Source organism: Corynebacterium pollutisoli (assembly GCF_900177745.1).
Classification (GTDB): Bacteria; Actinomycetota; Actinomycetes; order Mycobacteriales; family Mycobacteriaceae; genus Corynebacterium; species Corynebacterium pollutisoli.
The window spans coordinates 111,833-168,513 of the sequence record NZ_FXAR01000006.1; the positions used below are offsets into that span (position 1 = coordinate 111,833).

Below are 56,681 nucleotides of genomic sequence, written 5' to 3' on the forward strand. Positions count from 1 at the left end.
GCGGGCGGCCTCGGCGGCCTCCTCCGCTTCCCGACGCTCGCGCTCGTCGGCCTCAGCCTCGGCTGCGGCCTGGGCCGCTGCCTCCGCTTCAGCGGCCTCGCGGGCGGCCTGCTCAGCGGCCTCGCGGGCGGCGTCCGCCGCAGCGGACTCCTCCTCGGCGACACGCCGGGCCTCCGCAGCCTCGGCTGCATCGGCAGCGGCGGCATCCTCGGCGGCCTTGCGGGCCGCGTCGGCCTCCCGGTACTCCTGGGCGTCCTGGAGCTCGGCGTTACCGGTGGCGATCTCGTCGCGGGCGGCGTCCAGCTGGGCCTGCGCGGCGTCGCGCTCGGCAGCCAGACGGTCGCGCTCGACGGTGAGCTCCCCGATCCGGGAGTTGTTCGTCTCGATGGCGGCGCGCGCCTCGGCCTCGCGGCCCAGGGCGCGGGCCTCGCGCGCCTCGGCGACGTTGCGCAGGTGGCGCAGTTCGGACTCGCGGTTGGCCTGCTCCGTGCGGAGCTGGTCGAGCTCCTCGATCGCGGCGCGCTGCTTCTCGGCGTTGGTGCGCAGGTAGGTCTGGCGGTCGAGGGAGTCGTTGGAGGCCTCCTCACCGGCCAGCGTGGCGACGGCGGTCGGCGTGGCGGTGCGGCGGTAGGCGGCGCGGGAGATCTCGTCGAGGCGGGCCTGGGCCTCCTCAATCTTCTCCTGGGTCTCGTCGAGCTGGGCGCGGGCGATGATGACCGCCTGGCGGGCCTGCTCGGCGGTGGCCTGGGCGTCGTGCAGGTCGACGAGCGCCTTGTTGACCTCCTCGTGGAGGCCACCGATCTCCAGGGCGAGACGGTCCATCTCGGCCTGGGTGCGGGTGACGTCGTTGACCAGGCCGGCGGCCGCGGACTCGGTCGTGGGGTTCGCCTCGGGGGTCGCCGAGACGACGGCCGGGGTGACGGCCGTCAGCGTTGCCGCGCACAGCGCGGTGGCGATCACCGTGCGCAGACGTGCGCGGGTCAGGGTGGTCGGGGCCACGTGTTCTCCTCACGTACCCGCGACATCAAGTTGGCAGCCTTGACGAGGCGGGTGCCGAATCGATGGATCATCGGTGTGGGCACACGGGTATCCAGACCCCTCGTCATTGTGCGGTGACCCTTCGCGCCTGGCGTGCTTCCCCACATGCCCGTGCGATGACGATGACGATCCTTCTGATCGTGACACCTGCTCCTGCCGGAGGTTTCCGTCGACCCGTGAGCCGATAAGGGCACCATAGAACACGGGCGACCCTCGTGACCCATCGTTTACCAAACTTCACACGAGTAAAGCCTGACCACATGACTCACTCGGCACCAGTGACCTGCAGAATGACGAAACGGTAACAACAGTGTGATCTTGGTCACTAAATGCGCACGGCGGGCCAATGCAGCCCCATCGCTCCATAACGATGAGGCTACAGTTTCGCTACCAAAAGTTACCTGGAGATCAAGCCCTCAGGCTGGATCGTCCGCGGACGGCCCAGGCCGTCGCCCCGCCGACCGCGGCGAGTGTCACGGCGATGAGCACCAGGGCCAGCGGCCAGTTCACCGACCAACCGTTGACGTCGTCGATGAACCCGAACACTCCCCCGACGATGTCCGGGTTCCCCAGGAACGGGTACTGCGCCGCCTCGATCGCGCCCCGCGAGTGGACGTCACTGACGACCGCCCCCGACTCCGGCGCCCGCACGATGACCGTGTCCACGTCGGCCCCGAGGAGGAGATCCTGCGCCACGTCCCGCAGATCGGGCGTGTGCGGAGGTGTGTGCTCTAAAACGACGACGCCCAGCGAGCCGAAGCCGGACTGCTCGGCGTGGGAGACGGCGTCGAGAAGCCCGGGTTCGAGGGAACTGACCTGCTCGACGGGCATGAAGGAGCCGAAGGCGACGGAGTCCTCCGCGAGCTGGCGGGAGAGGTCGTCGATGTCGACGCCGTCAGGAATCATGGGGGTCGGCCTCCGGGATTGGGGATCTGCAAACTCGCGGACACCGTCATTTCTAACGTGTGCGGGTGTGGCGGGGGTGGCGACGCGCCGCCCGGCCAGCCGAAAGCCACAAACATAACGCTCGTACTGTTAGAATTGGCGGCGGTCGTTGGTACGAATCCCTAGACTCGGAGGAGTACCACCGCGTTCTGCCGGTACACGCCTGCCTTGACCGGGGTAGACGGGTGCAGGTAACGAACATCCAGTTCAATGAAGAGGAAATGGAGCTCCCTGTGACCGAAAGCAAGAACTCCTTCAACGCCAAGCGCACCCTCGAGGTCGGCGAGAAGTCCTACGACTACTTCGCCCTCGACGCCGTGCCGGGCATGGAGAAGCTGCCGTACTCCCTGAAGGTTCTCGGCGAGAACCTTCTGCGCACCGAGGACGGCGCCAACATCACCACCGAGCACATCGAGGCAATCGCCAACTGGGATCCGAAGGCTGAGCCCTCCATCGAGATCCAGTTCACCCCGGCACGAGTCCTCATGCAGGACTTCACCGGTGTCGCCTGTGCTGTCGACCTGGCCACCATGCGCGAGGCAGTCAAGACCCTCGGCGGCAACCCGGATGACGTCAACCCGCTGAACCCGGCCGAGATGGTCATCGACCACTCCGTCATCGTCGAGGCTTTCGGTACCCCGGAGGCCCTGGAGAAGAACGTCGAGATCGAGTACCAGCGCAACGAGGAGCGTTACCAGTTCCTGCGTTGGGGCGCCGAGAACTTCTCCAACTTCCGCGTCGTTCCCCCGGGAACCGGCATCGTCCACCAGGTGAACATCGAGTACCTGTCCCGCGTTGTCTTCGACAACGAGGGCGTCGCCTACCCGGACACCTGCATCGGCACCGACTCCCACACCACCATGGAGAACGGCCTGGGCATCCTGGGCTGGGGCGTCGGCGGCATCGAGGCCGAGGCTGCCATGCTGGGCCAGCCGGTCTCCATGCTCATCCCGCGCGTCGTCGGCTTCAAGCTGACCGGTGAGATCCCGGCCGGCGTCACCGCCACCGACGTGGTGCTCACCATCACCGAGATGCTGCGTAACCACGGCGTCGTCCAGAAGTTCGTCGAGTTCTACGGCAACGGCGTCAAGTCCGTCCCGCTGGCCAACCGCGCCACCATCGGCAACATGTCCCCGGAGTTCGGCTCCACCTGTGCCATGTTCCCGATCGACGAGGAGACCATCAAGTACCTCGAGCTGACCGGCCGCTCCGAGGAGGACATCGCCCGCGTCGAGGCCTACGCCAAGGCGCAGGGCATGTGGCTCCACGAGGACGCTCCGGAGGCCGAGTACTCCGAGTACCTCGAGCTGGACCTGTCCACCGTCGTCCCGTCCATCGCCGGCCCGAAGCGCCCGCAGGACCGCATCCTGCTGTCCGAGGCCAAGGCCCAGTTCCGCAAGGACCTGCCGACCTACGCCTCCGACGAGACCGCTGAGCCGGTCCGCGCCACCAAGGCCGAGGGCGACGACTACAACCAGTCCTTCCCGGGCAACGGCGAGTCCGCTGCCGACTCCGCCGAGGGCCGCGCCTCCAAGCCGGTCATCGTCGAGTCCCCGCAGGGCGGCGAGTACACCCTCGACCACGGCATGGTGGCCATCGCCTCCATCACCTCCTGCACCAACACCTCCAACCCGTCGGTGCTGGTCGCAGCCGGCCTGCTGGCCCGCAAGGCCAATGAGCTGGGCCTGAAGTCCAAGCCGTGGGTCAAGACCATCTGCGCCCCGGGTTCCCAGGTCGTCGACGGTTACTTCAAGCGCGCCGACCTCTGGAAGGACCTGGAGGCCCTGGGCTTCTACCTCTCCGGCTTCGGCTGCACCTCCTGCATCGGTAACTCCGGTCCGCTCCCGGCTGAGGTCTCCTCCGCCATCAACGAGCACGACCTGGCCGCCACCGCAGTCCTGTCCGGTAACCGTAACTTCGAGGGCCGTATCTCCCCCGACGTCAAGATGAACTACCTGGCCTCCCCGCCGCTGGTCATCGCCTACGCCATCGCCGGCACCATGGACTTCGACTTCGAGGCTGACGCCCTGGGTCAGGACAAGGACGGCAACGACGTCTTCCTCAAGGACATCTGGCCGTCCACCGAGGAGATCGAGGAGACCATCGCAGGTGCGATCTCCCGCGAGCTCTACGAGGCCGACTACGCCGACGTCTTCAAGGGCGACGAGCAGTGGCAGAACCTGGACATCCCGACCGGCAAGACCTTCGAGTGGGACGAGAACTCCTCCTACATCCGTAAGGCCCCGTACTTCGACGGCATGCCGCTCGAGCCGGAGGCAGTCGAGGACATCAAGGGCGCCCGCGTCCTGGCCAAGCTCGGTGACTCCGTGACCACCGACCACATCTCCCCGGCCTCCTCCATCAAGCCGGGCACCCCGGCAGCCCAGTACCTGGACTCCATGGGTGTCGAGCGCAAGGACTACAACTCCCTGGGTTCCCGTCGTGGTAACCACGAGGTCATGGTCCGCGGTACCTTCGCGAACATCCGCCTGGCCAACCAGCTGGTCGACGTCACCGGTGGCTACACCCGTGACTTCACCCAGGAGGGTGGCCCGCAGGCCTTCATCTACGACGCCGCCATGAACTACAAGGAGGCCGGCACCCCGCTGGTCGTCCTGGGTGGCAAGGAGTACGGCACCGGTTCCTCCCGTGACTGGGCCGCGAAGGGCACCATCCTGCTCGGCGTGAAGGCCGTCATCACCGAGTCCTTCGAGCGTATCCACCGCTCGAACCTCATCGGTATGGGCGTCATCCCGCTGCAGTTCCCGGCCGGCGAGTCCCACGAGTCCCTGGGCCTGGACGGCACCGAGACCTTCGACATCGAGGGCATCACCGCTCTGAACAACGGTGAGACCCCGAAGACCGTCAAGGTCACCGCCACCAAGGAGGACGGCTCCACCGTCGAGTTCGACGCGGTTGTCCGCATCGACACCCCCGGTGAGGCCGACTACTACCGCAACGGCGGCATCCTGCAGTACGTCCTGCGTCAGATGATCGCCGCTGCCAAGTAAGCGAGTCATCTCCCGCAGTGTGAACTGCCTCTGAGAGGGGGCTGCATCCCCGGCTAAGGCATCACGCCACCGGGGAGGGCAGCCCCCTCTCCCCTTTTCTCATCACCGTCATCCAGGAGTCCCCCATGCCCGTGGTCAGCGACAGTGAGCTCACGCGTCGACAGACCGAGATCCTCGAGGGAGCCCGGCGTTGCTTCGCCGAGTTCGGCTACGAGGGTGCCACCGTGCGCCGCCTCGAGGAGGCCACGGGCAAGTCGCGGGGCGCCATCTTCCACCACTTCGGGGACAAGGAACGGCTCTTCCTCGCCCTGGCCCGCGAGGACGCGGCCCGCCAGGCGGAACTCGTCGCCGAGGAGGGCCTCGTCGAGGTGATGCGCGACATCCTGCACCACCCGGAGCGCCACGACTGGCTGGCGACCCGCCTGGAGATCACCAAGATGCTGCGTACCGACGCCGCGTTCCGCGCCCGCTGGCACGCCCATCAGGAGGTGCTTGACGACGCCGTCCGCGACCGCCTCGCCCGCCTCGGTGCCGACGGCCGTATGCGGACCGACGTCACCCCGGACGTCCTGCACACCTACCTGGAGACGGTCCTCGACGGGCTCATCACCCGCCTGGCCTCCGGAGGGTCCACCGAAGGGCTCGATCAGGTCCTCGACCTGGTCGAGGGATCCGTGCGTCGCGCCGTATAAGCTGTCTACCCATGCCCCAGATCCTTCTCGTCTCCCTGCGCTCCGGTGAGCTGGCAGAGCAGATCGCCGCCGCCGAGGAACGCGACTTCCTGCAGGCCACCCGGTTGGATCCGGCCGATCTCACGCACGTCAACATCGCCTCCACCGCGGACAGCGCCGGCGATCTCACCGCCTATGACGGCATCCTCGTGGGCGGCTGCTCCCTCAACATCACCGACGAGACGTGGGACGAGTGGCAGCACCACGTCCACGCCGAACTGACCCGGATCTGTGACTCCGGCGTCCCTGTCTTCCTCGTCTGCTACGGCACGAGCTGGCTGGTCCACGAGCACGGCGGGACCATCGGCCACTCCCACGCGGAGTCCTCCGGCGAGACGGTCGTCGAACTGACGCCCGCCGGGCAGGCCGATCCGCTGTGTGACGGACTGCCGGATTCCTTCACCTCGCTGACGGGCCACACGGAGAACGTCGAGAAGCTCGGTGACGGGCTGACCGTGCTCGCCACGGGCCCGACGTGCCCCGTGCAGTTCGTCCGCCGCGGCGACCGGGTGTGGGCCACCCAGTTCCACGCCGACATGGACGCCGTCGCCATGCGCTCACGCATGGACTTCTATTACGACTACGGCTACTTCTCCCCCGAGGACTACGAGACGATCCTCGCGGCGCTGCCGGCCATCGACACGACCTGGTCGAACAAGCTCCTGGAGAACTTCGTCGACCACTGCAAGCGCCACGACACGCCCTGACCTACAGGCGGCTGATCGCCGTCTCCCCCGCGTTGCCCCCACCCGGGGCGTCGATGAACGGCAGGATCCGGGACTGCGGCAGCTCCTCGCGGCCGGCCATCTCGACGAGCACCATCGCCACCAGCTCGCGGGACGTGGTCACCGTGTCGTCGCTGGGGCGGGCATTGTCGACGACCGCAAGGCCACCCGCCGGCTCCAGCGTCAGCCGGGCCGGGGCGAGGATGAGGTAGTCGAGCTCCGAGTCCAGCAGATGCCGGTCGACGGCCTCCTTGGAGTCGGCGTAGGGGTAGAACGCGTCCTCGGGGTCGACCCCGTGGTCGAGGGAGCCGAGGTAGGAGACCATGAGCAGGCGCGGCGGCGTGACACCGGTCGCCTGCAGCTGCTCGAGGCCGGCGATGCACGCCAGGGCGCCGTCCCGGTCGATGGCGTAGGTCGCGGAGGCCCCGTCCTTGCCGGCGTTACCCGCGGCCCAGATCGCCACGTCATACCCCTCGAGCTGGTGCGCCCAGTCATCGGCGCTGAGCGCCGTGAGATCCCGGATGAAGGGGGTCGAGCCGAGCGCCTCGATGTCGGGGGCCTGATCGGGATTGCGGATCAGGGAGGTCACATCCATCCCCGCTCGGATGAGACGAGAGGTGGTGAGTTGGGCGACCTTGCCGTGGCCGCCGATGATGAGAACCTTCTTCGGACTGGAGTTGTGTGCGTCGCTCATGGCCACCACCCTACGGAAAGTTTCCGGGGCGCATGCCGGCCACGTAGCGACGGTTGGCCCACCGCTGCATCGCCCGGGCCACGGGCCCGAGCAGTTTTGCCAGCCACCAGGCGTGCCGGGAGAACGCGATCACCCGCCCGGTGACCGTGCCGTCCGGTGCCAGCGAGATGATGAACGCCTCCTCCCCCGACTCCACGTGCGCCGGCAGCGTGCCGTAGACCATGACCGTGCGCGTGGGGGTCTGTTCCTCCCGGATGATGAGGCAGGAGGACGTCGTCGGGCCGAAATGGAGGCGGACCAGGTTGCCCCGGCGTCGCGCCCGCACCTTGGCGTGGGCGTGCACCTGCCACGTGTGCAGCCGCTCCGCGGCGGCCCGGTACACGTCCTCACCGTGGCCGAGGACGGCCGAGTGGTCGGTGATCTTCCACCGGCGCAGGCCGAGCTCCTCGGGGGTGCGGCCCTTCGCCAGTTTCAGCGTGGCCAACTGCAGGTACGCGGGGTACGAGAGGTGACCCCTGGAGATCATTTCCGGCCGACAGCCCAGTACGCGGCGGGGCCGATGCCGTTGATGAACTGCGCCAGGGCCCAGGCCCACTTGGGGCCGCGGACCTTGTCGGCCGGGCGGCGGTAGAGGTCGACCCACGCGCCGATCTTCGCGGCCAGCTCGGCGGCGACACCGGCGAGGAGGCTGACGCGGGCGGGCGTGGACAGGTCGTTGAATTCCGTGCGGAGCTGGGACAGGGACGGGTTTCGGCTGCTCATGCCACCAGCTTAGCGCCGCGCCCGCGCCGATACGGCCGTCCGGCGTTACGATGGCCAGATGTTCGCCATCATGACTGTCACCGGTGAGGACCACACCGGAATCATCGCCGCCGTCACCACCGCGCTCGCCGAGCAGGAGATCAACATCCTCGATGTGTCCCAGACCATCATGGACAACTTCTTCACCATGATCCTGCGGGTGGAGTTCGACGAGCAGGTCCACGACATCACCGCCATCCAGGAGTCGATGGCCCCCGTCGAGAAGTCCCAGGGCCTGGTCATCCGCATCCAGTCCGAGGCCCTGTTCACCGCGGTCAACGAGATCTGATCATGAGCTTCCACCTCAACAGCCGCAACATCCTCGACACGATCGAGATGATCGAGAAGTACCGCCTCGACATCCGCACCGTGACGATGGGCATCTCCCTGCTCTCCTGCTCCCGCTCCACGATGGAGGAGACGTGCCGGGCGGTGTACGACCTGGTCGTCTCCCGCGCCTCCCGCCTCGTCGAGGTGTGTCAGGGCATCGAGGCGGAGCTGGGGATCCCGATCGTCAACAAGCGGATCTCCGTCACCCCGGTCGCCCTCATCACCGCCGGCGTGGAGGGCAACCCCGCCGATGTCGCCCGGGCGCTCGACCGCGCCGCCCGCGAGGTCGGGGTCAACTTCCTCGGCGGGTACTCCGCGCTGGTGGCCAAGGGTGCCACCACCTCCGAGAAGGCCCTCATCCGCTCCATCCCCGAGGCCCTGTCCGAGACCGACCTGGTGTGTTCCTCGGTGAACATCGCCACCTCCCGGGCGGGCATCAACATGAACGCCGCGGCCGCCCTGGGCCGCGTCATCAAGGAGGCCGCCGAGCTGACGGCCGACCGCAACGCCATCGCCTGCGCGAAGCTCGTCGTTTTCGCGAACTCCGTCGGCGACAACCCCTTCATGGCCGGCGCCTACCACGGTGTCGAGGAGCCGGACTGCGTCGTCTCCGTCGGCGTCTCCGGACCGGGCGTCGTCGACCGTGCCCTGGGTGATCTGGAGGGCGCGACCCTCGACCAGGTGGCCGAGGAGATCAAGAAGGCCGCGTTCAAGATCACCCGTGCGGGCCAGCTCGTCGGTGACATGGCCTCCGAGCGCCTGGGCGTCCCCTTCGGCATCGTCGACCTCTCTCTGGCACCCACCGCCGAGAAGGGGGACTCCGTCGCCCACATCCTCGAGCACATGGGGCTGGACCAGGTGGGCACCCACGGCACCACCGCCGCGCTGGCGCTGCTCAACGATGCCGTGAAGAAGGGCGGCATGATGGCCTGCTCCCGCGTCGGTGGGCTGTCCGGCTCGTTCATCCCCGTGTCGGAGGACAAGGGCATGATCGACGCCGTCCGCGCCGGCACCATCACCATGGACAAGCTGGAGGCCATGACCGCGATCTGCTCGGTCGGTTTCGACATGATCGCCATCCCGGGTGACACCTCCGCGGAGACCATCGCCGGGATGATCGCCGACGAGGCGGCCATCGGCGTGATGAACCACAAGACGACCGCCGTGCGTGTCATCCCGGTGCCGGGTACGCAGCCGGGTGACGAGGTCAACTTCGGCGGCCTCCTCGGCTACGCCCCGGTGATCCCGGTCAACCAGGTGGGCAACGCCGGGTTCATCGGGCGCGGTGGCTTCATCCCGGCGCCCGTCCACGGTCTGCGCAACTGATGGCCCCGGTGCCCGCGCGTACAGTGGTATTACGTGAACGCAGCACCCCACGCCCATGATGTACGCACCGTCTTCGAGGACCTGGGCAGCCGACCCGAGGGCCTGAGCTCCGCGGACGCCGCCACCGCGCTCGAGCGACACGGGGAGAACGCCCTGCCGCAGGCGGCGGAGGAGACGTGGTGGCAGCGTCTGCTCCGGCAGTTCCGGGATCCGATGATCTACGTGCTCATCGCGGCCGGTGTCATGACGGCGCTGCTCGGCGAGGTGGTGGACACCATCGTCATCGCCGCCGTCGTCATCATCAACGCGGCCGTGGGTTTCTTCCAGGAGGGCAAGGCGGCCAACGCGCTGGCAGCGATCCGCGACATGCTCTCCCCCTCCTCCGAGGTGCTGCGCGACAACGCCTGGGTCACCGTCGCCTCCTCCGAGCTGGTGCCCGGTGACGTCGTCCGTCTGCGTCCCGGTGACAAGGTCCCGGCGGACCTGCGTCTGTTCCAGTCCTCCAGCCTGCGGATCGAGGAGTCGGCGCTCACGGGCGAGTCCGTGCCCGCCGACAAGCGGATCGAGGCGGTGGCGGAGGGCTCAGACCTCGGCGACCGCACGTCCATGGCGTTCTCCGGCACCACCGTCGCCGCGGGCACCGGACTGGGCGTGGTCACGGCCACGGGTGCCGACACCCAGATCGGCCACATCACCACCATGCTCGACGAGGTGGAGGCCGCCGAGACGCCGCTGACCCGCTCGATGAGCCGCTTCTCCTCCATGCTGGCGGTCGGCGCGGTCCTGCTCGCGGCGCTCATGATCGCCGTGTCCGTCATCATCTACGGCACGTCGTGGGGCGAGGTCCTCATGTCGGCGATCGGTTTCGCCGTCGCCGCCATCCCGGAGGGGCTGCCCGCGGTCATGGCCATCACCCTGGCCCTCGGCGTGCAGAAGATGGCCGCCCGCAACGCCATCACCCGCCGTCTCACCTCGGTGGAGACCCTCGGCTCCGTCACCACCGTGTGCACCGACAAGACCGGCACGCTCACCCGCAACGAGATGACGGTCCGCGCCGTCCACACCCGCAACCACACCTACGAGGTGACCGGCACCGGCTACGCCCCCGAGGGGCGCCTGCTTCTCGACGACGAGGTGGTCACCCCCGACGGTCATCTCGACCTCGCCCGGATGGCGCAGGTGGCGGCGTACGCGAACGACGCGGGCGTCGAGAAGCGGGACGGGCGATGGGTGCTCACCGGTGAGCCGACCGACGGCGGCCTGCGCACCTTCGCCCTCAAGGCGGGGGTGGACGACACCGCCCGCCGGATCGCCGAGGTGCCCTTCGACTCCGAGTTCAAGTACATGGCCACCCTCGACGCCCTGGAGCAGGGCGCGGTGGTGCACCTCAAGGGGGCCCCGGACCGCCTGCTCGACCGCTGCGACCGGCAGTCCTCCCCCGACGGCGGCACCGAGCCGCTCGACCGGGCGTACTGGGAGGGGAAGATCGAGGAGTTCGGTGCCCGCGGCCTGCGCGTCCTGGCCGCCGCCTGGAAGAGGGGCGAGGGGCTGGACGATGTGACGGTGGGGGACGTCGACGCCGGTGGCTTCGTGTTCCTCGGCCTGTACGGCATCATCGACCCGCCGCGCGACGAGGTCGTCGACGCCGTCCGCACCGTCCAGGAGGCCGGGGTGCGGGTGCGGATGATCACCGGTGACCACGCCTCGACGGCGTCGGCCATCGCCCGCGAGGTCGGACTGGCCGGCCATCGCGCCATCACCGGCGCGGAGCTGGAGAAGGCCACCGACTCCGAACTGCAGACCATCGTCCGCGACCACGACGTCTACGCCCGCACCTCCCCCGAGCACAAGCTCCGCCTCGTGCAGGCGCTGCAGGCCAACGGGGAGGTCGTCGCGATGACGGGTGACGGCGTCAACGACGCGCCCTCCCTCAAGCAGTCGGACGTCGGCGTAGCCATGGGCATCAAGGGCACGGAGGCGACGAAGGACGCCGCCGACATCGTCCTCGCCGACGACAACTTCGCCACCATCGCCGCCGCCATGAAGATGGGCCGCACGATCTACGACAACCTGCGCAAGGCCATCGTGTTCATGCTGCCCACCAACGGTGCGCAGGGCCTGGTCATCTTCGTCGCCATGCTCGTCGGCATGACCCTGCCGATCACTCCCCTGCAGGTCCTGTGGGTCAACCTCATCACCGCCGTGACCCTGTCCCTGGCCCTCAGCTTCGAGCCGGCCGAACCGGGCATCATGCAGCGCCGCCCCCGCAACCCCGACGCCGCTCTCCTCGACTCCGAGGCGATCCTGCGCATCCTCTACGTCTCGGTGCTCATCGGTGGTGCCACCATCGCCGTGTTCCAGTACCTGCAGATGAACGACGCCTCCCTCGAGGTGTCCCGCACCATCGCCGTGAACACGCTGGTCGTGGGCCAGGTCTTCTACCTGTTCTCGGCCCGTTTCTCCCGGGTGAGTGCGCTGCGCAGGGAGCTGTTCACCACTAACCCGGTGTCCTGGCTGTGCGTCGCCCTCATGCTCGCGCTACAGCTGGCGTTCACCTACCTGCCGTTCATGCAGGCCGCCTTCGACACCACCTCGGTGGGCCTGCTCAGCTGGGGTGTCCCGATCCTGGCGGGTGTCCTCGTCTTCGCCGCCGTCGAGGTGGACAAGCTCATCCGCCGCCGGGTTTAGGAGCCGGGCCGGGGCCTGACTAGACTACTTGGTATGTCCGGATCGACCATCCACCCGCGCAAGCCCTTCCTGCTGCTGAGCACCCGCCCCGAGGACGTGGCGGCCGCCGCCGAGCTCGTGAGTTTCCGGGAGAAGATGGGCCTGGGCAGGGACGGTATTGTGCAGATCCGGCTGGAGGCCCGCGAGCTCGGGCGTGTCGACGTCCGCGACTACTCCGGCATCATCCTCGGCGGCAGCCCCTTCAACGCCTCCGACCCGGTGAAATCCCCGCTCCAGCTGCGCGTCGAGGCGGACCTGGACCTCATGATGGACGAGGTCCTCGACCGTGACTTCCCCCTGTTCGGCGCCTGCTACGGCGTCGGCACCGTCGGCACCGCCATCGGCGCGCGTATCGACGACACCTACAGCGAGAAGCCCCAGGTCATCGAGGTGAGCCTCGTCCGGGAGGATCCGCTGCTCGAAGGCATGCCTAAGACGTTCCACACCATGGTCGGGCACAAGGAGGCCGTCACCGAACTTCCCGACGTCGCCACCGTCCTCGCCACCGGCCGCAACTGCCCCACCCAGATGTTCCGCGTCCGGGACAACATCTACGCCACCCAGTTCCACCCCGAACTCACACCGGGGAAGTTCGAGCAGCGCCTGCGCATCTACGCCAACGCCGGCTACTACGAGCCGCACGAGCTCGATGCCATCCTCGCCGGCACCCGGGGTGTGGATCTCACCGTCGACGACCGGATCCTGCGGAACTTCGCGACGCGCTACGCGCGGTAGGCGATCTCCTCGGGCCCCGCGCAGGGGGAAGCTACGCCAGCTCGACGATCTCCATGTACTCGTCGGACCAGAGGTCCTCGTCGCCGTCGGGAAGCACGATGACGCGCTCGGGTTCGAGGGCCTTGACCGCGCCCGGGTCGTGGGTGACCAGGACGACGGCCCCCTGGTAGGTGCGCAGGGCGTCGAGGACCTGTTCGCGGGACTGGGGGTCGAGGTTGTTGGTCGGCTCGTCGAGAAGCAGGACGTTGGCGCGGGAGGAGACGAGCGCGGCGAGTGCCAGGCGGGTCTTCTCACCGCCGGACAGGGTGCCGGCGGGCTGGTCGAGCTGCTCACCGGAGAACATGAACGCGCCGAGGAGACCGCGGAGATCCTGCTCGCCGGCCTCGGGGCAGGCCTCGATGGTGTTCTGCCACACGGATTTCGCGGGGTCGATGGTGTCGTGTTCCTGGGCGAAGTAGCCGATCTTGAGGCCGTGGCCGGTGACGATGCCGCCCTCGCCGTCGGTGCGCTCGACGCCCGCGAGCAGCTTGAGCAGGGTCGTCTTGCCGGCGCCGTTGAAGCCGAGGACGACGACGCGGGAGCCCTTGTCGATGGCCAGGTCGACACCCGCGAACACCTCGAGGGAGCCGTACATCTTGGTCAGTCCCTTGGCGAAAAGCGGGGTCTTGCCGCAGGCCGCGGGCTCCGGGAAGGAGATGGCGGCGACGCGGTCGGCGACGCGCACCTCGTCGAGGGAGCCGAGCATCCGCTCCGCACGGGCCAGCATCTGCTTGGAGGCGGCGGCCTTGGTGGCCTTCGCGCCGAGCTTGGCGGCCTGCTTCTGCAGGGCGGAGGCCTTCTTCTCGGCGTTGGCGCGCTCGCGGCGGCGGCGGGCCTCGTCGAGGGCGCGCGCGTCCTTGTACTTGGCGAAGCCCATGTTGTACACGTCGGCCTCGGCGCGGACGGCGTCGAGGAACCAGATCTTGTTGCACACGTCGTCGAGCAGTTCGACGTCGTGGGAGATCATGATGAGCCCGCCCTCGTGCCTGGCCAGGAAGCCGCGCAGCCAGGTGATGGAGTCGGCGTCGAGGTGGTTGGTGGGCTCGTCGAGAAGCAGGGTGGTCGCGGACTTGCCGGAGCCGCTGGTCGCGGCGAAGAGGATCTGCGCCAGCTCGACGCGGCGCCGCTGTCCACCGGACAGGGTGTGCAGCGGCTGGTCGAGGATGCGGGCGGGCAGGCCGAGGTTGTCGCAGATCTGGGCGGCCTCGGAGTCGGCCTCGTAGCCGCCGAGGGCGTAGTACTGCTCCTCCAGGCGGGAGTACTTGCGGATGGCGGCGTCGCGCTTGCCGGCGGTCTCCGCGCCCTCCATGATCTCCTGCTGGCGCTCCATCGACGAGCGGATGCGGTCGAGGCCGCGCGCGGAGAGCACGCGGTCCCGGGCGGTCTGGTCGATGTTGCCCTCGCGGGAGTCCTGCGGCAGGTAGCCGATCTCCCCGGAGGAGGTCACCTCGCCGCCGTAGGGCCTGGTCTCCCCCGCCAGGATGCGCATCGTGGTGGTCTTGCCGGCACCGTTGCGACCCACCAGTCCGATGCGGTCGCCGGGCTGCACGCGCAGGTGCTGGCCGGGGGCGGTCAGCAGGGTGCGGGCTCCGACGCGAACTTCGAGGTCATTGGTGACAATCACAAGGGGTCATCCTATCAATCTAAGCTGGGGCCATGAACGTCGGTCGCGATTACATCGTCGAGTACAAGGCAGGACAGTTCCAGCACGGCTCGCTGGTGCTGCGGTTCCCGGACGATCCCTCGGACGCGCAGATCCGCGCCGCGCTCGTCGACCACGGCCTGCCCGCCAAGGCCCTCCAGGAGGTGCGCGCCCGGCCCCTCGGGTCGGGGCGTTCGCGGCCGGCCGAGTGGTCGGCGCCGGAGGAACCGGCCCCGGCGCTCGTCACCCGCTCGTCGACAGGCGCTTCTCGACGTGGCGGGGGCTGGGTCCTCATCCCCGTCATCATCGGCCTGTTCGGCCTCGGCATGATGCGCGCCGAGCCGGCCACCGAGTTCGGCCGTGAGGCGGGGCTCACCGCGGTCGGCGATTCGTGGGGCCACTGCACGATGCTTCTCGACGCCGAGCGGTCCCGGGACGACAGCGGCATCATCGGCAGTCAGTTCTCCACGCTGCCGACCGCCTTCCTCATCTCCCCGGCGAACGCCGCCTTCATGGTGGCGTGCCTGGGTGAATCGGTGGAGTGACTACCCGTCGACGGCGGCCTTCATGCAGCGCATCGCCGCGAGGGTCTTGGGCACGCCGATGTAGGGCATGAGGTGGATGATCGACTCGCCGACCTCCTGCTCGCTCATCCCGGCGACGTCGAGGGCCGTGCGGATGTGTCCGGTGAGCTGCGGCTCCACGCCTCCCATGGCGGCGAGGGCGGCGATGTTGAGCAGCTGACGGGTGCGCAGGTCGATGCCCTCGCGCTGGTAGGTGCCGCCGAACACGGCGCCGACCACCCAGTCGGAGGCGCCCGGGGCGAATTCGTCGAGCTGGCCCTTCCAGGCGGCGGTGCCCTCCGGGGACTGCGTCTTCCCGACGAACTCGTTGCCCTTGTCCATGCTGAACGTCATGTGTGTCTCTCTTTCCCGGACAGCGCAAACCCCGGGCCCCGTCTTCCGACGGAACTTCCGGGGTTCACTTCTTCACCCTGACCTTCATCTCTAACTGTCCGGTGAAGCTTGTCCGATTACTGTAACCCAGGCCACACAATGGTGTCAATGGCCCGGGACGTACTTCCTGAACTAGACGGCGAAACCGAGCGAGCGGAGCTGCTCGCGTCCGTCCTCGGTGATCATGTGATGGCCCCACGGCGGCAGCCACACCCACTCGAGGTCGATGTGGTCGACGATGCCGTTACCCACGAGCGCCGCCTGGACCTGGTCCTCGATGACGTCGGTGAGCGGACAGGCCGGGGAGGTCAGCGTCATGTTGATCATGGCGACGTCCTCGCCCTCCCGGTCCTCGATCCACACGTCGTAGACGAGGCCGAGGTCGACGACGTTGATGCCCAGCTCCGGGTCGATGACGTCGTAGAGGTACTCGGTGACGTCGAAGGCGAGCGCCTCCTGCTCCTCGGTCTGGTTCTCGGGGCGCTGGCGGACGACCTCACCGGTCGGGTTGGTCTCGTTCTGCTCGGTCATTTACTTCTCCCTTTCGTTGAGGGCGTCGGCGGTGGCAGCTTGGAAGGCCTTCCAGCCCAGCAGGGCGCACTTGACGCGGGCGGGGTACTTGGACACGCCGGTGAAGGCGATGCCGTCACCGATGAGCTCCTCGTCCCCCTCCACGGTGCCACGCGAGAGGATCATGCGCTCGAACTCGGCGAGTTTGGCGTTGGCCTCCGCGAGCGGGAGGCCCACGATCTCCTCCGCCATGACGGAGGTGGAGGCCTGCGAGATGGAGCAGCCCTCGGCGTGGTACGACACGTCGTCGATACGCTCGCCGTCCTCGGAGAGCTGCACGCGCAGGGTGAGCTCGTCGCCGCAGGACGGGTTGACGTGGTGCACCTCCGCCTCGTACGGCTCGCGCAGGCCCGCGTGCTGCGGGTTCTTGTAGTGGTCCAGGATCACTTCCTGGTACATGGACTCCAGGTTCATCAGTTCACCCCGAAGAAGTCTCGGGCGTGGTTGATCGCGTCGACCAGGGCGTCGACCTCCGCACGCGTGTTGTAGATGTAGAAGCTGGCGCGGGCCGTCGACTGGGCGTTCAGTGCCCGGTGGGCCGGCCACGCGCAGTGGTGGCCGACACGGATGCACACGCCGCGGCTGTCGAGGACCTGGCCGAGATCGTGCGGGTGCACACCCTCGAGGTTGAAGGCGATCGCCGCGCCGCGTTGCGACGCCTCGGTGGGCCCGACGATCCGCAGACCCGGGACGGTCTGCAGTCGCTCCAGGGCGTAGGCGGTCAGCTCCTGCTCGTGGGCGTGGACGTTGTCCATGCCGATCTCGGTGAGGAACTGCACGGCGGCACCCAGGCCGACGACCTGGCTGGTCATCTGGGTGCCGGCCTCGAAGCGCTGGGGTGCCGGGGCGTAGGTGGAGCCCTCCATCTTCACGACCTCGATCATCGAGCCACCCGTGAGGAACGGGGGCAGGGTGTCGAGCAGCGGGGCGCGTCCGTAGACGACGCCGACGCCGGTGGGGCCGCACATCTTGTGGCCGGAGAAGGCCGCGAAGTCGACGTCCAGGTCGTGGAAGTTGACGGGCATGTGCGGGACGGACTGGCAGGCGTCAAGCACCGTCAGCGCGCCGACCTCCTTCGCCCGGCGGACGATCTCGGCGACGTCGGAGACGACACCGGTGACGTTCGACTGGTGGGTGAAGGCCACGACCTTGACGGTCTCGTCGAGCTCGACGGAGTCGAGGTCGATGCGGCCGTCCTCGGTGACGGAGTACCATTTCAGCTTCGCACCCGTGCGGCGGGACAGCTCCTGCCACGGCACGAGGTTGGCGTGGTGCTCGAGCTCCGTGATGACGATGGTGTCGTCGGCGGTCACCCGGTACCCGCCCGCGCGGTCGTCGCCGAGGGCGTAGGCCACGGCGTTGAGGCCCTCGGTGGCGTTCTTGACGAAGGCGATCTCGTGGCCGTCGGCGCCGACGAACGCGGCGATCTTCTCGCGCGCGTCCTCGTAGGCGTCGGTGGCCTCCTCCGCGAGCTGGTAGGCGCCGCGGTGGACCGGTGCGAACGTGTTGAGGACGAACTCCTCCTCCGCCCTCCACACCCGCAGCGGACGCTGCGAGGTGGCGCCGGAGTCCAGGTAGACCAGGGGCTGCTCGTCACGCACGGTGCGCGAGAGGATCGGGAACTCGGCCCGGATCTTCTCGACGTCCACCGTGCCGTCGGCCTGCACGTATCCCGACATCACAGGAACTGGTCGTAGCCGTCGGCCTCGAGCTTGTCGGCGAGCTCGGCGCCACCGGTGGTGACGATGCGGCCGTCGGCGAACACGTGGACGAAGTCCGGCTGGACGTAGTTGAGGATGCGCTTGTAGTGGGTGATCATCACGATGCCACCGTTGGTCTCGTCCTGGTAGCTGTTGATGCCGTTGGAGACGATGCGCAGAGCGTCGACGTCGAGGCCGGAGTCGGTCTCGTCCATGATGGCGAACTTCGGCTTGAGCAGGTCGAGCTGCAGGACCTCGTGGCGCTTCTTCTCGCCGCCGGAGAAGCCCTCGTTGACGGAACGCTCGGAGAAGGACTTGTCGATCTGCAGCGCCTCGCGGGCGGAGTTGAGCTCCTTGATCCACTCACGCAGCTTGGGGGCCTGGCCGCGGACGGCGGTGACGGCGGAGCGCATGAAGTTGGCGGAGGAGACACCCGGGATCTCGGTCGGGTACTGCATGGCGAGGAACATGCCGGCGCGGGCGCGCTCGTCGACGTCCATCTCGAGGATGTTCTCGCCGTCGAGGAGGATCTCGCCGTCGGTGATCTCGTAGCGCGGGTGGCCGGCGATGGCGTAGGCCAGGGTGGACTTGCCGGAGCCGTTGGGGCCCATGATGGCGTGGGTCTCACCGGACTTGACGGTCAGGTTGACTCCCTTGAGGATCGGCTTCGGCTCGCTGCTGCCGTCCGTCGGGATCACCTGTGCGTGGAGGTTCTTGATTTCCAGGGTGGACATGTACGTCTCTTTCAGGTCTGAGGGTTGCTGCAAAGGGTGTTTAGGCGTGGACGGACTCGAGCTCGTCGGTGACGCGCTTCTCCAGCTCCTCGCGGATGGCCTCGACCGGGATGCGGTTGATGACCTCGGAGAAGAAACCACGGATGATGAGGCGGCGGGCCTCGGCCTCGGGGATACCGCGGGCCATGAGGTAGAACACCTGCTCATCGTCGAAGCGGCCGACGGTGGCGGCGTGGCCGGCACCGGCGATCTCACCGGTCTCGATCTCCAGGTTCGGGATCGAGTCCGCGCGGGCGCCCTCGGTGAGCACCAGGTTGCGGTTGACCTCGTAGGTGTCGGTGCCCTGCGCGTTGGAGCGGATGAGCACGTCGCCGACCCAGGTGGTGTGGGCGTCGGGCAGATCCGAGGACGGATCGGCCTGCAGCGCACCCTTGTACATGACGTTGGAGCGGCAGTTCGGAACGGCGTGATCGACGAGAAGACGGTTCTCGAAGTACTGGCCGTCGTCGGCGAAGTAGACGCCGAGCAGCTCGGCGTCACCGCCCGGGGCGGTGAACTTCACGCGCGGGACCAGGCGGACGACTTCGCCGCCGAAGGTCGCCGCGTTGTAGCGCAGCGTCGCGTCGCGGCCCAGCAGGGCGTGCTGGCCGGACAGGTGCACGGCACCGGTGTCCCAGTCCGCGTCGACGATGACGGTGAGACGGGCGTTGTCACCGACGATGAACTCGAGGTTGTCGGCGTGGGTGCCGGTACCCGTGTAGCGGATGAACACCACGGCGTCGGCACCCGCGGCGACGTCGACGACGACGGCACCGAAGGAGGTGACACCCTCACCGCGGCCGGTGACGGTCACGGTGATCGGCTCGGTGATCTGCGTGTCCTTGGCCACGGAGATGTAGGACGCCTCCTCCATGGAGGTCCACGCCTGCGCGGCGACACGGTCGACCGGGGCGGCGGCACGGCCGAGACGCTCGTCGTCCTTGGCGACGGTCTCGGCGGTGACGGAACCGGCGGCGGACGCGGGGACGTCGATAAGCACCTCCTGCGCGACAGCCTCGTCGAACTTGCCGTTGTGCAGGCCACGGATGCGGCGCAGCGAGATGAAACGCCACTCCTCGTCGCGGCCCTGCGGGACCGGGAAGTCCTCGACGTTGAAGGAGGAGAAGAGGTCACCCTTGGTGTTGTGCGGGGTGGCGGCGTCGACAGCGGTAGCTGTGGTCATAGGTCTAGCCCACCGATCCTTCCATCTGCAGTTCAATGAGGCGGTTGAGCTCGAGCGCGTACTCCATCGGCAGCTCCTTGGCGATGGGCTCGACGAAACCACGGACGATCATCGCCATGGCCTCCTCTTCCTTAAGACCGCGGGACATGAGGTAGAAGAGCTGGTCCTCCGACACCTGGGAGACAGTCGCCTCGTGGCCGAGGACGACATGGTCGTTGCGGATGTCGTTGTAGGGGTAGGTGTCCGAGCGGGAGATGTTGTCCACCAGCAGCGCGTCACACTCGACGTTGGAGTACGAGTGATGCGCGTTGGCGTTGACCTGCACCAGACCACGGTAAGCGGCACGGCCACCACCACGGGCCACCGACTTGGACACGATGTTCGAGGAGGTGTGCGGTGCCATGTGGGTCATCTTGGCGCCGGTGTCCTGGAACTGACCCTCGCCGGCGAACGCGACGGAGAGGACCTCACCCTTGGCGTACGGGCCGGTCATCCACACGGCCGGGTACTTCATGGTGACCTTGGAGCCGATGTTGCCGTCGACCCACTCCATGGTGGCGCCCTCTTCGGCCTTGGCACGCTTGGTCACCAGGTTGTAGACGTTGTTCGACCAGTTCTGGATCGTCGTGTAGCGGCAGCGGCCGCCCTTCTTCACGATGATCTCCACGACCGCCGAGTGCAGCGAATCGGACTTGTAGATCGGGGCGGTGCAGCCCTCGACGTAGTGGACGTAGGCGTCCTCGTCCACGATGATGAGCGTGCGCTCGAACTGGCCCATGTTCTCCGTGTTGATGCGGAAGTAGGCCTGCAGCGGGATGTCCACGTGGACCCCCGGCGGGACGTAGATGAAGGAGCCACCCGACCACACGGCGGAGTTGAGGGCGGAGAACTTGTTGTCACCGTCCGGGATGACGGTGCCGAAGTACTCGCGGAACAGCTCCGGCTGCTCCTTGAGAGCGGTGTCCGTGTCGAGGAAGATGACGCCCTGTGCCTCCAGGTCCTCGCGGATCTGGTGGTAGACGACCTCCGACTCGTACTGGGCGGCGACACCCGCGACGAGACGCTGACGCTCGGCCTCCGGGATACCCAGACGGTCGTAGGTGTTGCGGATCTCCTCCGGCAGGTCCTCCCAGGACTGGGCCTGCCCCTCGGTGGAGCGGACGAAGTACTTGATCTGGTCGAAATCGATGCCCGACAGATCGGCACCCCAGGTCGGCATCGGCTTGCGCTCGAAGATGCTCAGGGCCTTGAGACGCTTCTCGAGCATCCACTCCGGCTCGTCCTTCTTGGCGGAGATGTCGCGCACGACCTCCTCGCTGAGGCCACGGCGTGCGGACGCGCCGGCCTCGTCGGAGTCGTGCCAGCCGTAGTTGTACGGACCGATGGACTCGATGATCTGGTCATCGCTCATGCTCTCCGGTGACTGCGGTGTCGCCTGGGTCATGATCCGCTCCTTTCTTCTGGAAGTTTCTCGATGGGTGTCAGGGGGATGTTGGTCGTGCAGATGCCCTGACCACCGGTGATGGTGGCCAACGGCTGCACGTGAACGCCGACGAGAGAAGAGATCTTCTCGTGTTCGGCCTCGCACAGCTCGGGGTGCTCGGCGGCCACGTGGGCCACCGGGCAGTGGTGGTGGCATATCTGGATACCGTTCCCGGCACGGGTGACCGTTGCAGCGTACCCGGCACGGTCGAAGGCATCAGCCAGCTCCCCCGCTGTTTTCTGGATGGAGTCGTCGTCCTCGCCTGCCGGGGCGACCCCGTCGACGATCCGCTCAATGCGTTTCGTCGCCAGGCGGCGGACGGCCTCCGCCCCTCCGGTCTCCCGGAGGATGTCCAGGGCGTCCGTGGCCAGCTGATCGTAGGAGTGCCCGAAATGGGACCGCCCCTCGTCGGTGAGCCGGAACGCCTTCGCCGGTCGGCCCCGCGCTGCCGCGGAACCGGCCGACCTGGTGCGCCGGTCGAAGGTCTCCGCCAGGCCCTCCGCCACGAGGATGTCCAGGTGCCGGCGGACACCGGCGGCGGACATCTCGAGACGGTCGGCGAGGTGGGAGGCCGTGACCGGTGCGAGCTTGAGCAGCATGCGCATGATCTGACGGCGGGTGTCCCCCTCCACGGTCCGGGTCTCCGGGGTCTCGGGGGTCTTGGGGGTCTCGGGTAGATCGGTCATCGCCGTCACCTCCTTGCGTCGCTTCTCGATGGGTTGAGTCGTTGTCGGCACCGGGTGGTGGTCCGGTGCCCTCACATTCGACAACACTAGTGTTCCCTAATTCATTCCGACTGTCCAACCTTTCGATTCCCGGGCGTGTCCCGGCTGGCTAGGATGGGCGGGTGACCTCCAGACGACCGGCCCCCCTGCGCGCCCTCGGCGCCAGCCTCCCGCGGCTCGGATCCGCGGGATCCCGGTCCGCCCTGCTCCACGTCGACCCCGGCGAGGACATCCGCCCCCGCGGCGCCCGCCTCGGCATCCGCGAACTCAACCGCTTCCAGGCACTGCGCTGGATCGGCACGATCGGATCACTCCTCATCGGCCTGGGGGCGCTCGGCGCCGGCGCCCTGCCCGTGCTCGGCAACCCCTACTCCTCCTTCCCCGGCGGCGCCTTCATGGCCCGCATGCTCACCACCTCCTCCGCCATGGTGCTCGTCGGCGTCGGCCTGCTCGTCCTGGCGTGGGTGCTCATGGGCCCCTTCGTGGGTGCCCCGTATCGACGCGCGCGTATCGACGGTGCGACCGTCACCCCCTCACTCATCAAACGCACCTTCGCGGCCTGGGTGCTCCCCCTGCTGTTCACCGCGCCGCTGTTCACCCAGGACATCTACTCCTATCTCGCGCAGGGCTCCATCGTCGCCCGCGGCATGGACCCCTATTCGGCGGGCCCCGTCGACCTGCTGGGCCCCGAGGACCCGCTGGCCCGCTCCGTGCCCTTCATCTGGTCCCACTCCCCCTCGCCCTACGGTCCGGTGGCCCTCGGCATCGCCTCGGCCATCAGCCGCATCACCGAGGACTCGATCACCCTCGGCGTCGTGGCCCACCGCCTCGTATCCCTGCTCGGCCTCATCGCCGCCGGCTGGGCCATCTCCCGGCTGGCCCGCCGCTGCCGCGTCAACCCCGTCACCGCCCTGTGGCTGGGCATGCTCAACCCGCTGACGATCCTCCACCTCGTCGGCGGCATCCACAACGAGTCCATCCTGCTGGGCCTCATGCTGGTGGGGCTGGAGGTGGGACTACGGGGCGTCGATAAGCTCGGGGGGCGCAACGGCCAGCCCGTCGACCCGGCCTCCGGGGCCGGGCTCATCATCCTCTCCGCGGCGCTCATCGCCTGCGCCGGCATGGTGAAGGTGACCGGATTCCTGGCGCTGGGATTCGTCGGCATGAACCTCGCGCGGCACTTCCTGCGCGTCGGGCGGGGGCCCGTGGTCTCCGTGCTGCTCGCCGTCGTCGTCCAGGTCGCCCTGCTCCTCGCGACCATCGCCCTCGTCACCGCCGTCACCGGCATCGGCCTGGGGTGGGTGACCGGGCAGGGCGGGGCGGCGTCGATACGCAGCTGGCTGTCGATGACCACCGACATCGGCGTCGTCGCCGGATTCCTCGGCATGCTCCTCGGGCTCGGCGACCACACCGACACGATGCTGCTCATCACCCGCGGGGCCGGGGTGCTCGTGGCCGGCGGATTCCTCGTCCGCTTCCTCTTCGCCACCTTCCGCGGCACCATCCACCCCGTCGGCGGCCTCGGAGTGGCCACCTTCGTGCTGGTCATCCTCTTCCCCGTCGTCCACCCCTGGTACATGCTGTGGGCCATCCTCCCCCTCGCCGCATGGGCCAACCAGATGCTCTTCCGCGTCGCCGTCGTCGCCTACTCCGCCTTCTTCTCCTTCACCGTCCTCCCCCGCGGACTCGCCCTGCCCCCGCTGACGATCGGCTCCATCTACCTCGGGGCGGCCCTCACTTTCACCGTCGTCGTGGGACTCGGCTGGTGGCTGATGCGGCGCGGGACGATTCGTGGCCTACACTGATTAACCGTGTCTGCAACTTTCGATGGGTCGCCCCCGGCCCTGGAGCTTGAGAATGTGGTCAAGACCTTCGGCGCCACCACCGCCGTCGACGGACTGTCCCTGACCGCCCGCCGCGGCGAGGTCCTCGCCCTCCTCGGCCCCAACGGCGCAGGCAAGACCACCACCATCGAAATGTGCGAGGGCTTCCAACGCCCCACCTCCGGCTCGATCCGCGTCCTCGGCATCGACCCCGTCACCCGGCCGGAGGACGTCCGCGCCCGCATCGGCATCATGCTCCAGGGCGGCGGCTCCTACTCCGGTATCCGCGTCGCCGAAATGCTCCGCCTCGCCGCCGCCTACAACGAGGACCCCCACGACCCCGAGTGGCTCATCGACGTCCTCGGCCTCGACGGCGTCCGCCGCACCACCTGGCGCCGCCTCTCCGGCGGCCAGCAGCAACGCCTCTCCCTCGCCCTCGCCATCATCGGCCGCCCCGAACTCGTCTTCCTCGACGAACCCACCGCCGGCCTCGACGCCCAGTCCCGCCTCGCCGTCTGGGAACTTGTCGACGCCCTCCGCCGCGACGGCGTCACCGTCATCCTCACCACCCACCTCATGGACGAGGCCGAAGCCCTCGCCGACCGCATCGTCATCATCGACAAGGGACGCGTCGTCGCCTCGGGCACCCCCGCCGAACTCACCTCCGGTGACGCCGGGGCGCGGATCAGCTTCGAGACCGACTCCCCCCTCGACGTCGCGCGCGCGGACGATGCGCTCGCGGGCCTCCCGCGTATCGAGGCAGTCCGCCCCCTCTACTACTGTCTGCCCACCGAGGCCACCCCGGCCGTCATCGCGGCACTCACCCGGGCCGCCGCCGACCAGGACGTCCTCGTCCGGCGACTCGACGTCGACCACCGCAACCTCGAAGAGGTCTTCCTCGACATCACCGGACGGAGCCTGAGGAGCTGACATGACCGAGATGACCACCACCCGCTTTTCCACCGGCACCTTCGCCCCGGCACCCCGCCGCGCACCGCAGGCCCGGATGATCGCCGCCCAGGGACGCACCGAGACGATCCTGTTCCTCCGCCACGGTGAACAGCAGCTGCTCAGCGTCATCATCCCGCTGGTGGCGCTCGTGCTCACCGCGACGATGCCGATGTTCAGCGAGCAGACCTCCCTCGCGCAGCTCCTGCCGATGGTGCTGGCGATCGCGACCTCCTCTTCCGGGTTCACCGGCCAGGCCATCGCCGTCGCCTTCGACCGCCGCTACGGGGCGCTGAAACGCACCGGCGCGTCGGGGGTGCCCGCGTCGACGATCATCTTCGGCAAGGTCATCGCCGTCGCCGCCATGTCCGCCCTGCAGATCCTCCTGCTCGGGTCGGTGGCCCTGTTCCTCGGCTGGCGGGCCTCCCCCGGAGGGGTGGTCCTCGGCCTGGTGATCCTGCTGCTGGGCATCACCACCTTCACCGCCCTGGGCATGCTCATGGGCGGCACCCTCAGTTCGGAGATGGTGCTGGCGCTGGCGAACCTCATCTGGTTCGTCCTCGTCGGTGCACTCGGCTGGGTGGTCTTCTCCCACGGTCTCGACGCCGCCGGCTGGTACACCGCCATCCCCACCGTGGCGTTGGCCGCCGGGCTGACCGACGCCTTCGCCGGGGTCGTCCCGTGGCTGGAGATCGCCGTCATGGCCGCGTGGGCGGTCGTCGCGTCGGTTCTGGCCGTCCGATGGTTCCGCTTCGAGGCCTAGAGTTTCCTCACACCCGTCGATGCTTCAAACCTGCACGTCAAACAGATAGGATGGGCGCTGTGACTTCTGCGACCGCCACCGACCAACCGACCACCACGCGAGGCCCCTCGGTGCGTCTCCAGCGCATCCTGGCCTTCATTCTCCTGCTGGCGCAGGGCGGTATCACCGTCACCGGTTCCATCGTCCGCGTCACCGGCTCCGGCCTCGGCTGTGACACCTGGCCGAACTGCCACGAGGGTTCCCTCGTCCCCGTCCAGGGTGCGGCGCCGGCGGTGCACCAGGCGATCGAGTTCGGTAACCGCCTGCTCACCTTCGTCCTCGCGGCGATCGCCATCGCCGTGTTCGTGGCGGTGCTGCGGGCGGGGCGTCGAAAGGAAATCATCGTCTACTCGGTGCTGTCCGGGGTGGGCATCATCATCCAGGCGATTTTGGGCGGTATCTCCGTCCACCTGGACCTCAAGTGGTGGGCGGTGGCGATCCACTTCCTGCCGTCGATGGTGCTGGTGTGGATCGCGGCGCTGCTCTACATGCGTCTCGCCGAGCCGGACCACCTGCCGCAGGTGCGCATGTTCGCGCCGATCATCCGCACCCTCACCATCGTCGCCGCCGTGTGCCTGTCCGTCGTGCTGGTCACCGGCACGATGACCACGGGCGCCGGCGTCCACTCGGGCGACGACGGCGTCGGCATGGAGGGCCGTCTCGACGTCGACATCGAGCTCATGGCCCTCATTCACGCCGGCACGATGTACGTCTACCTGGCCGCCACCCTGCTCGTCGTCTGGCTGCTCTACCGCGGCATGGCCAGCAGGGACGCGAAGAACACCGGCTGGGTACTGCTCGTCATGATCGGCGTGCAGTGGGCCATCGGCGTCGTCCAGTTCAACCTCGGCGTGCCCCGCTGGACCATCCCCGCGCACGTCGCGATGAGCTCCGTCGTCGTCGCCTTCTCCGCGTTCCTCTACGCCCACGGCCTGCGCCGGATCACCCGCAGCGAGAAAAATGCCACCGTCACCGCTGAGTGATCGCTAGCCTGGATGCCATGAAGGCAATCCAGATCACCGAAACCGGAGGACCCGAGGTCCTCGTCCTGCGCGATATCGAGGCGCCGGTCCCGAACGACGACGAAGTGCTTGTCGACGTCCTCGTGGCCGGCGTCAACTACATCGACACCTACTACCGCGAGGGCGCCTACCACGCCAGCGTCCCCTTCGTCCCGGGCCTCGAGGGCACCGGCCGCGTCGTGCACGACCCGCGTGGGGAGATCGCCGAGGGCACCGTCGTCGCCTGGTGCGACGCCTTCGGCTCCTACGCGGAGCAGGTCTGTGTGCCCCGTGAGCGCCTCGTCGCCGTCCCCGAAGGGGTCGAACCCGCCGTCGCCGCCTCCATGCTCCTGCAGGGCATCACCGCCCACTACCTCACCTACGGCGTCTACAACCTCCAGGAGGGTGACTCCTGCCTCATCACCGCCGGCGCCGGCGGTGTCGGCCTGCTGGCCACCCAGATGGCCGCGAGCAAGGGCGTGAGAGTCTATTCGGTGGTGTCCACCGACGAGAAGGCCGAACTCGCCCTGGAGGCCGGGGCGACGGAGGTCTTCCGCTACTCCGACAATCTCGCCGAGGTCGTCCGCCGCCGCAACGGCGGGGTCGGTGTCGACGTGGTCTACGACGGTGTCGGCAAGGACACCTTCGCCGAGTCCCTCGAGGCGGTCCGCCCGCGCGGCGTCGTCTGCCTCTTCGGCGCGGCCTCGGGCGCGGTGGAGCCGGTGGATCCGCAGCTGCTCAACACGCACGGGTCGATCTACCTCACCCGCCCCTCGATCGGGGCGTGGACGTCCGGCGAGGGTGAGTTCCGGATGCGTGCCCAGGCCGTCACCCAGGCCGTCGTCGACGGCACGCTGAAGTTCCGGATCTCCGGTGAATATGCGCTTGCCGACGCCGAGCAGGCCCACCGCGACCTCCAGGGTCGCCGAACCACCGGCTCCATCGTCCTGCACGTCCAGGACTAGTTACCGGTTGACCAGCCCCATGGCGGAGAGTGTCCGGATTGGGTGGGTGTTGGTGCGCGGTGGTCCACCGTCGGGTGGGTGGTGGACCACTCCGCCGGGTTCTCGTGCCAGCCGGCCGTGCCTCGGTGGGGTGTTCGGGTCGTCATCGTTGCGGGCGTTGTGCACCCGACACGCCATCGACAGGTTCACCAGGTTCGTCTCCCCGCCGTGTTTCCACGGGGTCAGATGATGTACCTGGCACTGATCGGCCGGTGTCGTACACCCCGGTGTGGGGCACAGGATCGTCTCCGCCGCCAACAGCATCCGCTGCTTGAAGCTCGCACAGCGTTGATCCCGGTAGAGGTTGACCCCACCGTCGACCGGGTCGTAGACACCGACCAGGCCGTGGGAGGCCATCTCATGCTCCACCAGCTCCTTGCCCGTGATCGTGGTGCCATCGGTCAGGGCGAACACCGTCTCATCCCCCTCCTGGCGCAGCACAGCCGCGTAGTCGGGTAGCCCCATGACCACCAGCGGCACCACCGGCGGTACCTCACCACCGGCCGCACCGGTGGTGAGGTGCTGGTAGGCGGCATCAGCCATCGCCGGTTCGTACCCCAGGCGGGGGTCCGCGGCCCGGGCCTGGTCCGCGGCAGGTAGGAGGGTGGCGATGATGTGGGAGATCTGGCGTTCCGGCAGAGTGAGTGTCAGGGTGCGCATGCCGAGGGCGTCGGTGTTCTTACCCCCGCGCAGGGCGCGTTTGCCGTAGGCCTTCGCCGCCGCATCCTTGACCGTGCGGTTGTGTTCACGCACCCGGGCGGCGGCCTCCCGATCAATCTCACCCACCGTGCCCCGCAGGCCGCACAGTTCGACCCGGAGTTCCTCCACCGTCACCGACGCACCACGCAGCAGGGACCGCAGGTGTTTCTCGATCACCGCGACCGCGTCCAGGGACAGCGGCACCGCCGCCTCCCGGGCCGCCGCCTGCAACCTGCGATACCGGGTGGGACCGAAGTACGTGACCGCCAACCTCTCCCACAGCCGGGCATCACGCACACCCAGACGGTCGAGTACGTCGCGTGTGACCGCCCCGGAGGAGATCTCCTCCAGGACGGTCATGGCCCGCAGGGCCTGCAACGCAGCAACGGTGGTCATGCCCCGGACGATAAACCGGAAACAACGCGGCGTCGACAAGCAACCAACCCGGCCTGTGGACAACTCGAGTTATCCACAGAAAAAGGGCCCCGCCGAAGCGGGGCCCTTGACAAACCTAGAAGAAGGTGGTCGTCCACCCGAGCATCGAACCGATGGTCTCCCACCCGAGAACCGCGTCGATGGACAGGGCGACGAAGACGAGCGCCAGGTAGTTGTTCGACAGGATGAACAGCTTGAGGGGCTTGACCTTCTTGCCGTTCTTCACGCCGTTGTGCAGGACGATCGCCATGCCGAGGAAGTAGATGCCACCGATGAGGGCACCGGCGAGGTAGATCCACGAGGCGGCGGGCACGAGCAGCAGGGTTGTGATGACAGTGGCGACGGTGTACCAGACGATCTGGCGGGTGACCTGGACGGGCTTGCGGACGACGGGGAGCATCGGCACGCCGGCCTTCTCGTAGTCGTCGCGGTACTTCATGGCCAGGGCCCAGGTGTGCGGCGGGGTCCAGAAGAAGATGATGAGGAACAGGACGATCGCCTGCCACCACTGGGCGGGGATGCCGTCGGGCATGTTGTCGGTGATGACGGCCCAGCCGACGAGTACCGGCATACAACCGGCGGCGCCGCCCCAGATGATGTTCTGCCAGGTCCGACGCTTGAGCCACTTCGTGTAGACGTAGATGTAGAACCAGTTGGTCAGGACGATGAAGAACGCGGCCAGCCAGGAGTTGGCCAGCAGGCCCAGCCACAGCACGGAGATGATGAGCAGGGACCACGCGAAGATGGTGGCCTTGCGGTTGGTGACGGTGTGGCGGACCAGGGGGCGGGCGCGGGTGCGGCCCATCTTCTGGTCGATGTCCGAGTCGGCGACCATGTTGAAGGTGTTCGCGGCGGCGGCACCCATCCAGCCGCCGATGACGGTGAGCAGGATGAGGATGATGTTGTTCTCACCCCGCTCGGCCTGCAGCATCGCCGGAATCGTGGCGACGAGGAGCAGCTCAATGACCCTCGGCTTCGTCAGCGCAATATAGGCCTTGATTGTCTCCAAGAGAAGGTTCCTCCAACGGCAGGTCGAAAATAAATACCGGAGTGACCCGGCCGCGTTCTTGTTGTCGCGTCTACCATGACTGGTCGTACCGTACGCACGAAAAGTTCCCGGCGCACCGAATCCAGCCCGTTCATCCTAGCCCCATCAACCTTAAGTCGGATAATCCAACGCGCCACAACGTGCACCCACAACCATCGCCGCCGGAGAAGTCACTAAGGTGGTGAGGTGACGTGGACCCCCGTTCCACCCCAGATGCCCTGACAACCCCTTGAAGTGAGGATCCCACTGTGACGCTGACGCCCGAACTGCAGGCCCTGACGGAACGCCGTTACCCCGCCGACTGGACCGACACCGACACCCGTGCCGTGGACACCGTCCGCGTCCTGGCCGCCGACGCCGTCGAGAACTGCGGATCCGGCCACCCGGGCACCGCCATGTCCCTCGCCCCGCTGGCCTACACCCTCTACCAGCGCGTGATCGACCACGATCCCAACGACACCGACTGGGTGGGCCGCGACCGCTTCGTCCTGTCCTGTGGCCACTCCTCCCTCACCCAGTACATCCAGCTCTACCTCGGCGGCTTCGGCCTCGAGATGGACGACCTCAAGGCGCTACGTTCCTGGGACTCCCTCACCCCGGGCCACCCGGAGGTCCACCACACCCGCGGTGTGGAGATCACCACCGGCCCGCTGGGCCAGGGCCTCGCCTCCGCCGTCGGCATGGCCATGGCCGCCCGCCGTGAGCGCGGACTCTTCGACCCGGAGACCCCGGCCGGAGAGTCCCCCTTCGACCACTTCATCTACGTCATCGCCTCCGACGGCGACCTGCAGGAGGGCGTCACCGCCGAGGCCTCCTCCCTGGCCGGCACCCAGCAGCTGGGCAACCTCATCGTCTTCTGGGACGACAACCGCATCTCCATCGAGGACGACACCCAGATCGCCTTCACCGAGGACGTCGTCGCCCGCTACGAGGCCTACGGCTGGCAGACCATCGAGATCGAGGGTGGCGAGGACGTCGCTGCCATCGAGGCCGCCGTCGTCGCCGCCAAGGCCGACACCGAGCGCCCGACCTTCATCCGCCTGCGCACCGTCATCGCCTACCCGGCCCCCAACGCCCAGAACACCGGCGCCTCCCACGGTGCCGCCCTGGGCCAGGACGAGGTCCGCGCCACCAAGGAGGTGCTCGGCTTCGATCCGGAGGTCAACTTCCACATCGACGACGACGTCCTCGCCCACACCCGCCAGCTCAAGGACCGTGGCGCCGAGAAGCACGCCGCCTGGCAGGAGAAGTTCGACGCCTGGGCCGAGGCCAACCCGGCCAACAAGCGACTCTTCGACCGCCTCGTCGCCCGCGAACTGCCCGAGGGCCTGGCCGAGGCCATGCCGGTGTGGGAGGCCGACGAGTCCGGCCTGGCCACCCGTAAGGCCTCCGAGGCCGCGCTGCAGGTCCTCGGCGAGATGATGCCGGAGCTGTGGGGCGGTTCCGCCGACCTCGCGGGTTCCAACAACACCGTCATCAAGAACAACCCGTCCTTCGGCCCGCAGGAGATCTCCACCGACACCTGGTCCGCGGAGCCCTACGGCCGCAACCTGCACTTCGGTATCCGTGAGCACGCCATGGGCTCCATCCTCAACGGCATCGCCCTGCACGGTCCGACCCGCCCCTACGGCGGCACCTTCCTCATTTTCTCCGACTACATGCGCCCCGCCGTGCGCCTCGGCTCCCTCATGGAGTCCGACGTCTACTACGTGTGGACCCACGACTCCATCGGCCTCGGCGAGGACGGCCCGACCCACCAGCCGGTGGAGACCCTGGCCGCCCTGCGCGGCATCCCGGGCCTGTCCATCATCCGCCCGGCCGACGCCAACGAGACCGCCCAGGCCTGGGCCGCGGCGCTCGAGTACAAGGAGTCCCCGAAGGGCCTGGCGCTGACCCGCCAGAACGTCCCGGTCCTCGAGGGCACCAAGGAGAAGGCCGCCGAGGGTGTCCGCCGCGGCGCCTACGTCCTCGTCGAGGGCTCGAAGGAGACCCCGGACGTCATCCTCATGGGCACCGGCTCCGAGGTGCAGCTCGCCGTCGAGGCCGCCGCCACCCTCGAGGGTGAGGGCGTGGCCGCCCGCGTCGTCTCCGTGCCCTGCATGGAGTGGTTCCTGGAGCAGGACGCCGACTACATCGAGTCCGTCCTCCCGGCCGCCGTCACCGCCCGCGTCTCCGTCGAGGCCGGCATCGCCATGCCGTGGCACCGCTTCACCGGCACCGCCGGCCGCAACGTCTCCCTCGAGCACTTCGGTGCCTCCGCCCCGTACCAGAAGCTCTTCGAGGAGTTCGGCATCACCGCCGACGCCGTCGTCGCCGCCGCTCACGACACCATCAACGCCAGCAAGTAAAGGATCCGCACATGACCCACATCGACGAGCTCGCCTCGCTGGGTACCTCCACCTGGCTCGACGATCTGTCCCGTGACCGCATCACCTCCGGCAACCTGGCCGAGGTCATCGAGAACAAGTCCATTGTCGGCGTGACCACCAACCCGGCGATCTTCGCCGCCGCCATGAGCAAGGGCACCGCCTACGACGCGCAGATCGCGGAGCTCAAGGCTGCCGGCGCTGCCGTCGACGAGGCCGTCTACGCCATGACCATCGACGACGTCCGCGACGCCTGCGATATCTTCCTGCCGATCTACGAGTCCACCGACGGCCGCGACGGCCGCGTGTCCATCGAGGTCGACCCCCGCATCTCCGCGGACCGGGAGGCCACCCTCTCCCAGGCCCGTGATCTGTGGAGGAAGGTCGACCGCCCGAACGTCATGATCAAGATCCCGGCCACGCCGGAGTCGATCCCGGCGATCACCGACGCCCTGTCGGAGGGCATCTCCGTCAACGTCACCCTCATCTTCTCGGTGGCGCGGTACCGCGAGGTCATCGCCGCCTACCGGGAGGGCATCCAGCGCGCCGCGGAGAAGGGTCTCGACGTGTCGACGATCCACTCCGTGGCCTCCTTCTTCGTCTCGCGTCTCGACGTCGAGATCGATCGCCGTCTCGAGGAGATCGGCACCGAGGAGGCCCTGGCCCTGCGCGGCAAGGCGGGTGTGGCCAACGCCCAGCGCGCCTACGCCGTGTTCCAGGACATCGGTGCGAAAGACCTGCCGGAGGGTGCCAACGTGCAGCGCCCGCTGTGGGCGTCGACCGGCGTGAAGAACCCGGACTACGCCCCGACGCTCTACGTCACCGAGCTGGCCGGCCCGGACACCGTCAACACCATGCCGGAGCCGACCATCGACGCCGTCCTCGAGCAGGGTGGCCTGCACGGTGACACCCTCACCGGCACCGAAGACGCCGCCCAGGAGGTCTTCGAGAAGCTCGTCACCGTCGGCATCGACATGGAGGACGTGTTTGCGGTGCTGGAGCGCGAGGGCGTCGAGAAGTTCGTGTCCGCGTGGAGCGAGCTCCTCGAGTCCATGGACGCCCAGCTCCACTAGCCCCCGCCCCCGACTGAAGAAGGACAACCGCGCATGCCCCTGCCCGTGACCGGCCCCGACGCCTGGGTCAACCCGCTCCGCAACACCGAGGACAAGCGACTGCCCCGCATCGCGGGCCCCTCGGGCATGGTGATCTTCGGCGTCACCGGTGACCTGGCACGCAAGAAGCTGCTGCCGGCCATCTACGACCTGGCCAACCGCGGCCTGCTGCCAGCCGGTTTCACCCTCATCGGTTTCGGCCGTCGTTCCTGGACGAAGCCCGAGTTCGAGGACTATGTCCGCCAGGCCGTCGAGGCGGGGGCACGGACCCGTTTCCGCGAGCACGTGTGGGAACGCCTGGCGGAGGGCATGCACTTCGTGGAGGGCAACTTCGACGACGACGGTTTCGACCGTCTCGCCGCCACCCTCGCGGAGATGGACGACACCCGCGGCACCGCGGGCAACTGGGCCTTCTACCTGTCGGTCCCGCCGGACTTCTTCACCGCCGTCTGCCACCAGCTGGAGCGTTCCGGCCTGGCGGAGGCCGGGGAGGAATCCTGGCGACGCGTGATCATCGAGAAGCCCTTCGGGCACGATCAGGCGACCGCGCGGGAGCTCAACCAGGTGGTCAACGCCGTCTTCCCGGAGGAGTCGGTGTTCCGCATCGATCACTACCTGGGCAAGGAGACGGTGCAGAACATCCTGGCCCTGCGCTTCGCCAACCAGCTCTTTGATCCGCTGTGGAACGCCCACTACGTCGACCACGTGCAGATCACCATGGCCGAGGATATCGGCCTGGGCGGCCGGGCCGGCTACTACGACGGCATCGGCGCCGCCCGCGACGTCATGCAGAACCACCTCCTCCAGCTGCTGGCCCTGGTGGCCATGGAGGAGCCCATCGCCTTCGACCCGGCGGAGCTGCAGGCCGAGAAGGTCAAGGTCCTGCGCGCGACCAACCCGGTGTACCCGCTCAACAAGACCACCGCCCGCGGCCAGTACGCCGCCGGCTGGCAGGGCTCCCACAAGGTCAAGGGTCTGCGGGAGGAGGAGGGTTTCGACCCCGCCTCCACCACCGAGACCTACGCCGCGTGCACCCTGGAGATCAATTCCCGCCGGTGGGCGGGCGTGCCCTTCTACCTGCGCACCGGCAAGCGCCTGGGCCGCCGCGTCACCGAGATCGCGCTTGTGTTCAAGGAGGCGCCGCACCAGCCCTTCCTCGAGGGGCAGACGTCCTCGCTGGGGCAGAACGCCATCGTCATCCGCGTCCAGCCGGACGAGGGTGTGCTCATGCGCTTCGGCTCCAAGGTGCCGGGCTCGGCGATGGAGGTCCGCGACGTCAACATGGACTTCTCCTACTCGGAGGCCTTTACGGAGGCGTCGCCGGAGGCCTACGAGCGGCTCATCCTCGATGCGCTTCTCGACGAGTCCTCCCTTTTCCCCACCAACGAGGAGGTGGAGCTGTCCTGGGCCATCCTCGACCCGATCCTCGACTTCTGGGCCGAGAAGGGCCAGCCCGAGGAGTACGAGTCCGGCACGTGGGGTCCGGCCAACGCCGACCGCATGCTGGAACGCACCGGCCGCTCCTGGCGTCGCCCCTAACGAGGAAAGGCCTCTGACATGAAGATCGAACTGCCGGACACCGACACCCGGAACATCGCCGCCAGCCTCCTCGAGGCCCGCGAGAACAACTCCCTCACCACGGGACGCGTGCTCACGCTCGTCGTGGTGGCGGCCCTCGACGACAACGTCGACCACATCATCTCCGTCACCCGCGACGCCTCCCACGAGCACCCCGCCCGTGTGCTGGTGCTGCTCACCGGCGAGGAGGACGCCGCCTCGCGTCTCGACGCCGAGGTGCGCGTCGGCGGCCACGCCGGCGCGTCGGAGATGGTCATCATGCGCATCACCGGCGAGATGGTCAACCATCTCGCGGCGGTGGTCACCCCCCTGCTGCTGCCGGACACCCCGGTGGTGGCCTGGTGGCCGACGACCGCCCCGGCGGACCCCTCGGCACACCCCGTGGGCCGCCTGGCGCAGCGCCGCATCACCAACGCCGATCACCCGGCGGGCAGCGCGGTGCTGGCGCGCCTGCGTTCCACCTACTCCCCCGGCGACTCCGACATGGTGTGGTCGAAGATCACCGCCTGGCGCGGCATCGTCGCCTCCTCCCTCGACCGGCACCCGCAGGAGGACGTCGAGGCGGTCGTGCTCACCGGCCCCGCCAACGAGCCGCAGATCGACGTCGCCGCCGGGTGGCTCGCCGACCGTCTCGGGGTGCCCGTTTCCCGCGAGGTGTGCGACCCGGGCGACGATCAGCGCCTCTTCCCCATCCGCTCCCTGCGTTTCGACCGCGCCTCCGGCCCGGTCACCGTCGAGGTGCTCGACCACCGCACGGTGCGCGTCAGCGTGCCGGGTCGCCCCGAGTCCCTCGTCGCCATGAATGAGCGTCCCGACGCCGACTGCCTCTCCGAGGAACTCCGCCATCTCGACCCCGATCTCGCCTACGCCCACGCTCTGCGCGGCCTCACCCGCGTGAAAGGAATCAATGGTCACTCTCCGACGTCCTGACACCCTGTCCACCCTCCTCGACCAGGCGGCGACCTCGCTCATCGACGTCGTCTCCTCCCTCCAGACCACCGGCGGCGGCCGCCACGGTGACGGCGTCGCCCGCCTCGTCCTCACCGGCGGCGGGGCGGGCATCGGCCTGCTCGAGCGGATCCGTGAGCTCGAGGACGCCGACTCCCGCATCGACTGGTCCCGCGTCCACGTCTTCTTCGGCGACGACCGCAACGTGCCCGTCGACCACGAGGACTCCAACGAGGGACAGGCGCGCGACGCCCTGCTCAACCACGTCGACATCCCGGAGGCCAACATCCACGGCATCGGTCTCGACGGCGGTGAGATGGAGGAGGCGGCCCGCGCCTACGAGCAGCTGATCGAAGAGCTCGCGCCGAAAGGCTTCGACATTCACCTCCTGGGCATGGGGCATGAGGGGCATATCAACACCCTCTTCCCCCACACCGACGCCGTGCGCGAGACTCAACGCCTCGTCATCGCCGTGACGGACTCCCCGAAGCCGCCCGCCGAGCGCGTCACCCTCACCCTGCCGGCCGTGCGTCGCGCAGAACAGGTGTGGCTGCTGGTCTCGGGCAAGGACAAGGCGCAGGCCGCCAAGGCCATCGTCGACCGCGCCAATTTCGAGGAGTGGCCGGCAGCCGGAGCCGAAGGCACCGCCGACACCCTCCTCTACCTCACAGACGACGCAGCTACAGCTCTCTGATCACCCGTTGGTGCCGCCGGTCGGTTGAGCCCTGCCAGAACACGATCCTGGCGGGGACCAACCGCCACAGACGCCACTCCCCTTTTGCCACATTGACACGGGCATCAGCGCTGCGGGCGGCCAGGTCGGCGGCGGTCTCCTCAGCCGAGGCCTCGACCACCCGGCCATTGAGCCGCACCGAGCGCAACAGTGGTTGCCACCAGAAAGTCAGCGCGGCCTCAGGGTGCGCCGCCAGCTGGCGGCCCTTCCTACTCGATGCGGTAGCGGCGAAGGCAAAACCGCGGGCATCGACTCCCTTGAGGATGAGCACCCGCGCATCGGGCATCCCGTCCTCCCCACCGTGGACAGGGTCATGGCATGCGGCTCGGGCACGCCCGCGTCGATGGCCTCACGCATCCAATCGAGGAAAAGGTCGATGGTGTCCTGCGCGGGGTCGTCGATAAGCTCACTGGGCGGGCGGCCGATGAGGGTGGGCAGGAAACGATTAAACGCGACAACGCCCCCCGAAGGGGGCGTCGACAAGCGGGAACCTAGCCGGCGAACGCCTGGATGAGGTTGAGCGCCACGATGCAGGCGATCCAGATGACGGCCATGAGGATGGTGTAGCGGTCGAGGTTCTTCTCCACCACGGTCGAACCGGAGAGGTTCGACTGCACGCCGCCACCGAACAGGCTCGACAGGCCGCCACCCTTGCCCTTGTGCAGCAGAACGAACACCGTCATGAGCACGGCGGTGAGCACGAGGACGATCTGGAGTGCAAGAGTCATGCCGTGCAGTCTACACCAGGTCTAGCCGGAGTTGCGCAGCGCGGTGGCGAGTCCGTTCATGGTCAGCTGGATGCCCCGGGAGACGGCCTGGCGGGCGTCGCCGGCGCGGTGGCGACGCAGCATCTCCAGCTGGATGATGTTGAGCGGCAGCAGGTAGGGGAAGCGACGTCGCACGGAGCGGGCCAAGGCCGGGTTGTCGGCGAGGAGTTCCTCGCTGCCGGTGACGGTGCTGAACATCCCGCGGGTGAGCTCGAACTCGGCGGTGATGACGCCGTGGACGCGGTCGGCGACCTCGCGGTCGTCGATGAGACGGGCGTAGAGCTCGGCGAGGTCCATGCCCGCTTTCGACATGACCTGCGCCATGTTCGACATGATGGAAGCGAAGAACGGCCAGGTCTCGTAGAGGTGGCGCAGTTCGGCGATTCTCTCCTCGCGGTCCTCCCCGTCACCGATCCACTCGTCCAGGGCGGTGCCCACACCGAACCAGCCGGGCAGCAGGACGCGCGACTGGGACCAGGCGAGCACCCACGGGATGGCGCGGAGATCCTCGACGCCCTTGGTCTGCTTGCGGGAGGTCGGCCGGGAGCCAATGTTGAGGGAGCCGATCTCGTGCAGCGGGGTGGACTGGGTGAAGTACGGGATGAAGCCGGGGTCCTCATGGACGAGCTCGGAGTACTTGCGGCGGGAGATGGCGGACAGTTCGCTCATGATCCGGGTGGCGCGGGCGCGGTCCTCCAGGTCGTCGACGGTGAGGAGGCTGGCCTCCAGCGTCGCGGAGACGAGCGCCTCGAGGTTGCGGCGGGCGGCGCGCTCGGAGCCGTACTTGGCGGAGATGATCTCACCCTGCTCGGTGATGCGCACGGATCCGTCGACGGCGCCCTGCGGCTGCGCGAGGATGGCGTCGTAGGAGGGGCCGCCACCACGGCCGACGGTGCCGCCGCGGCCGTGGAACAGGCGCAGGCGCACGCCGTACTCGCGGCCGACCTCCACCAGGTCGGTCTCCGCATCGTAGAGCGCCCAGTTGGCGGCGAAGTACCCGCCGTCCTTGTTGGAGTCGGAGTAGCCGAGCATGACCTCCTGGATGTCGCCGCGCTGGCGCAGGTAGGCACGGTAGATCGGCAGGTCCCACAGCTTGCGCAGGATGCCGGCGCCGGCCTGGAGGTCGTCGATCGTCTCGAAGAGCGGGATGATGTCGACGCTGCCGGTCGGGCCCTCGCCGTTGGCGCGGATGAGGCCGACCTCCTTGAGCAGAACCATGGGCTCAAGGATGTCGCTGACGGACTGGGCCATGGAGATGATCTGGTGCGGGATCATCTGCTCGCCGAAACGCTCGACGCTCACCGCCGCCTGGGTGATGAGGTCCAGCTCCCGCTGCGTCGCCTCGGAGAAACCACGGTAGCCGCGCGGGACGAGGGGTCGCGGGGTCTGCAGCTCGCGGACGAGGAGCTCGACCTTCTCCTCCTCGCGGAGGGTGTCGTAGTTGGGGTGGACGTGTGCGGTGGCGAAGACCTCGGTGAGGACGTTCTCGAAGCTCTCCGAGTTCTGGCGCAGGTCGATGGAGTACAGGTGGAAGCCGAAGGAGGCGATGGCCGCGCGGATGGTGCTCAGGCGGTCGTCGGCGATGATCTCGTCCTGGGAGGCGCGCAGGGAGGTGTCGATGACCTTGAGGTCGGCGTCGAACTCGGACGGGTCGATGTACGGCTCGTGCTCGCGGTGCCAGGTGCCCTCGACGGCGTCCTCCCCGATGAGGTGGGCGGTGGTGGCGAGGATGCGGCCGCGGACACCGTGGACGGCGCGGCGGTACGGCTCGTCGACACGCGAGGGGACGTCGTTGCGCCCCTTGCCGGCCAGGGCGACGAGTTCGACGGTGACCGAGGTCATGCGGTCGGAGAGGCTGAGCTCGTGCTCGAGAGCGTGGAGCTGCTGTGCGTAGTACTTGAGGACGGTCTGGGCGGCGCGGCGCGACGCATAGTCCAGGGTCGCGGCCGTGACGAAGGGGTTGCCGTCGTGGTCGCCGCCGATCCAGGAGCCGGGGCGGACGATCGCCTGGCCGTTGCTGCCCTGCAGGTCGGCACCGAAACGGTCGGTGAGGGAGTCGTGGACGTGGCGGTTGAGTGCCGGGATCTCCTTGAGCAGCGACAGAGTGTAGTAGCGCAGGCCGACCTCGATCTCGTCCTCGATGCGCGGGCGGGCCTGCCGGATGAGCGCGGTCTGCCACAGGATGGTCATCCGGCGGCGGATGTTGCGCTCCACGTCGGCGAGACGCGCCTCGGTGCGGGCGGTTTCCTCGGCGTCCAGGATGGCGTGACGCGCCAGCATGAGGTCGGTGATGTGCTTCTGCGCGTCGAAGACGGTGCGGCGGCGGGTCTCCGTCGGGTGGGCGGTGAGCACCGGGGCGACGAGCGCCGCCGACAGCGAGGTCTCGATGTCGCCCGCGCTGACGTCCGCCTCGTCGAACTTCTCCCACGTCGCCTCGAGAGTGGAATCCGGGGCCCCGCCCTCGTCGAGGATGCGCTCGCGGTTGAAGTCGTCGTGGATGTCCTCCGCGAGGTTCGCCATGAGGGCGAAGTGGCTGAACGCGCGCACCACCGGCGTCGCGCGCTCCGGGTCGATGTTCCGGAACAGGTCGACGAGCACCTCGAGGCTGGCGTTGCCCTTGGCCACCTCGAAGGCCTGCTGGCGGGCGTGTTCGACGAGGTTGAACACGTCCTCGCCCTCCTGCTCCGCGATCACCTGGCCGAGGATGCGGCCAAGGTAGCGGATGTCTTCCTGCAGATGATCGCGGACGGTCATTGAGTTCCCTTCGTCGAACGGATGCCTTCCCATCATGACGTATCGGGGACGACCATGCACACCGCTTATCGACGCAACCCCCGCCGCTGGCGCGACGGGGGTTGTGGGGCGGGGAGAAGCTAGACGACGGACGCGGCGGCGGCCGCCAGCTTGGCGAACTCCTCACCGTCGAGCGAGGCGCCACCGACGAGGCCGCCGTCGACGTCGGGCTGGCCGACGATCTCGGCGACGGAGTCGGTCTTGACGGAGCCACCGTAGAGGATGCGCATGCCGTCGGCGACGTCGTCACCGGCCAGCTCGCGGACGAGGCCACGGATGGCGGCGCAGACCTCCTGAGCGTCGGCCGCGGAGGCGACCTTGCCGGTGCCGATGGCCCACACCGGCTCGTAGGCGATGACGGTGTTGCCCAGGTCCTCGGCGGACAGGCCGGCCAGGGAGGCGCGGGTCTGCTCGACGACGTAGTCGACATGGGTGCCGGCCTCGCGGATCTCCAGCGGCTCGCCGACGCACACGATGGGGCTCATGCCGTGCTTGAGGGCGGCGGCGGCCTTCGCGGCGACGAGCTCGTCGGACTCGTTGTGGTACTCGCGACGCTCGGAGTGACCGACGACGACCCAGGTGCAGCCGAGCTTGGCGAGCATCTGCGCGGAGACCTCACCGGTGTAGGCACCGGACTCGTGCTGGGAGACGTCCTGGGCACCGTAGGTGACCTGCAGCTTGTCCCCGTCGACGAGGGTCTGCACCGAACGGATGTCGGTGAACGGGACGGTGACGGCGACGTCGACCTTCTCGTAGTAGTCCTTCGGCAGCGCGAAGTCGAGCTTCTGGACGGTGGCGATGGCCTGGTGGTGGTCCAGGTTCATCTTCCAGTTACCGGCGATGAGCGGGGTGCGTGCCATGTGGGTGGCACTCCTTTCAGGGGTGGGGGTTTAGCGGTCGAGGACGGAGACGCCCGGCAGTTCCTTGCCCTCGAGGAACTCGAGGGAGGCACCGCCACCGGTGGAGATGTGGGAGAAGCCGTCCTCGTTGAGGCCGAGCACGCGGACGGAGGCTGCGGAGTCGCCGCCGCCGACGACGGAGAAGGAGCCGTTGTTCGCGGTGGCGTCGATGATGGCCTGGGCGACGCCCTCGGTGCCCTTGGAGAAGGGCTCCATCTCGAAGACACCCATCGGGCCGTTCCAGAACACGGTCTTGGAGGTGGCGAGGACGTCGGCGAACTTCTGGACGGACTCCGGGCCGATGTCCGGGGACAGCCAGCCCTCCGGGATCTCGTCGAGGGCGACGACCTTGTGCTCGGAGTCGGCGGAGAACTCCGCGGCGGCGACGAGGTCGACCGGGAGGACGATCTTGTCACCGAAACGCTCGAGGAGATCCTTGCAGGTGTCGATCATCTCCTCCTGCAGCAGGGACTTCTGGGTGTTGTAGCCCTGGGCGTTGAGGAAGGTGTAGCACATGCCACCGCCGATGATGATCTTGTCGGCCTTGCCGGCCAGGGCCTCGATGACGCCCAGCTTGTCGGAGACCTTGGAGCCACCGAGGACGACGACGTACGGGGACTCCGGGTTGGTGGCGGTCTTCTCCAGGACGGAGATCTCCTTCTCCACCAGGTTGCCGGCGTAGGCCGGGAGGCGCTTCGCCACGTCGTAGACGGAGGCCTGGGCGCGGTGGACGACACCGAAGCCGTCGGAGACGAAGGCACCGTTGTCGGCGGCGAGGGCGGCGAGCTCATCGGCGAAGGCGCCGCGCTCGGCCTCATCCTTGGAGGTCTCGCGGGCGTCGAAACGCACGTTCTCGAGGAGGAGGACATCGCCCTCGGTGAGGCCATTGGCGCGCTCGTGGGCGTCCTCGCCGGTGACGTCGCCGGCGAGGGCGACGTACTGGCCCAGGGCCTCGGAGAGGGCCTCGGCGACCGGGGCGAGGGAGTACTTGGCGTTGACCTCGCCCTTCGGGCGGCCCAGGTGAGCCATGACGATGACCTTGGCTCCACCCTCGACGAGTGCCTTGAGGGTCGGGAGGGAGGCGGTGATGCGGCCCGCGTCGGTGATCTCACCGGCGTCGTTGAGCGGGACGTTGAAGTCGGAGCGGACGAGGATGTGGCGGCCGTCGAGGCCCTCGTCGAGCAGGTCCTGCAGGGTCTTCACGGTCATGGCTTACTCCTTGACTGGTGTCTGTGAGGGGGAGAAAAGGGCGGCTGAACAACAGAAGCGGCCCGACGTGTGCCGAGGCACACCCCGGGCCGCAGGGTCACACTCCTGCCGGTCTCAGCCGTGGGGCCGACAGGGTGCGAGGGTTCGGGATCTAGAGCTTCTCAGCGACCATCTCGGTGATGCGGAGCAGCTGGCAGGTGTAGCCCCACTCGTTGTCGTACCAGGCGACGACCTTGACCTGGTCGCCGATGACCTTGGTAAGACCGGCGTCGAAGATGGAGCCGTGGGAGTCGGTGATGATGTCGGTGGAGACGATCGGATCCTCGGTGTAGGCGAGGGTCTCACCGAACTCACCCTCCGCGGCCTCCTTGATGAAGGCGTTGACCTCCTCGACGGTGGTCTCGCGGCCGGCGGTGAAGGTCAGGTCGGTGGCGGAGCCGGTGATGGTCGGGACGCGCAGTGCGTAACCGTCCAGCTTGCCCTTCAGCTGCGGCAGGACCAGGGAGACGGCCTTGGCGGCACCGGTGGAGGTCGGGACGATGTTGACGGCGGCGGCGCGGGCGCGGCGCAGGTCCTTGTGCGGGGCGTCGTGCAGACGCTGGTCACCGGTGTAGGCGTGGATGGTGGTCATCAGGCCGCGCTCGATGCCGAGCTTCTCGTCCAGGACCTTGGCCATCGGAGCCAGGCAGTTGGTGGTGCAGGACGCGGCGGAGATGACGGTGTGGTTCTCCGGGTCGTACTCGTCGTGGTTGACACCGTAGACGAAGGTGGCGTCCTCGTTCTTCGCCGGAGCAGAGATGATGACCTTCTTGGCGCCGGCGTCGATGTGGGCCTTGGCGGCCTCGGCGTCGGTGAAGAAGCCGGTGGACTCGATGACGATGTCCACGTTGTGGGCGGCCCAGTCGAGGTTCTTCGGGTCGCGCTCGGCGGAGACGGCGATCTTCTTGCCGTCGTAGGTGATGGAGTCATCGTCGAAGGAGACCTCGCCCGGGAGCTTGCCCAGGATGGAGTCGTACTTCAGCAGGGTCGACAGGGTCTTGTTGTCGGTGAGGTCGTTGACCGCGACGATCTCGACGGCCTCGCTGCGCTCCAGGACGGCGCGGTAGAAGTTACGGCCGATGCGGCCGAAGCCGTTGATGCCTACGCGGATGGTCACAATAATCTCCTCGGGATTGAGTACACGTCTGGATGTGACCGCACTGTCCGTCATGATGACTGCGGATCACGGCCCATCACAGAGACAGTTTAGCGGCACTTTCTCCCGCTCGCAGGGGGGAAACAGACATGCTCGGACTTTCCGGGTGCCCCTGCTCCCCCGGCCACCCCACCTGTCCGGACTTTCTTGCCGAAACTCGTTGTCATCGGGCCCGACGCGGCCCCGGTGCGCCCCGCGAACCCCCGCTCCGTGGCGGGCACCGGGGGAAGAAAATATCCGGTCCACCCCCGAATGGAACAGCCCCCGCGCCTCAGGCCCCGTCGAGGATGTCGTCGGTGACGGCCTCGTTGGTGTCCGGGATACCCAGCTCCTCGGCCCGCTTGTCGGCCATGGACAGCAGACGGCGGATGCGACCGGCGACGGCGTCCTTCGTCATCTGCGGGTCGGCGAGGCGGCCCAGCTCCTCGAGGGAGGCCTGCCGGTGCTGCACGCGCAGCTGCCCGGCCTCGGCGAGGTGCTCCGGCACGTCGTCGCCGAGGATCTGCATGGCGCGCTCGACGCGGGCGGCGGCGGCGACGGCGGCCCGGGCGGAACGGCGCAGGTTCGCGTCGTCGAAGTTGGCCAGCCGGTTGGCGGTGGAGCGGACCTCGCGGCGCAGGCGCTTGTCCTCCCACTCGAGGCGGATCTGCTGCGCGCCCATGCGGGTGAGGAGCGCGCCGATGGCGTCCCCGTCGCGGATGATGACGCGGTCCGCGCCACGTGTCTCCCGGGTCTTGGCCGTGATGCCCAGGCGGCGGGCCGCACCGACGAGGGCCAGCGCCGCCTCCTGGCAGGGGCACGTCACCTCGAGCGCGGAGGAACGCCCCGGCTCGGTGAGGGTGCCCTGCGCGAGGAAGGCGCCGCGCCAGGCGGCCTCGTTGTCGGCGACGGTGCCGGAGATCACCTGCGGCGGCAGCCCAACCACCGGATGCCCGGAGCGGGTGACCAGGCCCAGGCGGCGCGCCAGGTCCTCGGTCCCCTCGGTGACCCGCAGCAGGTGCCGGGCGCTTTTCGACGCCCCGCCCGCGCTGATCGTGTGTTCGTGCACCTCGACGCCGTAGAGCTCGACAAGCGAGTCGGCGAGGCGGCGGGCGACGTCCGCGGAGTCCAGTTCGGCCTCGAGGACGAGGCGGCCGGCGATGATCTGCATCTGGCCGGCGAAGCGCAGCAGCGCCGCGGTCTCCGCGGCGCGCGCCGACTGGCGGGTCACCGCCACCCGCGTGAGTTCGTCCTTGACTCTTGCTGTCAACGCCACAGCCTCGACTGCCTTTCTCTCGTGCCCGACTTCGAAGGTCCGATCCAGTCTAGACTGCGTCGCGGAACTGAGACGTCAGGGCCGCCGACAGCTTCGACGGATCGTGGATGTTCGTGGCCCGTCCGTCGTCACCGATGGTGCGCAGGTCGGCGTACACCACCTCCGCGCCGAGACCGGCGGCGGCGCGGGCCACGAAGTCGCGTTCGGCAGTGGTGCGGATGGTGTCGGAGTCGACGAGCACCCGGTCGATGCGCAGGGACGGGGCGTGCTGGCTGAGCATGTGGATGTGCCGCTCGGAGGAGAAGCCGTGGGTCTCCCCCAGCTCGGCCGAGAGGTTGAGCACCACGACCTTGAGCGCCGCTGTGTCGTTGAGGGCCTCGACGATGCCGGGCACCAGCAGGTGCGGAATGACCGAGGAGAACCACGAGCCGGGGCCGAGCGTGACCAGGGTGGCGTTGCGGATGGCCTCCACCGCCACCGGGCTGGGCTCCGGCTGGTCCGGGATGAGGCGCACGCGACGGACGGTGCCGGGGGTGGTCGCGACGGCGACCTGTCCCCGGACCGGGCGGATGACGCGCGGGTCGTCGTCCAGTCCGGCGACCTCCGCCTCGATGTCCAGCGGCTGGTTGCACACGGGGACGACGCGGCCGTGGGAGCGGGTGAGCTCCGCGACCTTGTCCAGGGCGGCCTGGTCGCTGCCGAGCACGGTGGCCAGGCCGGCGATGAGCAGGTTGCCCACGGCATGCCCGGCGAGGGCACCCGTGCCGCCGAAGCGGTGCTGGAGGGTCTGGGCCCACAGCTGCCCGTCCGCGTCGTCGCGGGCCAGGGCGGCCAGCGCCATCCGCAGGTCTCCGGGCGGGATGATCTCCATCTCCCGACGCAGTCGGCCGGAGGAGCCGCCGTCATCGGCGACGGTGACCACGGCCGTGATCGAGGAGGGTTCGCTCAGGCGGGCAGCGACGAGGGTCTGATAGAGGCCGTGGCCGCCTCCCAGGGAGGTGATGTGCATGGGTGGTACTCCAGGGAGGGATCAGGTGGTGGCGATGTCGCGGTGCATGACGTTGACGTCGAGGTCACCGAGCTCGGACAGGCGGCGGCCGAGCTCCTCGGAGACGGCGACGGAACGGTGGTGCCCGCCGGTGCAGCCGACGGCGACGGTGATGAAGTTCTTGCCCTCGTGGCGGTAGCCGGCCAGCATCGACTCGAACATGGACACGAAGCGGTCGAGGAACTCCCCCGCCCCCTCCTGGCTGAGCACGTAGTCGCTCACCGGCTCGTCCGTGCCGCGGAAGCCGCGGAGTTCGGGCACCCAGAAGGGGTTGGGCAGGAAGCGGACGTCGACCATGAGGTCGGCGTCGCGCGGCGCGCCGTTCTTGAAGCCGAAGGACTCGATGGTGACGTGCTGGCGGTTGTGGGCCATGGTGCCGAAGGAGGCCTCGATGGCACGGCGGAGGTCATGCACCGACAGGCTCGAGGTGTCGATGATGATGTCCGCCATCTCCCTGATGGGGTTGGTGATCTCCCGCTCGCGGTCGATGCCCACCTGGAGGGTGTCGTCGTCCTGCAACGGGTGGGTGCGGCGGACGCTGTCGAAGCGGCGGATGAGCACGTCGTCGCGGGCGTCCATGAACAGCACCGTCGGGGACATGTCGCGCTCCCCCAGATCCTTGACGACGTCGGCCAGGGAACCGCCGAAGGCGCGGGTGCGTACGTCGGTGAGGAAGGCGACCTTCTCCACCGGCGGATCCTGCGCCAGCGACTGCTCGAGGAAGGGGGCGATGAGGGTGGGCGGCAGGTTCTGGGCCACGAAGAAACCCTTGTCCTCCAGCACCTTCGCCGCGGAACTGAGGCCTCCGCCGGACATGCCGGTGATGAGGACGGGGGGCGTCGAGAAGCGGGACGGCGCGGAGGGAGGCGGGGTCATGGGGCCATACTATCGCGGGTGCCGGGGTGGAGGTGGTCGAACACCGCCGCCGCCAGTTTCGGCCCGAAGCCCTTGACCTCGGCGATCTCCTCGAGGGTCGCGGCCTTGAGCTTCTTCACCGAGCCGAAGTGCCTGACCAGTTCGGTGCGGCGGGTGGCTCCGAGCCCGGGCACGCCGTCGAGTTCGGAGACCCGCATCCGCTTCGACCGCTGCTGGCGGTGGTAGGTGATGGCGAAGCGGTGGGCCTCGTCGCGGATCTGCTGCAGCAGGAACAGGCCCTGGGAGGAACGCGGGAGGATGAGCGGATCGGACTCGCCGGGCACCCAGATCTCCTCGAGGCGCTTGGCCAGGCCGATGAGGGTGACGTCGACGATACCGAGCTCGTCGAAGACCTTCTGGGCGGCGTTGACCTGCGGGAGACCGCCGTCGACGATGAACAGGTTCGGCGGGTATGCGAAGCGGCGGGCGTCGGTGGAGAACTCCTCCACCTTCTCGTCCTCGAAGGTCTGGGCCTCGGTCTCCTCGTCGGGGACGGCGAGTTTGTCCTGGTTGTGGCGCAGGAAGCGGCGGCGGGTGATCTCCGCGATGGAGGCGACGTCGTCGGAACGGCCGTCGCCGGCGGCCTCCTTCACCCGGTAGCGGCGGTAGTCGGACTTGCGCGGCAGGCCGTCCTCGAAGACGACGAGCGAGGCGACGACGTCGGTGCCCTGGATGTGGGAGATGTCGGTGCACTCGATGCGCAGCGGTGCCTCCTCTAGTCCGAGGACCTCCTGGATGTCCTGCAGCGCCGCCGAGCGGGCGGTGAGGTCGCCGACACGCTTGAGCTTGTGCTGGCGCAGCGCCTCCTGGGCGTTGCGCTCGACGGTCTCCATGAGCGCCCGCTTGTCGCCGCGCTGCGGGACGCGCAGGTCGACGGCGGACCCACGCAGCTCGGTGAGCAGGGTCTCCACCTCGGAGCGCTCGTCGGGCAGGTGCTGGACGAGGATCTCACGCGGCACCACCGCCCCCGGTTTCGGGGGCTGCGTGGAGTACTGGTCGACGCCCCGCCGCTTGACCCGGGCGGCCTCGTCGGCGGCGTCAAGAAGCGCGCGTTCGACGGCGTCGGAGTAGAACTGGATGAGGAAGTCCTGCATGAGGGCCGCGAGGGGTTCCTCGGTGCGTTCGACGACCCAGCCACGCTGGCCGCGGATGCGTCCGCCGCGGACGTGGAAGATCTGGACGGCGGCCTCGAGTTCATCGGAGGCGACGGCGATGAGGTCGGCGTCGGTGGCGTCACCGAGGACGACGGCCTGCTGCTCCATCACCTTGTTGATCGCCCCGAGGTCGTCGCGCAGGCGGGCGGCGCGCTCGAACTCGAGGTCCTCGGCCGCCTGTTCCATCTCGCGGGTGAGCTGCCGGACGACCTTGTCGGTGTGGCCCGCCATGAAGGAGACGAACCCGTCGACGATCTCCCGGTGCTCCTCCGGGGTGACGCGGCCGACACACGGCGCAGAACACTTGTCAATGTAGCCGAGCAGGCAGGGCCGGCCCAGCTTCTCGTGGCGGTTGTACACGCCCTTGGAGCAGGTCCGCACGGGGAAGACGCGCGTGAGCAGGTCGAGGGTCTCGCGCACGGCCCAGGCATGGGAGTAGGGGCCGAAGTAGCGCACGCCGCGGCGTCGGGGGCCCCGGTAGAAGAAGGCGCGCGGAATCGTCTCCCCGGTGGAGACGGCCAGCAGCGGATAGGTCTTGTCGTCGCGGTACTTGACGTTGAAGCGGGGGTCGAAACGCTTGATCCACGTGTACTCCAGCTGCAGCGCCTCGACCTCGGAGGAGACCACCGTCCACTCGACGGAGGCAGCCGTGAACACCATCTGGCGGGTGCGCGGGTGGAGGCCCGTGACGTCCTGGAAGTAGTTCGACAGCCGCGCCCGGAGGCTGTTGGCCTTGCCGACGTAGATGACGCGCCGATTCTCGTCGCGGAAACGGTAGACGCCCGGCTCCGTGGGGATGGTCCCCGGGGCCGGGCGGTACGTGGAGGGATCAGCCATGCTAGTCCTGCGGCATGTACTTGGCCTCGAGCTCACGGAACGTCGAGACGGCCTGGACCACGGCGGGCCCGTCGGAGGCCTGCATCGCCCACATGGGCACGTACTCGAACTCGGGCAGCTCCAGGCGGGCCATGCGTGCGCCCTGCGGGAAGAACAGGCCGTACGCCACGGACCACGGGTAGAAACGGGTGCCGATGATGTTGCGGATCTCCACCCCGTCCTCGTTGGCACGGACGCGCGGGCGGGTGAACGCCAGGTACGCGAGGACGGAGATGACCACGCCGACCAGGGGGAACGCCAGCTGGTCGATGAAGGAGATCGACGCGCCGGTGAACTCGAGGTCGAGGAAGTAGCCCATGAAGATGTGCACGGCCATGACCACGACGATGCAGATCCACGCCAGGCGCTTCAGCGACGGGGAACGCACTTCCAGCTCCCACGGCTTGGTGGAGGTCATCGCGTGCGGATCGAGGGCGGCGTAGTAGGCCAGCTCCTCGTCGCTGAGCTTCCGGGAGGTCTCGGGGGCGTTATTGTCACTCACGCTCAACAGTCTATCCCCCTCAGCCGCGCAGTCGACGCAGGGTGAGCGCGGCGTCGAGGGCCGCGACCATGGCCTCCGCGCCCTTGTCCTCGACGGACCCCTCGAAACCGGCGCGGTCAATGGCCTGCTGCTCGTCGTTCGTGGTGAGCACGCCGTTGCCGATCGGGGTGGATTCGTCGAGGGCGATGCGGGTCAGGCCCTCGGTGACGGAGTCGCAGACGTAGTCGAAGTGCGGGGTGCCGCCGCGGATGACACAACCCAGGGCGACGACGGCGTCGTGGGTGCGGGCGAACTGCTGGACGACGACGGGCAGCTCGAGCGCGCCCATGACGTGCGCCTCCGAGAGCTTCTCGACGCCCGCCTCCCGCGCCGCCGCCACCGCGTTGCGGCGCATCTGCTCGCAGATCTCGGTGTTCCAGCGGGCGGTGACCACCGCGACGCTCAGTCCGGAGGCGTCGAGGGCGTCCTCGAGGACCGGCAGACCTTCCTTACTCACTTCGTGTCTCCTTCGTGGGTGCGCTCCCAGGTGTCGACGGCGGGCAGGTCGTGGCCCATCCGGTCACGCTTGGTGCGCAGGTAGCGGATGTTGTCCTCGTTGGGCTCCACCGGGATGGACGTGCGGCCGGTGATGCCCACGCCGTAGCCCTCCAGCGCGGCGCACTTGGTGGGGTTGTTGGTGAGCAGCGAGAGCGTGTCGACGCCCAGGTCCCGGAGGATCTGGCCGGCGGCAGAGTACTCGCGGGCGTCGGCGGGCAGGCCCTGCTCGAGGTTGGCGTCGACGGTGTCGAGGCCCAGGTCCTGCAGGCGGTAGGCCTCCAGCTTGGCCATGAGCCCGATGCCGCGCCCCTCGTGGCCGCGCAGGTAGATGATGACGCCCCGGCCGGCCTCCTGCACCATGCGCATCGACTCGTGCAGTTGGGGGCCGCAGTCGCAGCGGCGGGAGGCGAAGACGTCGCCGGTGAGGCACTCGGAGTGGACGCGCACGAGCACGTCCTCGCCGGTGACGTCGCCGACGGTGAGAGCCACGAATTCGGTGCCGTCGATGACGTGACGGTAGCCGTACATGGCGAAGTCGCCGTACTCGGTGGGCATGCGCGTCTCGACGAGTCGCTCCACCTGGGACTCCGTGCGACGGCGGTGGTCGATGAGCTGCTCGATGGAGATCATCGTCAGGCCGTGGGTGTCGGCGAAGCGCCGCAGCTCCGGGCCGCGGGCCATGTCGGTGGGATCGTCCTCGGAGACGATCTCGCACAGTACACCGGCGGGGCGCAGACCGGCCATGCGGGCCAGGTCGACGGCGGCCTCGGTGTGACCGTCACGGGCCAGCACTCCCCCTTCGACGGCCCGCAGCGGGACGACGTGGCCGGGGCGGGTGAAGTCGTGGCGGGTGGTCGTCGGGTTGGCCAGGCGCTGGATGGTCTCGCAGCGGGAGGTCGCGGAGATGCCGGTGGTGCCGGTGTTCGCGTCGACGGTGACGGTGTAGGCGGTGTGGCGGGCGTCCTCGTTCCGGGCCACCATCGGCGGCAGGTCGAGGCGGTCGCAGTCCGCGTTGGTCAGCGGGGCGCAGATGTAGCCGGAGCTGTAGCGCACCATGAAGGCCACGAGCTCCGGGGTGGCCAGTTCGGCGGCGAAGATGAGGTCGCCCTCGTTCTCGCGGTCCTCATCGTCCACGACGACGACCATCTTGCCGGCGGCGATGTCGGCGATGGCGTCCTCGACGGTGTCGAGGCGCAGGCGGTCGTTGTCCACAGAATCGTCAGTCACGCCAGTAGACATTAGCGTTCCGGGGTGGCAGGCTGAGCGTCGGCCCTGCCGCCGAGCATCTTCTCGACGTACTTGGCCAGCACGTCGACCTCGATGTTGACCACCGAACCCTCGACGAGTTCGCCGTGGGTCGTCTCGGCCAGGGTCGTCGGGATGAGGGACACCTCGAAGTAGTCCTCCCCCACCGCGGAGACGGTCAGGGAGGTGCCGTTGACGGCGATGGAACCCTTTTCGACGACGTAGCGCGCCAGGGCCGCGTCAAGCGAGAAACGCAGCACGTCCCAGTGCTCGGAGGAGGTGCGGCTGAGGAGGCGCGAGGTGCCGTCGACGTGGCCCTGCATGATGTGTCCGCCGAGGCGCGCGCCCGCAGCCAGGGCCCGCTCGAGGTTGACGCGGGAGCCGACCTCCAGCTGCCCCAGGCCGGTGCGGTCGAGGGACTCCTGCATGACGTCGGCGGTGAACCACTCGTCCGTGTGCTCGACGACGGTGAGGCACACGCCGTTGACGGCGATGGAGTCACCGAAGGAGACGTCGCTGAGCACCTTCCCCGCGCCGATCGTCAGTCGGAGGGCGTCACCCTGCGGCTCGAGCTTGTCGACGCGGCCGATCTCCTCCACCAGTCCTGTGAACAACTGTTCAGTCCTTTCGGGTCATCTCTAGTAGCACGTCATCGCCCAGCCGGGTGATGCGCGGGGTGCCGAAACGCACGGCATCGGTGATGGTCAAGCCCACGGCCCCGGCGAGGACACCGCGGCCCTGTCCGAGCAGGGTCGGCGCGATGTACGCCTGGATGTGGTCGACCAGTCCGGCCTCGAGGAAGCCGGAGGCCAGCTGGGCCCCGCCCTCGACGAGGACGTCGCGGGCGCCTGTCTCCCACAACTGCCACAGGGCGTCGGGAATTCCCCGGTACTGCTCAAAACCGAGTCGGTGCAGGTTGGGGGCGTGGCCGGCGAGGGATCGTCCGCCGATGACCACGCGCCGGGGCTGGTTGGGCAGCTCCCGGTCGCCGTCGCGGGCGGTGAGCGAGGGGTTGTCGGCGATGGCGGTGCCGGTGCCGACGATGATGGCGTCGCGCTTCGTCCGGTCCCGGTGGACGTGCCGGCGGGCCGTCTCACCGGTGATCCACTGGCTCGACCCGTCGAGGGCGGCCGTGAAACCGTCCAGGGTCTGCGCGAACTTGAGGGTCACCGAGGGCCGGTTACGGTGGACCGACGTCAGCCACGGGATGAGCGCGTCCACCTCATGGTTGAGGCACTCGGCGTTGACGCCGTTCTCCCTCAGGAAGTCCGCACCGCCGGTGGCCACCGGATTGGGGTCCGGCTGACAGTAGTAGACGGTGTCGATCCCGGCGTCGAGAAGCGCCTGCGAGCAGGGGCCGGTCCGGCCCTGGTGATGGCACGGCTCGAGGGTGACCACGGCCGTGCCGCCCGCGGCCCGCTCCCCCGCCTCACGCAGGGCCATGACCTCGGCGTGAGGGCCTCCAGCGGGCTGGGTCGCGCCCTGGCCGACGAGCTCGCCGGTGCGGTCGAGGATCGCAGCCCCGACCGGCGGGTTGGGGCTGGTGTGCCCGCGCACGCCCTCCCCGCGTCCGAGGGCGGCGGCGAGGGCGCGGCCGATGTCCTCCATGATCGTCGACCGTCCTAGACGGTGGCCAGACGGCGCAGATTGTCGACGGCCTCCGCCGGGTCCTCCTTGCCGTACACGGCGGAACCCGCGACGTAGGCGTCGCAGCCGGCCTCGGCGGCCTGCGCGATGGTCTTCTCGGAAATGCCGCCGTCGATCTCGATGAGGGTGGTCAGCCGGTTGTTGTCGATAGCCTCGCGCAGGGTGCGGACCTTCTCCAGCTGGTCCGGCATGAAGGACTGGCCGCCGAAACCCGGCTCGACGGACATGACGAGCACGAGATCGAAGAAACGCAGGTCCGCCAGGTAAGGCTCGATCGGGGTGCCCGGCTTGAGGGAGAACCCGGCCTTCACACCCTTCGACTTGATGTGCTTGGCCAGTGCGACGTGGTCGGCGGTGGCCTCGACGTGGAAGATGACGCAGTCCGCGCCGGCGTCGATGTAGTGGTCGACCCAGTCCTCCGGGTTCTCGATCATCAGGTGCACGTCGAGGTGCTGATCGGTGATCCGGTCCACCGTCTTCGTGATGTCCGGACCGAAGGAGAGATTCGGGACGAAGTGTCCGTCCATAATGTCCACGTGGATCCAGTCCGCGTTCGCCACGGCGCGGACCTCCTCGCCGAGCTTCGAGAAATCAGCCGCGAGAATGCTGGGTGCGATGATCGGAGATGCCATGGCAACGAGTGTACGCGGGTGGCGTGAGGGGGCGGAAAAGCCTGGTCAGCTGTCCCCGCTCGCCCTCCGCCGCCGCCGGCGCCGGACCACCGCCACCACTACGGCGATGACGGCACCGAGCACGACGAGCCACGGCAGCAGACCGACGAGCACGATGACCATCGTCTCCAGGGAGGTGAGGAAGGCCTGCCAGGACCGCTCGACCACGTTCGGCGGAAGGTAACCGTCGTCGTCGACGCTGAAGGTCACCGTGAGGGTCGACATGCCCACCTGGTCCTGCAGGTGGTCGAGCTGCGCGGTGAGCGAATCGAGCTCCCCCTGCCGCTGGGTGAGCATTTCCTCGGCGCGGACCAGGTCCTCGACGGAGTCGGCCCCGGTCATGAGCTCGGTGAGCCGGTCGATGGACGTCTGCAGCGCGTCCCGACGGGCCTGGAGGTCGACGCGTTCCTGCGTGACGTCCGTGGCCTGCGTCGACTGGGCGACCACCTCCCCGAAATCCGCCAGGGCGTCGACGACCGCCTCGTACCTCTCCGCCGGGACCCGCGCCGTCACCACCGCGCGCGGCTGGTCACCCCGCGTGCCGGTCTCGGAGAACTCGATCCGCCCGCCCTCCTCGCGGACGGCCGCGGCGAAATCCGCCGCCGCGGACACCGGCTCCCCCGTCCGCACCGAGGCGATGCCGGTGGTGATGACATCGTTGCTTATCGACGCCCCGTCGTCCCCCGCCGGCCCCGCCGGTTCCGCCTGCCCGACGGCCCGCTCACCGGGGCTGACGTACGTCTCATGGAAGGAGTCGGAGCCGCAGGCGCTGACGAACAGTGCCAGCGCGACCGCGACGAGAACACCCCTGATCGCTTTCATGGCCCCACTCTATCGGGGAACCGCAGCCCGACGACGTTACCTGATGCGGGTGACACGGGGCGTCGGGAAGCGGCAGGTTATCCACAGGCCCGGCCGGAGGGCCGGGTTATCCACAGAAACCGTGAGACGCCGGAGCGCGGGGTGGCGAAAGGTGGTGGGGTGAGGGCATGACCTACCGGACACTGACCATGACCCTCACCGGGGCGGAACGCCCGTTCGTGCGCTCCCTGACCTTCCGCGACGACATGACGGGCGACGAGCTGCTCGACCGCCTGTGCCTCGCGCTCGGCCGCTACCCCACCCCGGACGCGCTGTTCCGGGTCGGCGACACCTATCACGCGCGCCACGCCTACCACTTCGACCATCCCGACCTCCACGACGAGATCATCACCGGGCCGCTGCCGGAGGAGCTGTACGGGATCGACTTCCTCCTCCACCGCACCGACGGCTGGATCTTCCGCCTCGACATCGTCGACGAGCATTCCCCTCACTGGGCGCGTGACGGTGAGCAGCCGCCGGTCATCCTCCGCGACACCACACCGCTGCTGCCCGGCCCGAAACTGCGCCTGCCCGAGTTCAACGCGCTGACCCTCGCCCACGACGACCGCCCGCTCCCGCCGGATCTCGAGCGGATGATCGTCGTCGACGCCCTCGAGGGGCTGCTGACCCCGGAGGTCGCCGACGTGGAAGCCGCGATGGAGCTCTACACCGTCCTCCGCGCGGAGGGCCGGCAGGCGGAGCTGGCCGCCCACCACCGCTTCCTCTCCGGGCTCCCCGACCGGGAGATTCTCTTCGACCTGCTGCGCCGGGCCACCTCCGACAAGCCCCCGCGGGTGACCAAGTCCGGGTACCTGCCGGTGGGGGTGGTCCGCGACCTCGTCGACACGTACCCCGCCCTCTACCCCGTCCCGCAGCGCAGGAACAGCCACTACGCCTACGGCCCGATCATCGGCACCGCCCGGGAGGCGACCACTCTCACCAGCGTGCTCGAGGTCGGCGCCGAGGCGGGCCTGCTCATCGTGGAACCGGGCGAGAGCCTCCGCGCCACGGACCTCGGTCGGACCCTGCTCACCGGGGATGGAGACACCTACCCGGACCTCCAGGCCCGCCTCCTCCGGGCCTGGATCGGCCGGCCCGTCGCGCAGGTCCCCACGGACCCGGGCGGTCGACGCCTGACCTTCCGCGAGTACCTCGACCGGCAGCGTCCGACGGACCGGGAGATCGACGCGGACACCTACGGCCGGGTGCAGGCCCAGCACCGCCGCCCGCGGCCGGCACCCCTGCCCGTGGAGCGGGACATCCCGTTCTGAACCCGGATGGGGCAAGATGTGAGGTCGCAGAAACTTTCTCCCCTCCCCGGAAGGATCGCCCCGCCGTGACCACCCCGCTCGTCCACACCGCCGACCACGCCGAGGGCCGGGTCCGCGCGATCAAGCTGGACAACCACGCCAAGCGCAACAAACTCGATATCGCCATGTGCGACGCCATCGAGGAGGCCATGCTGGCCGCCGTGGAGGACGGGGCGCGGGTGGTGCTCCTCCACGGCGACGGCACCGTCTTCTCCGCGGGGGCCGATCTCTCCGGCGACGTCTACGCCGGCGGCTTCTACCCGCGTCTGCTGCAGATGCTGGGCACCATCCAGACCCTGCCCATCCCGGTCGTCGCCTGGATCAACGGCCCCGCCATCGGGGCCGGCACCCAACTGTCCATGGCCTGTGACCTGCGCGTGGTCAACGACACCGCGCTGTTCCGCGTCCCCATCGTCGACGTGGCCATCGCGCTCGACGAGGTGACGATCCGCACCCTCGAGCACCTCGTCGGCGGGTCCGTGGCCCGCGCCATGCTGTTCACCGGGGCGGCCCTGTCCGCCGAGGACGCCGTCCGCTCCGGCTACGCGGTGCAGGCCGGCGGCTTCGACGACGCCCTCGCCCTGGCCGAGCTCGTCGCGTCGAAGGCCCCGCTGACCCTGCGCCACCTCAAGTACGAGTTCGCCCACACCTCGCACTCCCCCTACACCGAGGAGCAGCGCCGGGAGGCGGCCGCCGCCGCCTGGCACTCCGCGGACGTCGCGGAGTCGCGTGCCGCCCGCGCCGAGAAGCGCACGCCGACGTTCACCGGCCGCTGACCCGATGTCGATGTCCCGTCGCGTCCTCCTCGGTGCCGCCCTCGTGGTGGCGCTTCTCGGGGCGCAGCTGGCGCTGCTCGCCTGGGAGCGCAGCGACCCGGAACAGTTCGGCGTCCGGGACCGCATCCCCACCACCCCGTCCACGTCATACACCCCGGCACCCACCGACGAGGTGGAGATCCTCTCCGCCCGCCCCGACTACCGGGAGCTGCGCCACCGCGTCGAGGACATGCGGGACCGCTACCGGGAGGAACCCGCCACCACCGACGAGGACTACCACCGGACCTTCCTCTACCTGCTCGCCGACCAGCTCGGGGCGATGCGCTTCGAGGCGAATCGGGGCGGCACCGCGCGCCAACACGAGCGGACGCTGCGCGAACGGCGGGAGAA

54 protein-coding genes (2 of these 54 running past the window's edge) are annotated in these 56,681 nt (G+C 68.7%); 21 read left to right on the forward strand and 33 right to left on the reverse strand.

What is annotated here, in order from left to right:
* A protein-coding gene (locus B9Y70_RS09200) for a DIP1281 family NlpC/P60 protein (RefSeq protein WP_085549965.1) crosses the window boundary here: on the reverse strand, nt 1-999 show its 5' portion. Its footprint begins 900 nt before the window's first position; 999 of the gene's 1,899 nt are visible here — the first part of the coding sequence; the start codon lies at nt 997-999; the stop codon falls past the left edge of the window.
* 447 nt (nt 1,000-1,446) lie between these two features.
* Entirely contained in the window at nt 1,447-1,944 is a 498-nt protein-coding gene (locus tag B9Y70_RS09205) for an Rv1476 family membrane protein (protein ID WP_085549966.1), read from the reverse strand.
* Between the two features lie 272 nt (nt 1,945-2,216).
* On the opposite strand from B9Y70_RS09205, the gene acnA reads away from it, so the two are divergent.
* The 3 genes from acnA to B9Y70_RS09220 all read left to right on the forward strand — a co-directional run bounded on the left by acnA (nt 2,217) and on the right by B9Y70_RS09220 (nt 6,432).
* Nucleotides 2,217-4,994, forward strand: coding sequence for an aconitate hydratase AcnA (acnA, locus tag B9Y70_RS09210; protein ID WP_205410439.1), 2,778 nt, complete (start codon nt 2,217-2,219; stop codon nt 4,992-4,994).
* A 125-nt stretch (nt 4,995-5,119) separates the two neighbouring features.
* On the forward strand, nt 5,120-5,686 hold the full coding sequence (locus tag B9Y70_RS09215; protein ID WP_085549968.1) for a TetR/AcrR family transcriptional regulator: 567 nt from the start codon (nt 5,120-5,122) through the stop codon (nt 5,684-5,686).
* Between the two features lie 11 nt (nt 5,687-5,697).
* Nucleotides 5,698-6,432, forward strand: coding sequence for a glutamine amidotransferase (locus B9Y70_RS09220; RefSeq protein WP_085549969.1), 735 nt, complete (start codon nt 5,698-5,700; stop codon nt 6,430-6,432).
* 1 nt (nt 6,433) lies between these two features.
* On the opposite strand, the gene B9Y70_RS09225 is transcribed toward B9Y70_RS09220, so the two are convergent.
* The 3 genes from B9Y70_RS09225 to B9Y70_RS09235 are packed head-to-tail and all read right to left on the reverse strand — an operon-like array spanning nt 6,434 to nt 7,906.
* A complete protein-coding gene (locus tag B9Y70_RS09225) occupies nt 6,434-7,144 on the reverse strand; it encodes an NAD(P)H-binding protein (RefSeq protein WP_085550033.1) in 711 nt (236 codons plus the stop codon).
* 10 nt (nt 7,145-7,154) lie between these two features.
* A complete protein-coding gene (locus tag B9Y70_RS09230) occupies nt 7,155-7,670 on the reverse strand; it encodes a DUF1990 domain-containing protein (RefSeq protein WP_085549970.1) in 516 nt (171 codons plus the stop codon).
* Nucleotides 7,667-7,906: a PLD nuclease N-terminal domain-containing protein gene (locus B9Y70_RS09235; RefSeq protein ID WP_085549971.1), complete on the reverse strand. Its 240-nt coding sequence runs from the start codon at nt 7,904-7,906 to the stop codon at nt 7,667-7,669. Before B9Y70_RS09235 ends, B9Y70_RS09230 begins: the two co-directional genes overlap by 4 nt.
* Before the next feature lie 58 nt (nt 7,907-7,964).
* Between B9Y70_RS09235 and B9Y70_RS09240 the strand changes: the two genes are divergently transcribed.
* Genes B9Y70_RS09240 through B9Y70_RS09255 form a run of 4 tightly spaced genes read left to right on the forward strand, consistent with a single transcriptional unit; the run spans nt 7,965 to nt 13,063 of the window.
* Complete coding sequence (locus tag B9Y70_RS09240) at nt 7,965-8,234, forward strand: ACT domain-containing protein (RefSeq protein WP_085549972.1); 270 nt, start codon at nt 7,965-7,967, stop codon at nt 8,232-8,234.
* A gap of 2 nt (nt 8,235-8,236) precedes the next feature.
* Nucleotides 8,237-9,601 carry a PFL family protein gene (locus tag B9Y70_RS09245; protein ID WP_085549973.1) on the forward strand — a complete coding sequence of 455 codons (1,365 nt, stop codon included), beginning with the start codon at nt 8,237-8,239 and terminating at the stop codon, nt 9,599-9,601.
* 33 nt (nt 9,602-9,634) lie between these two features.
* Nucleotides 9,635-12,289: a cation-transporting P-type ATPase gene (locus tag B9Y70_RS09250; RefSeq protein WP_085549974.1), complete on the forward strand. Its 2,655-nt coding sequence runs from the start codon at nt 9,635-9,637 to the stop codon at nt 12,287-12,289.
* Nucleotides 12,290-12,322: 33 nt separating this feature from the next.
* Nucleotides 12,323-13,063 (forward strand): glutamine amidotransferase, encoded by a 741-nt coding sequence (locus B9Y70_RS09255; RefSeq protein ID WP_085549975.1) that lies wholly within the window; start codon nt 12,323-12,325, stop codon nt 13,061-13,063.
* Nucleotides 13,064-13,094: 31 nt separating this feature from the next.
* On the opposite strand, the gene B9Y70_RS09260 is transcribed toward B9Y70_RS09255, so the two are convergent.
* Nucleotides 13,095-14,726, reverse strand: a complete 1,632-nt coding sequence (locus B9Y70_RS09260; RefSeq protein WP_085549976.1) for an ABC-F family ATP-binding cassette domain-containing protein — start codon at nt 14,724-14,726, stop codon at nt 13,095-13,097.
* Nucleotides 14,727-14,758: 32 nt separating this feature from the next.
* Between B9Y70_RS09260 and B9Y70_RS09265 the strand changes: the two genes are divergently transcribed.
* Nucleotides 14,759-15,289 (forward strand): hypothetical protein, encoded by a 531-nt coding sequence (locus B9Y70_RS09265; RefSeq protein WP_085549977.1) that lies wholly within the window; start codon nt 14,759-14,761, stop codon nt 15,287-15,289.
* Here the strand turns inward: B9Y70_RS09265 and B9Y70_RS09270 are convergent, their stop codons facing one another.
* The 8 genes from B9Y70_RS09270 to B9Y70_RS09305 all read right to left on the reverse strand — a co-directional run bounded on the left by B9Y70_RS09270 (nt 15,290) and on the right by B9Y70_RS09305 (nt 22,095).
* Nucleotides 15,290-15,661, reverse strand: coding sequence for a carboxymuconolactone decarboxylase family protein (locus B9Y70_RS09270; protein WP_085549978.1), 372 nt, complete (start codon nt 15,659-15,661; stop codon nt 15,290-15,292). It abuts the gene before it with no gap.
* A 171-nt stretch (nt 15,662-15,832) separates the two neighbouring features.
* Nucleotides 15,833-16,231, reverse strand: coding sequence for a metal-sulfur cluster assembly factor (locus tag B9Y70_RS09275; protein ID WP_085549979.1), 399 nt, complete (start codon nt 16,229-16,231; stop codon nt 15,833-15,835).
* Nucleotides 16,232-16,684: a Fe-S cluster assembly sulfur transfer protein SufU gene (gene sufU / locus B9Y70_RS09280; protein ID WP_085549980.1), complete on the reverse strand. Its 453-nt coding sequence runs from the start codon at nt 16,682-16,684 to the stop codon at nt 16,232-16,234.
* Nucleotides 16,684-17,949, reverse strand: coding sequence for a cysteine desulfurase (locus B9Y70_RS09285; RefSeq protein ID WP_085549981.1), 1,266 nt, complete (start codon nt 17,947-17,949; stop codon nt 16,684-16,686). Before B9Y70_RS09285 ends, sufU begins: the two co-directional genes overlap by 1 nt.
* Nucleotides 17,949-18,704, reverse strand: coding sequence for a Fe-S cluster assembly ATPase SufC (gene sufC, locus B9Y70_RS09290; RefSeq protein WP_085549982.1), 756 nt, complete (start codon nt 18,702-18,704; stop codon nt 17,949-17,951). The genes B9Y70_RS09285 and sufC overlap by 1 nt, the downstream gene beginning before the upstream one ends.
* A gap of 40 nt (nt 18,705-18,744) precedes the next feature.
* On the reverse strand, nt 18,745-19,926 hold the full coding sequence (sufD, locus tag B9Y70_RS09295; protein ID WP_085549983.1) for a Fe-S cluster assembly protein SufD: 1,182 nt from the start codon (nt 19,924-19,926) through the stop codon (nt 18,745-18,747).
* A 4-nt stretch (nt 19,927-19,930) separates the two neighbouring features.
* Nucleotides 19,931-21,370 carry a Fe-S cluster assembly protein SufB gene (gene sufB / locus B9Y70_RS09300; RefSeq protein WP_085549984.1) on the reverse strand — a complete coding sequence of 480 codons (1,440 nt, stop codon included), beginning with the start codon at nt 21,368-21,370 and terminating at the stop codon, nt 19,931-19,933.
* The gene (locus tag B9Y70_RS09305) at nt 21,367-22,095 is read right to left on the reverse strand and encodes a helix-turn-helix transcriptional regulator (RefSeq protein ID WP_085549985.1); all 729 of its coding nucleotides are present in this window, start codon (nt 22,093-22,095) and stop codon (nt 21,367-21,369) included. The genes sufB and B9Y70_RS09305 overlap by 4 nt, the downstream gene beginning before the upstream one ends.
* A 161-nt stretch (nt 22,096-22,256) precedes the next feature.
* Here B9Y70_RS09305 and mptB point away from each other — a divergent pair, with 161 nt between their 5' ends.
* From mptB to B9Y70_RS09330, 5 genes are read left to right on the forward strand one after another with little or no spacing between them, the layout of a single operon-like run.
* Nucleotides 22,257-23,939 (forward strand): polyprenol phosphomannose-dependent alpha 1,6 mannosyltransferase MptB, encoded by a 1,683-nt coding sequence (gene mptB / locus B9Y70_RS09310; RefSeq protein WP_085549986.1) that lies wholly within the window; start codon nt 22,257-22,259, stop codon nt 23,937-23,939.
* A gap of 6 nt (nt 23,940-23,945) precedes the next feature.
* A complete protein-coding gene (locus tag B9Y70_RS09315; protein WP_085549987.1) occupies nt 23,946-24,887 on the forward strand; it encodes an ABC transporter ATP-binding protein in 942 nt (313 codons plus the stop codon).
* Between the two features lie 10 nt (nt 24,888-24,897).
* Nucleotides 24,898-25,668: an ABC transporter permease gene (locus B9Y70_RS09320; RefSeq protein WP_085550034.1), complete on the forward strand. Its 771-nt coding sequence runs from the start codon at nt 24,898-24,900 to the stop codon at nt 25,666-25,668.
* Between the two features lie 50 nt (nt 25,669-25,718).
* Complete coding sequence (locus B9Y70_RS09325; RefSeq protein WP_085549988.1) at nt 25,719-26,690, forward strand: COX15/CtaA family protein; 972 nt, start codon at nt 25,719-25,721, stop codon at nt 26,688-26,690.
* A gap of 17 nt (nt 26,691-26,707) precedes the next feature.
* Complete coding sequence (locus B9Y70_RS09330) at nt 26,708-27,673, forward strand: quinone oxidoreductase family protein (protein ID WP_085549989.1); 966 nt, start codon at nt 26,708-26,710, stop codon at nt 27,671-27,673.
* On the opposite strand, the gene B9Y70_RS09335 is transcribed toward B9Y70_RS09330, so the two are convergent.
* Together B9Y70_RS09335 and B9Y70_RS09340 are read right to left on the reverse strand one after the other, a co-directional pair.
* Entirely contained in the window at nt 27,674-28,807 is a 1,134-nt protein-coding gene (locus B9Y70_RS09335) for an HNH endonuclease signature motif containing protein (protein ID WP_143337593.1), read from the reverse strand.
* A 115-nt stretch (nt 28,808-28,922) separates the two neighbouring features.
* Entirely contained in the window at nt 28,923-29,855 is a 933-nt protein-coding gene (locus tag B9Y70_RS09340; protein ID WP_085549991.1) for a heme o synthase, read from the reverse strand.
* Between the two features lie 287 nt (nt 29,856-30,142).
* On the opposite strand from B9Y70_RS09340, the gene tkt reads away from it, so the two are divergent.
* Genes tkt through pgl form a run of 5 tightly spaced genes read left to right on the forward strand, consistent with a single transcriptional unit; the run spans nt 30,143 to nt 36,592 of the window.
* Complete coding sequence (gene tkt, locus B9Y70_RS09345; RefSeq protein ID WP_085549992.1) at nt 30,143-32,242, forward strand: transketolase; 2,100 nt, start codon at nt 30,143-30,145, stop codon at nt 32,240-32,242.
* 11 nt (nt 32,243-32,253) lie between these two features.
* The gene (gene tal, locus B9Y70_RS09350; protein ID WP_085549993.1) at nt 32,254-33,333 is read left to right on the forward strand and encodes a transaldolase; all 1,080 of its coding nucleotides are present in this window, start codon (nt 32,254-32,256) and stop codon (nt 33,331-33,333) included.
* 33 nt (nt 33,334-33,366) lie between these two features.
* Complete coding sequence (zwf, locus tag B9Y70_RS09355; RefSeq protein WP_085549994.1) at nt 33,367-34,911, forward strand: glucose-6-phosphate dehydrogenase; 1,545 nt, start codon at nt 33,367-33,369, stop codon at nt 34,909-34,911.
* Between the two features lie 18 nt (nt 34,912-34,929).
* A complete protein-coding gene (locus B9Y70_RS09360) occupies nt 34,930-35,880 on the forward strand; it encodes a glucose-6-phosphate dehydrogenase assembly protein OpcA (protein WP_085549995.1) in 951 nt (316 codons plus the stop codon).
* Entirely contained in the window at nt 35,858-36,592 is a 735-nt protein-coding gene (gene pgl / locus B9Y70_RS09365; protein ID WP_085549996.1) for a 6-phosphogluconolactonase, read from the forward strand. Before B9Y70_RS09360 ends, pgl begins: the two co-directional genes overlap by 23 nt.
* Here pgl and B9Y70_RS13065 read toward each other — a convergent pair.
* The 17 genes from B9Y70_RS13065 to B9Y70_RS09450 form a co-directional block, all read right to left on the reverse strand.
* A complete protein-coding gene (locus tag B9Y70_RS13065) occupies nt 36,579-36,902 on the reverse strand; it encodes a pyridoxamine 5'-phosphate oxidase family protein (RefSeq protein ID WP_240309209.1) in 324 nt (107 codons plus the stop codon). The genes pgl and B9Y70_RS13065 overlap by 14 nt on opposite strands.
* A gap of 220 nt (nt 36,903-37,122) precedes the next feature.
* Nucleotides 37,123-37,359, reverse strand: coding sequence for a preprotein translocase subunit SecG (gene secG / locus B9Y70_RS09375; protein ID WP_085549997.1), 237 nt, complete (start codon nt 37,357-37,359; stop codon nt 37,123-37,125).
* A 21-nt stretch (nt 37,360-37,380) separates the two neighbouring features.
* Entirely contained in the window at nt 37,381-40,152 is a 2,772-nt protein-coding gene (gene ppc, locus B9Y70_RS09380; protein ID WP_085549998.1) for a phosphoenolpyruvate carboxylase, read from the reverse strand.
* A 119-nt stretch (nt 40,153-40,271) separates the two neighbouring features.
* A complete protein-coding gene (tpiA, locus tag B9Y70_RS09385) occupies nt 40,272-41,051 on the reverse strand; it encodes a triose-phosphate isomerase (protein WP_085549999.1) in 780 nt (259 codons plus the stop codon).
* Between the two features lie 30 nt (nt 41,052-41,081).
* Complete coding sequence (pgk, locus tag B9Y70_RS09390; protein ID WP_085550000.1) at nt 41,082-42,299, reverse strand: phosphoglycerate kinase; 1,218 nt, start codon at nt 42,297-42,299, stop codon at nt 41,082-41,084.
* Nucleotides 42,300-42,450: 151 nt separating this feature from the next.
* The gene (gene gap / locus B9Y70_RS09395) at nt 42,451-43,455 is read right to left on the reverse strand and encodes a type I glyceraldehyde-3-phosphate dehydrogenase (protein WP_085550001.1); all 1,005 of its coding nucleotides are present in this window, start codon (nt 43,453-43,455) and stop codon (nt 42,451-42,453) included.
* Nucleotides 43,456-43,765: 310 nt separating this feature from the next.
* The gene (gene whiA / locus B9Y70_RS09400; protein ID WP_420838446.1) at nt 43,766-44,743 is read right to left on the reverse strand and encodes a DNA-binding protein WhiA; all 978 of its coding nucleotides are present in this window, start codon (nt 44,741-44,743) and stop codon (nt 43,766-43,768) included.
* A 55-nt stretch (nt 44,744-44,798) separates the two neighbouring features.
* Nucleotides 44,799-45,758, reverse strand: a complete 960-nt coding sequence (locus tag B9Y70_RS09405; RefSeq protein WP_085550003.1) for a gluconeogenesis factor YvcK family protein — start codon at nt 45,756-45,758, stop codon at nt 44,799-44,801.
* Between the two features lie 21 nt (nt 45,759-45,779).
* Complete coding sequence (gene rapZ / locus B9Y70_RS09410; RefSeq protein ID WP_085550004.1) at nt 45,780-46,673, reverse strand: RNase adapter RapZ; 894 nt, start codon at nt 46,671-46,673, stop codon at nt 45,780-45,782.
* Complete coding sequence (gene uvrC, locus B9Y70_RS09415) at nt 46,670-48,703, reverse strand: excinuclease ABC subunit UvrC (protein WP_085550005.1); 2,034 nt, start codon at nt 48,701-48,703, stop codon at nt 46,670-46,672. Before uvrC ends, rapZ begins: the two co-directional genes overlap by 4 nt.
* A 1-nt stretch (nt 48,704) precedes the next feature.
* Nucleotides 48,705-49,244: a PH domain-containing protein gene (locus B9Y70_RS09420; RefSeq protein WP_420838447.1), complete on the reverse strand. Its 540-nt coding sequence runs from the start codon at nt 49,242-49,244 to the stop codon at nt 48,705-48,707.
* 19 nt (nt 49,245-49,263) lie between these two features.
* A complete protein-coding gene (gene ribH, locus B9Y70_RS09425) occupies nt 49,264-49,740 on the reverse strand; it encodes a 6,7-dimethyl-8-ribityllumazine synthase (RefSeq protein WP_085550006.1) in 477 nt (158 codons plus the stop codon).
* The gene (locus B9Y70_RS09430) at nt 49,737-50,993 is read right to left on the reverse strand and encodes a bifunctional 3,4-dihydroxy-2-butanone-4-phosphate synthase/GTP cyclohydrolase II (protein WP_275886740.1); all 1,257 of its coding nucleotides are present in this window, start codon (nt 50,991-50,993) and stop codon (nt 49,737-49,739) included. The genes ribH and B9Y70_RS09430 overlap by 4 nt, the downstream gene beginning before the upstream one ends.
* A 26-nt stretch (nt 50,994-51,019) precedes the next feature.
* Complete coding sequence (locus B9Y70_RS09435; RefSeq protein WP_085550008.1) at nt 51,020-51,640, reverse strand: riboflavin synthase; 621 nt, start codon at nt 51,638-51,640, stop codon at nt 51,020-51,022.
* A 4-nt stretch (nt 51,641-51,644) separates the two neighbouring features.
* Nucleotides 51,645-52,634, reverse strand: a complete 990-nt coding sequence (gene ribD, locus B9Y70_RS09440) for a bifunctional diaminohydroxyphosphoribosylaminopyrimidine deaminase/5-amino-6-(5-phosphoribosylamino)uracil reductase RibD (RefSeq protein ID WP_085550009.1) — start codon at nt 52,632-52,634, stop codon at nt 51,645-51,647.
* A 14-nt stretch (nt 52,635-52,648) separates the two neighbouring features.
* Nucleotides 52,649-53,305 carry a ribulose-phosphate 3-epimerase gene (gene rpe, locus B9Y70_RS09445; protein ID WP_085550010.1) on the reverse strand — a complete coding sequence of 219 codons (657 nt, stop codon included), beginning with the start codon at nt 53,303-53,305 and terminating at the stop codon, nt 52,649-52,651.
* A gap of 45 nt (nt 53,306-53,350) precedes the next feature.
* Nucleotides 53,351-54,166, reverse strand: a complete 816-nt coding sequence (locus tag B9Y70_RS09450; protein ID WP_085550011.1) for a DUF4349 domain-containing protein — start codon at nt 54,164-54,166, stop codon at nt 53,351-53,353.
* A gap of 167 nt (nt 54,167-54,333) precedes the next feature.
* Here B9Y70_RS09450 and B9Y70_RS09455 point away from each other — a divergent pair, with 167 nt between their 5' ends.
* From B9Y70_RS09455 to B9Y70_RS09465, 3 genes are all read left to right on the forward strand, one after another.
* Complete coding sequence (locus B9Y70_RS09455) at nt 54,334-55,476, forward strand: hypothetical protein (protein ID WP_085550012.1); 1,143 nt, start codon at nt 54,334-54,336, stop codon at nt 55,474-55,476.
* Between the two features lie 65 nt (nt 55,477-55,541).
* Entirely contained in the window at nt 55,542-56,291 is a 750-nt protein-coding gene (locus B9Y70_RS09460; protein WP_085550013.1) for an enoyl-CoA hydratase, read from the forward strand.
* 10 nt (nt 56,292-56,301) lie between these two features.
* Nucleotides 56,302-56,681, forward strand: the 5' portion of a protein-coding gene (locus B9Y70_RS09465; protein WP_159449803.1) for a hypothetical protein. The gene runs 118 nt beyond the window's last position; only the first 380 of its 498 coding nucleotides appear in the window; the start codon lies at nt 56,302-56,304; its stop codon lies off the right edge, out of view.

Bases quoted from the DNA above. Each gene is read 5' to 3' on its own strand.
- uvrC (WP_085550005.1), bottom strand. From the start codon at position 48,703: ATGGCTGATCCCTCCACGTACCGCCCGGCCCCGGGGACCATCCCCACG.
- B9Y70_RS09305 (WP_085549985.1), bottom strand. From the start codon at position 22,095: ATGACCGATCTACCCGAGACCCCCAAGACCCCCGAGACCCCGGAGACC.
- pgl (WP_085549996.1), top strand. From the start codon at position 35,858: ATGGTCACTCTCCGACGTCCTGACACCCTGTCCACCCTCCTCGACCAG.
- B9Y70_RS09220 (WP_085549969.1), top strand. From the start codon at position 5,698: ATGCCCCAGATCCTTCTCGTCTCCCTGCGCTCCGGTGAGCTGGCAGAG.
- B9Y70_RS09330 (WP_085549989.1), top strand. From the start codon at position 26,708: ATGAAGGCAATCCAGATCACCGAAACCGGAGGACCCGAGGTCCTCGTC.
- B9Y70_RS09285 (WP_085549981.1), bottom strand. From the start codon at position 17,949: ATGTCGGGATACGTGCAGGCCGACGGCACGGTGGACGTCGAGAAGATC.
- sufC (WP_085549982.1), bottom strand. From the start codon at position 18,704: ATGTCCACCCTGGAAATCAAGAACCTCCACGCACAGGTGATCCCGACG.
- B9Y70_RS09255 (WP_085549975.1), top strand. From the start codon at position 12,323: ATGTCCGGATCGACCATCCACCCGCGCAAGCCCTTCCTGCTGCTGAGC.
- ppc (WP_085549998.1), bottom strand. From the start codon at position 40,152: ATGACCGTCCGCGATCATCTGCAGGAAGACATCCGCTACCTTGGCCGC.
- zwf (WP_085549994.1), top strand. From the start codon at position 33,367: ATGCCCCTGCCCGTGACCGGCCCCGACGCCTGGGTCAACCCGCTCCGC.
- sufB (WP_085549984.1), bottom strand. From the start codon at position 21,370: ATGACCCAGGCGACACCGCAGTCACCGGAGAGCATGAGCGATGACCAG.
- B9Y70_RS09325 (WP_085549988.1), top strand. From the start codon at position 25,719: ATGGGCGCTGTGACTTCTGCGACCGCCACCGACCAACCGACCACCACG.
- B9Y70_RS09455 (WP_085550012.1), top strand. From the start codon at position 54,334: ATGACCTACCGGACACTGACCATGACCCTCACCGGGGCGGAACGCCCG.
- B9Y70_RS09205 (WP_085549966.1), bottom strand. From the start codon at position 1,944: ATGATTCCTGACGGCGTCGACATCGACGACCTCTCCCGCCAGCTCGCG.
- B9Y70_RS09215 (WP_085549968.1), top strand. From the start codon at position 5,120: ATGCCCGTGGTCAGCGACAGTGAGCTCACGCGTCGACAGACCGAGATC.
- B9Y70_RS09450 (WP_085550011.1), bottom strand. From the start codon at position 54,166: ATGAAAGCGATCAGGGGTGTTCTCGTCGCGGTCGCGCTGGCACTGTTC.
- B9Y70_RS09265 (WP_085549977.1), top strand. From the start codon at position 14,759: ATGAACGTCGGTCGCGATTACATCGTCGAGTACAAGGCAGGACAGTTC.
- ribD (WP_085550009.1), bottom strand. From the start codon at position 52,634: ATGGAGGACATCGGCCGCGCCCTCGCCGCCGCCCTCGGACGCGGGGAG.
- B9Y70_RS09270 (WP_085549978.1), bottom strand. From the start codon at position 15,661: ATGACGTTCAGCATGGACAAGGGCAACGAGTTCGTCGGGAAGACGCAG.
- B9Y70_RS09275 (WP_085549979.1), bottom strand. From the start codon at position 16,231: ATGACCGAGCAGAACGAGACCAACCCGACCGGTGAGGTCGTCCGCCAG.
- sufU (WP_085549980.1), bottom strand. From the start codon at position 16,684: ATGAACCTGGAGTCCATGTACCAGGAAGTGATCCTGGACCACTACAAG.
- B9Y70_RS09405 (WP_085550003.1), bottom strand. From the start codon at position 45,758: ATGCACATCACCTCCCTGGGAGGCGGCCACGGCCTCTATCAGACCCTC.
- rapZ (WP_085550004.1), bottom strand. From the start codon at position 46,673: ATGACCCCGCCTCCCTCCGCGCCGTCCCGCTTCTCGACGCCCCCCGTC.
- B9Y70_RS09235 (WP_085549971.1), bottom strand. From the start codon at position 7,906: ATGAGCAGCCGAAACCCGTCCCTGTCCCAGCTCCGCACGGAATTCAAC.
- B9Y70_RS09245 (WP_085549973.1), top strand. From the start codon at position 8,237: ATGAGCTTCCACCTCAACAGCCGCAACATCCTCGACACGATCGAGATG.
- secG (WP_085549997.1), bottom strand. From the start codon at position 37,359: ATGACTCTTGCACTCCAGATCGTCCTCGTGCTCACCGCCGTGCTCATG.
- tpiA (WP_085549999.1), bottom strand. From the start codon at position 41,051: ATGGCACGCACCCCGCTCATCGCCGGTAACTGGAAGATGAACCTGGAC.
- B9Y70_RS09225 (WP_085550033.1), bottom strand. From the start codon at position 7,144: ATGAGCGACGCACACAACTCCAGTCCGAAGAAGGTTCTCATCATCGGC.
- B9Y70_RS09240 (WP_085549972.1), top strand. From the start codon at position 7,965: ATGTTCGCCATCATGACTGTCACCGGTGAGGACCACACCGGAATCATC.
- pgk (WP_085550000.1), bottom strand. From the start codon at position 42,299: ATGACCGTGAAGACCCTGCAGGACCTGCTCGACGAGGGCCTCGACGGC.
- rpe (WP_085550010.1), bottom strand. From the start codon at position 53,305: ATGGCATCTCCGATCATCGCACCCAGCATTCTCGCGGCTGATTTCTCG.
- B9Y70_RS09320 (WP_085550034.1), top strand. From the start codon at position 24,898: ATGACCACCACCCGCTTTTCCACCGGCACCTTCGCCCCGGCACCCCGC.
- B9Y70_RS09230 (WP_085549970.1), bottom strand. From the start codon at position 7,670: ATGATCTCCAGGGGTCACCTCTCGTACCCCGCGTACCTGCAGTTGGCC.
- B9Y70_RS09335 (WP_143337593.1), bottom strand. From the start codon at position 28,807: ATGACCACCGTTGCTGCGTTGCAGGCCCTGCGGGCCATGACCGTCCTG.
- sufD (WP_085549983.1), bottom strand. From the start codon at position 19,926: ATGACCACAGCTACCGCTGTCGACGCCGCCACCCCGCACAACACCAAG.
- B9Y70_RS09360 (WP_085549995.1), top strand. From the start codon at position 34,930: ATGAAGATCGAACTGCCGGACACCGACACCCGGAACATCGCCGCCAGC.
- tal (WP_085549993.1), top strand. From the start codon at position 32,254: ATGACCCACATCGACGAGCTCGCCTCGCTGGGTACCTCCACCTGGCTC.